56 protein-coding genes (2 of these 56 only partly in view) are annotated in these 57,671 nt (G+C 36.6%); 27 read left to right on the top strand and 29 right to left on the bottom strand.

The annotated features are described in order from the left end of the window. From M4I44_RS04435 to M4I44_RS04420, 4 genes are all read left to right on the top strand, one after another. Positions 1-279, top strand: partial view of a LysM peptidoglycan-binding domain-containing protein gene (locus tag M4I44_RS04435; RefSeq protein ID WP_249966626.1) — the final stretch only. It extends 1,569 nt beyond the left edge of the window; the window shows 279 of its 1,848 coding nt (coding positions 1,570-1,848); its start codon lies beyond the left edge, outside the window; the stop codon is at positions 277-279. 46 nt (positions 280-325) lie between these two features. Next, positions 326-1,294: a DUF4837 family protein gene (locus M4I44_RS04430; RefSeq protein WP_017495784.1), complete on the top strand. Its 969-nt coding sequence runs from the start codon at positions 326-328 to the stop codon at positions 1,292-1,294. A gap of 209 nt (positions 1,295-1,503) precedes the next feature. Further along, positions 1,504-2,142: a DUF1579 domain-containing protein gene (locus tag M4I44_RS04425; protein WP_249966625.1), complete on the top strand. Its 639-nt coding sequence runs from the start codon at positions 1,504-1,506 to the stop codon at positions 2,140-2,142. A gap of 139 nt (positions 2,143-2,281) precedes the next feature. Beyond that, on the top strand, positions 2,282-2,728 hold the full coding sequence (locus M4I44_RS04420; RefSeq protein WP_249966624.1) for a GNAT family N-acetyltransferase: 447 nt from the start codon (positions 2,282-2,284) through the stop codon (positions 2,726-2,728). A gap of 150 nt (positions 2,729-2,878) precedes the next feature. Here the strand turns inward: M4I44_RS04420 and M4I44_RS04415 are convergent, their stop codons facing one another. The 4 genes from M4I44_RS04415 to rnpA form a co-directional block, all read right to left on the bottom strand. Then, a complete protein-coding gene (locus M4I44_RS04415) occupies positions 2,879-3,682 on the bottom strand; it encodes an OmpA family protein (RefSeq protein ID WP_249966623.1) in 804 nt (267 codons plus the stop codon). A 4-nt stretch (positions 3,683-3,686) separates the two neighbouring features. Further along, complete coding sequence (locus M4I44_RS04410; protein WP_249966622.1) at positions 3,687-5,324, bottom strand: S41 family peptidase; 1,638 nt, start codon at positions 5,322-5,324, stop codon at positions 3,687-3,689. Positions 5,325-5,326: 2 nt separating this feature from the next. Continuing rightward, entirely contained in the window at positions 5,327-6,154 is an 828-nt protein-coding gene (locus M4I44_RS04405) for a DUF4349 domain-containing protein (RefSeq protein WP_249966621.1), read from the bottom strand. An 80-nt stretch (positions 6,155-6,234) separates the two neighbouring features. Further along, complete coding sequence (rnpA, locus tag M4I44_RS04400) at positions 6,235-6,639, bottom strand: ribonuclease P protein component (RefSeq protein WP_017495797.1); 405 nt, start codon at positions 6,637-6,639, stop codon at positions 6,235-6,237. 125 nt (positions 6,640-6,764) lie between these two features. On the opposite strand from rnpA, the gene M4I44_RS04395 reads away from it, so the two are divergent. From M4I44_RS04395 to M4I44_RS04385, 3 genes are all read left to right on the top strand, one after another. Beyond that, positions 6,765-7,505, top strand: coding sequence for a 1-acyl-sn-glycerol-3-phosphate acyltransferase (locus tag M4I44_RS04395; RefSeq protein WP_249966620.1), 741 nt, complete (start codon positions 6,765-6,767; stop codon positions 7,503-7,505). 50 nt (positions 7,506-7,555) lie between these two features. Beyond that, a complete protein-coding gene (locus M4I44_RS04390; RefSeq protein WP_017495799.1) occupies positions 7,556-8,548 on the top strand; it encodes an acyl-ACP desaturase in 993 nt (330 codons plus the stop codon). Positions 8,549-8,736: 188 nt separating this feature from the next. Beyond that, positions 8,737-9,390: an HD domain-containing protein gene (locus M4I44_RS04385; protein WP_249966619.1), complete on the top strand. Its 654-nt coding sequence runs from the start codon at positions 8,737-8,739 to the stop codon at positions 9,388-9,390. A gap of 163 nt (positions 9,391-9,553) precedes the next feature. Here M4I44_RS04385 and M4I44_RS04380 read toward each other — a convergent pair whose 3' ends face one another. The 6 genes from M4I44_RS04380 to M4I44_RS04355 form a co-directional block, all read right to left on the bottom strand. Beyond that, positions 9,554-10,486, bottom strand: coding sequence for an alpha/beta fold hydrolase (locus tag M4I44_RS04380; RefSeq protein WP_249966618.1), 933 nt, complete (start codon positions 10,484-10,486; stop codon positions 9,554-9,556). 241 nt (positions 10,487-10,727) lie between these two features. Further along, positions 10,728-10,850, bottom strand: a complete 123-nt coding sequence (locus tag M4I44_RS04375; protein ID WP_081603518.1) for a FeoB-associated Cys-rich membrane protein — start codon at positions 10,848-10,850, stop codon at positions 10,728-10,730. A 6-nt stretch (positions 10,851-10,856) separates the two neighbouring features. Beyond that, entirely contained in the window at positions 10,857-12,956 is a 2,100-nt protein-coding gene (feoB, locus tag M4I44_RS04370) for a ferrous iron transport protein B (protein WP_249966617.1), read from the bottom strand. Next, positions 12,956-13,195 (bottom strand): FeoA family protein, encoded by a 240-nt coding sequence (locus M4I44_RS04365; protein WP_017495803.1) that lies wholly within the window; start codon positions 13,193-13,195, stop codon positions 12,956-12,958. The genes feoB and M4I44_RS04365 overlap by 1 nt, the downstream gene beginning before the upstream one ends. A gap of 146 nt (positions 13,196-13,341) precedes the next feature. Then, a complete protein-coding gene (locus tag M4I44_RS04360; protein WP_017495804.1) occupies positions 13,342-14,007 on the bottom strand; it encodes an SCO family protein in 666 nt (221 codons plus the stop codon). A gap of 201 nt (positions 14,008-14,208) precedes the next feature. Next, a complete protein-coding gene (locus tag M4I44_RS04355) occupies positions 14,209-15,132 on the bottom strand; it encodes a DMT family transporter (protein ID WP_249966616.1) in 924 nt (307 codons plus the stop codon). Positions 15,133-15,333: 201 nt separating this feature from the next. Between M4I44_RS04355 and M4I44_RS04350 the strand changes: the two genes are divergently transcribed. Then, positions 15,334-17,394, top strand: coding sequence for a M13 family metallopeptidase (locus tag M4I44_RS04350; RefSeq protein ID WP_017495806.1), 2,061 nt, complete (start codon positions 15,334-15,336; stop codon positions 17,392-17,394). 273 nt (positions 17,395-17,667) lie between these two features. After that, on the top strand, positions 17,668-19,728 hold the full coding sequence (locus tag M4I44_RS04345; RefSeq protein ID WP_249966615.1) for a M13 family metallopeptidase: 2,061 nt from the start codon (positions 17,668-17,670) through the stop codon (positions 19,726-19,728). 53 nt (positions 19,729-19,781) lie between these two features. Here the strand turns inward: M4I44_RS04345 and M4I44_RS04340 are convergent, their stop codons facing one another. From M4I44_RS04340 to hemB, 3 genes are all read right to left on the bottom strand, one after another. After that, positions 19,782-20,228 carry a GyrI-like domain-containing protein gene (locus M4I44_RS04340; protein ID WP_017495808.1) on the bottom strand — a complete coding sequence of 149 codons (447 nt, stop codon included), beginning with the start codon at positions 20,226-20,228 and terminating at the stop codon, positions 19,782-19,784. Positions 20,229-20,301: 73 nt separating this feature from the next. After that, positions 20,302-20,703: a c-type cytochrome gene (locus M4I44_RS04335; RefSeq protein WP_202700760.1), complete on the bottom strand. Its 402-nt coding sequence runs from the start codon at positions 20,701-20,703 to the stop codon at positions 20,302-20,304. A gap of 1 nt (position 20,704) precedes the next feature. Then, positions 20,705-21,697, bottom strand: a complete 993-nt coding sequence (gene hemB, locus M4I44_RS04330; RefSeq protein WP_089076108.1) for a porphobilinogen synthase — start codon at positions 21,695-21,697, stop codon at positions 20,705-20,707. 320 nt (positions 21,698-22,017) lie between these two features. Here hemB and M4I44_RS04325 point away from each other — a divergent pair, with 320 nt between their 5' ends. Together M4I44_RS04325 and M4I44_RS04320 are read left to right on the top strand one after the other, a co-directional pair. Continuing rightward, a complete protein-coding gene (locus M4I44_RS04325) occupies positions 22,018-22,650 on the top strand; it encodes a hypothetical protein (RefSeq protein ID WP_249966614.1) in 633 nt (210 codons plus the stop codon). A 3-nt stretch (positions 22,651-22,653) separates the two neighbouring features. Further along, a complete protein-coding gene (locus M4I44_RS04320) occupies positions 22,654-24,468 on the top strand; it encodes a hypothetical protein (protein WP_249966613.1) in 1,815 nt (604 codons plus the stop codon). A 71-nt stretch (positions 24,469-24,539) separates the two neighbouring features. Here the strand turns inward: M4I44_RS04320 and M4I44_RS04315 are convergent, their stop codons facing one another. The 11 genes from M4I44_RS04315 to hemA form a co-directional block, all read right to left on the bottom strand. Continuing rightward, a complete protein-coding gene (locus M4I44_RS04315) occupies positions 24,540-25,427 on the bottom strand; it encodes a fructose bisphosphate aldolase (RefSeq protein ID WP_249967409.1) in 888 nt (295 codons plus the stop codon). Positions 25,428-25,481: 54 nt separating this feature from the next. Next, positions 25,482-26,423, bottom strand: coding sequence for a DUF4421 family protein (locus M4I44_RS04310; protein WP_017495814.1), 942 nt, complete (start codon positions 26,421-26,423; stop codon positions 25,482-25,484). A 403-nt stretch (positions 26,424-26,826) separates the two neighbouring features. Then, positions 26,827-27,291: an IS200/IS605 family transposase gene (tnpA, locus tag M4I44_RS04305; protein WP_089076105.1), complete on the bottom strand. Its 465-nt coding sequence runs from the start codon at positions 27,289-27,291 to the stop codon at positions 26,827-26,829. A 114-nt stretch (positions 27,292-27,405) separates the two neighbouring features. Beyond that, a complete protein-coding gene (hemF, locus tag M4I44_RS04300; RefSeq protein ID WP_017495816.1) occupies positions 27,406-28,338 on the bottom strand; it encodes an oxygen-dependent coproporphyrinogen oxidase in 933 nt (310 codons plus the stop codon). Next, a complete protein-coding gene (locus tag M4I44_RS04295) occupies positions 28,328-28,879 on the bottom strand; it encodes a GNAT family N-acetyltransferase (protein WP_249966612.1) in 552 nt (183 codons plus the stop codon). Before M4I44_RS04295 ends, hemF begins: the two co-directional genes overlap by 11 nt. Next, a complete protein-coding gene (locus tag M4I44_RS04290; RefSeq protein WP_017495818.1) occupies positions 28,879-29,259 on the bottom strand; it encodes a hypothetical protein in 381 nt (126 codons plus the stop codon). The genes M4I44_RS04295 and M4I44_RS04290 overlap by 1 nt, the downstream gene beginning before the upstream one ends. A 91-nt stretch (positions 29,260-29,350) precedes the next feature. Next, positions 29,351-30,376: a uroporphyrinogen decarboxylase gene (hemE, locus tag M4I44_RS04285; protein WP_017495819.1), complete on the bottom strand. Its 1,026-nt coding sequence runs from the start codon at positions 30,374-30,376 to the stop codon at positions 29,351-29,353. A gap of 97 nt (positions 30,377-30,473) precedes the next feature. Further along, positions 30,474-31,139 (bottom strand): uroporphyrinogen-III synthase, encoded by a 666-nt coding sequence (locus M4I44_RS04280; protein ID WP_249966611.1) that lies wholly within the window; start codon positions 31,137-31,139, stop codon positions 30,474-30,476. Further along, entirely contained in the window at positions 31,139-32,062 is a 924-nt protein-coding gene (hemC, locus tag M4I44_RS04275) for a hydroxymethylbilane synthase (protein WP_089076099.1), read from the bottom strand. The genes M4I44_RS04280 and hemC overlap by 1 nt, the downstream gene beginning before the upstream one ends. Positions 32,063-32,133: 71 nt before the next feature. Then, a complete protein-coding gene (locus M4I44_RS04270; RefSeq protein ID WP_017495822.1) occupies positions 32,134-32,538 on the bottom strand; it encodes a GxxExxY protein in 405 nt (134 codons plus the stop codon). Between the two features lie 146 nt (positions 32,539-32,684). Next, positions 32,685-33,935 (bottom strand): glutamyl-tRNA reductase, encoded by a 1,251-nt coding sequence (hemA, locus tag M4I44_RS04265; protein WP_249966610.1) that lies wholly within the window; start codon positions 33,933-33,935, stop codon positions 32,685-32,687. Positions 33,936-34,162: 227 nt separating this feature from the next. Here hemA and M4I44_RS04260 point away from each other — a divergent pair, with 227 nt between their 5' ends. From M4I44_RS04260 to M4I44_RS04230, 7 genes are all read left to right on the top strand, one after another. Further along, positions 34,163-35,035: an AraC family transcriptional regulator gene (locus M4I44_RS04260; protein WP_017495824.1), complete on the top strand. Its 873-nt coding sequence runs from the start codon at positions 34,163-34,165 to the stop codon at positions 35,033-35,035. Continuing rightward, a complete protein-coding gene (locus M4I44_RS04255; protein ID WP_249966609.1) occupies positions 35,035-35,577 on the top strand; it encodes a hypothetical protein in 543 nt (180 codons plus the stop codon). The genes M4I44_RS04260 and M4I44_RS04255 overlap by 1 nt, the downstream gene beginning before the upstream one ends. A 162-nt stretch (positions 35,578-35,739) precedes the next feature. Next, positions 35,740-36,753: a ferrochelatase gene (hemH, locus tag M4I44_RS04250; RefSeq protein WP_249966608.1), complete on the top strand. Its 1,014-nt coding sequence runs from the start codon at positions 35,740-35,742 to the stop codon at positions 36,751-36,753. A gap of 36 nt (positions 36,754-36,789) precedes the next feature. Beyond that, positions 36,790-37,338 carry a CopD family protein gene (locus M4I44_RS04245; protein ID WP_017495828.1) on the top strand — a complete coding sequence of 183 codons (549 nt, stop codon included), beginning with the start codon at positions 36,790-36,792 and terminating at the stop codon, positions 37,336-37,338. A 142-nt stretch (positions 37,339-37,480) separates the two neighbouring features. Then, positions 37,481-38,896 carry an ATP-binding protein gene (locus M4I44_RS04240; protein WP_017495829.1) on the top strand — a complete coding sequence of 472 codons (1,416 nt, stop codon included), beginning with the start codon at positions 37,481-37,483 and terminating at the stop codon, positions 38,894-38,896. Between the two features lie 10 nt (positions 38,897-38,906). Then, positions 38,907-39,689, top strand: coding sequence for an enoyl-CoA hydratase/isomerase family protein (locus tag M4I44_RS04235; RefSeq protein ID WP_249966607.1), 783 nt, complete (start codon positions 38,907-38,909; stop codon positions 39,687-39,689). A 149-nt stretch (positions 39,690-39,838) separates the two neighbouring features. Next, positions 39,839-40,237: a hypothetical protein gene (locus M4I44_RS04230; RefSeq protein WP_089076095.1), complete on the top strand. Its 399-nt coding sequence runs from the start codon at positions 39,839-39,841 to the stop codon at positions 40,235-40,237. A gap of 384 nt (positions 40,238-40,621) precedes the next feature. On the opposite strand, the gene M4I44_RS04225 is transcribed toward M4I44_RS04230, so the two are convergent. The 3 genes from M4I44_RS04225 to M4I44_RS04215 form a co-directional block, all read right to left on the bottom strand. Next, entirely contained in the window at positions 40,622-41,275 is a 654-nt protein-coding gene (locus M4I44_RS04225) for a metal-dependent transcriptional regulator (protein WP_017495832.1), read from the bottom strand. A 102-nt stretch (positions 41,276-41,377) separates the two neighbouring features. Next, on the bottom strand, positions 41,378-43,249 hold the full coding sequence (locus tag M4I44_RS04220) for an Nramp family divalent metal transporter (protein WP_249966606.1): 1,872 nt from the start codon (positions 43,247-43,249) through the stop codon (positions 41,378-41,380). Between the two features lie 74 nt (positions 43,250-43,323). Then, positions 43,324-43,716 carry a Fur family transcriptional regulator gene (locus tag M4I44_RS04215; RefSeq protein ID WP_017495834.1) on the bottom strand — a complete coding sequence of 131 codons (393 nt, stop codon included), beginning with the start codon at positions 43,714-43,716 and terminating at the stop codon, positions 43,324-43,326. 93 nt (positions 43,717-43,809) lie between these two features. On the opposite strand from M4I44_RS04215, the gene M4I44_RS04210 reads away from it, so the two are divergent. The 9 genes from M4I44_RS04210 (at position 43,810) to M4I44_RS04170 (ending at position 53,124) form a co-directional block, all read left to right on the top strand. After that, positions 43,810-44,157 (top strand): MerC family mercury resistance protein, encoded by a 348-nt coding sequence (locus tag M4I44_RS04210; RefSeq protein WP_070906290.1) that lies wholly within the window; start codon positions 43,810-43,812, stop codon positions 44,155-44,157. Positions 44,158-44,159: 2 nt separating this feature from the next. Beyond that, on the top strand, positions 44,160-45,365 hold the full coding sequence (locus tag M4I44_RS04205) for a GTP-binding protein (RefSeq protein WP_017495836.1): 1,206 nt from the start codon (positions 44,160-44,162) through the stop codon (positions 45,363-45,365). A gap of 12 nt (positions 45,366-45,377) precedes the next feature. Continuing rightward, positions 45,378-46,292 (top strand): NAD(P)/FAD-dependent oxidoreductase, encoded by a 915-nt coding sequence (locus M4I44_RS04200; protein WP_249966605.1) that lies wholly within the window; start codon positions 45,378-45,380, stop codon positions 46,290-46,292. A 131-nt stretch (positions 46,293-46,423) separates the two neighbouring features. Continuing rightward, on the top strand, positions 46,424-48,685 hold the full coding sequence (locus tag M4I44_RS04195) for a TonB-dependent receptor (protein WP_249966604.1): 2,262 nt from the start codon (positions 46,424-46,426) through the stop codon (positions 48,683-48,685). A gap of 146 nt (positions 48,686-48,831) precedes the next feature. Continuing rightward, positions 48,832-49,296, top strand: a complete 465-nt coding sequence (locus M4I44_RS04190) for a thioredoxin family protein (RefSeq protein WP_249966603.1) — start codon at positions 48,832-48,834, stop codon at positions 49,294-49,296. An 83-nt stretch (positions 49,297-49,379) separates the two neighbouring features. Beyond that, the gene (locus M4I44_RS04185; protein WP_249966602.1) at positions 49,380-50,480 is read left to right on the top strand and encodes a hypothetical protein; all 1,101 of its coding nucleotides are present in this window, start codon (positions 49,380-49,382) and stop codon (positions 50,478-50,480) included. A gap of 96 nt (positions 50,481-50,576) precedes the next feature. Next, positions 50,577-51,764, top strand: a complete 1,188-nt coding sequence (locus tag M4I44_RS04180; protein ID WP_249967408.1) for a lycopene cyclase family protein — start codon at positions 50,577-50,579, stop codon at positions 51,762-51,764. Positions 51,765-51,767: 3 nt separating this feature from the next. After that, the gene (locus M4I44_RS04175; protein WP_249966601.1) at positions 51,768-52,568 is read left to right on the top strand and encodes a tetratricopeptide repeat protein; all 801 of its coding nucleotides are present in this window, start codon (positions 51,768-51,770) and stop codon (positions 52,566-52,568) included. A 145-nt stretch (positions 52,569-52,713) separates the two neighbouring features. Beyond that, positions 52,714-53,124 carry a BrxA/BrxB family bacilliredoxin gene (locus M4I44_RS04170; protein WP_017495842.1) on the top strand — a complete coding sequence of 137 codons (411 nt, stop codon included), beginning with the start codon at positions 52,714-52,716 and terminating at the stop codon, positions 53,122-53,124. A 198-nt stretch (positions 53,125-53,322) separates the two neighbouring features. Here the strand turns inward: M4I44_RS04170 and M4I44_RS04165 are convergent, their stop codons facing one another. Further along, positions 53,323-54,693 (bottom strand): TolC family protein, encoded by a 1,371-nt coding sequence (locus M4I44_RS04165; protein WP_249966600.1) that lies wholly within the window; start codon positions 54,691-54,693, stop codon positions 53,323-53,325. Beyond that, positions 54,683-57,671, bottom strand: the 3' portion of a protein-coding gene (locus M4I44_RS04160; RefSeq protein WP_249966599.1) for an efflux RND transporter permease subunit. 188 nt of this gene lie beyond the right edge of the window; 2,989 of the gene's 3,177 nt are visible here — the last part of the coding sequence; its start codon lies off the right edge, out of view; the stop codon is at positions 54,683-54,685. Before M4I44_RS04160 ends, M4I44_RS04165 begins: the two co-directional genes overlap by 11 nt.

The raw sequence follows: 57,671 nt of genomic DNA, 5'->3' as shown, positions 1-57,671 counted from the left end.
ATTGGTTTAGGAAAAACATTAGTGATTTCTAAAGCAGTTCCTGAAATTGTAGATGAGAATGCTGTAACAACCGCTATTGCGTCAAACAATTCAATTGATTCGTTTAAGAAAAAAGCAACATCGAAAGCTTTGGGTGAAGACTATTACGTTAAAAAAGGAGATTCGTTGTATAGTATTTCTAAAAAATATCCGGGAGTAACCATTTCCGATATTAAAAAATGGAATAATATTAAAGACGGAGACATTAAACCCGGAATGAAACTTAAAATAAACGGATAATTCAAAATCTTATATAAATTTGGGTTTTATTTCATAACTTAAGAGAATGAATAAAACCCATTTTTTATTAGTACTACTTCCGCTGCTGTTCATTTCATGCTTTAAAAATGACAAGCAGATTGAATCTGTGTCTGGAAAAACCAATACTATTTCCGTCATTATAGACGATCAATTGTGGTATGGCGAAGTGGGCGACAGCATTCGAAATAAATTTGCCTCACCGGTTTTAGGACTTACACAGGAAGAACCAATATTTACCATCAATCAGTATCCGGCTCGTTTGCTGGAAGGTTTTGTTACCGACAGCCGCAGCATTATTGTGGTAAAAAAAGCTGCTGCTGATAAGTTCGAAGTCACACACAGCGCCTCGCTGCCTCATAATACTTTTAGAATTTACGGAAAATCGGTAGATGATATCATTTGCAGTATCGAACTCAATTCAGCACAAATTATCAAAGTAATCCGCGATACCGAAATCAAAAAAATTCAGGAGGACAACAGCAAATCCCTGTTGAATCCGGCCATTATAAAAAACAAATTTCATGTCGATCTTCAGATACCCGTTGGATATGAATACATGTTGCACAAAAAGAACTTTATCTGGCTTAAAAAAGACATCATTAGCGGAAATACCAGTCTGCTCATCTATCAAATTCCGATCCGCAGTTTTGAGAAAAGCTCAAATGTAGTAGACAACATTATCCGCATGCGGGATTCTGTTGGTTACTATATCAAAGGCAAGGAACCCAAAACACGTATGATTACAGGAGAGGCTTATGCTCCCTATTTCTCGACGATTTTATTAGATGGAAAAAAAGCTTTTGAAACTAAAGGCACCTGGGAGCTTAAGAATGATTTTATGGCCGGACCTTTTATCAATTATGCCATTGTTGACGAAATGTATAACCGAATTCTGGTAATCGAAGGTTTTTGTTATTCACCCTCCAACGAAGAACGTGATTTAATGTTAGACCTGGAAGCAATTATAAAATCGGTTAAAATTGATAAGAGGTAATATAAAAGGCTGAAATCCCAAAAGCAGAAGCATGGTGCAACGCACTATGAAGTTTCAAGACGTTTGTTTGCGCCCTGAAAGGGCAAAAGCCCAATACCAAAATTATCAATTTGCAGCTTTTTATGGAAATCCTGTTAAGTTTTTAGTAATGAGGTGACAAACTAATTTTTCTTAATTTTGTTTTACAACTAACATTAAAACAGATCATTATGAAAAATTTAATTGCAGCATTATTACTAGTCATGTGTTTTGCTTCCTGTAAAAAAGAGGCAAAGACAGCAACTGAAACAGTAGGCTCTTCTGACAGTATTAAAAAAGAAGAACCAATAGCAGAACAACCGGTTGATTCGGCAGCACAAATGAAAGCCTGGCAGGAGTATGCAACCCCGGGGGCTCCTCATAAATTAATGGCGGATGAGGTTGGAACCTGGAATTGTGACATGACTTTCTGGTCAGGACCAAACGGGAAACCTGAAAAAGCCACTTCAACAGCAAACGTTAAAATGATTCTTGGAGGGCGTTATCAGGAATCGAATTATCAGGGAACCATGATGGGACAAGCTTTTGAAGGTAAAAGTACATTAGCTTACAACAATGCCAGTAAAGAATACACCACCACATTTATCGATAATATGGGAACCGGTATGCTGGTGGCAATGGGTAAGTACGATGAAAGTACCAAAAGTATGGAGCTAAAAGGGGACATGGTTAATCCCATAAACGGCAAAAAGACACCCTACAGAGAAATTTATACCATTGTAGATGCTGAAACACGTAAAATGGAAATGTTTGATGTAAAAAATGGGGAAGAGTTCAAGAGCATGGAAATCATTATGAAGAAAAAATAAGATTCTCATTTCATCATAAGTATAAATCCCGATTGCAGTTTGTAATCGGGATTTATAGTTAAGAATATTTGGTATAATTTTGTTTTTAGCGTAAGTTAGAACCATAAACAATAAGACAAAAACAATAAACAAAGAGCAAATGGAGCTAAAATGGAAAATAAAGCCTTTTGAGGCGTTAAATGTAAACGAGCTATACGATTTACTCAAATTACGAAGTGAGATCTTTGTAGTTGAGCAAAACTGCGTTTATTTAGATCTTGACGGTAAAGACAAGAAAGCATTACATCTGATTGGGGAATACGATGGAAAAACAGTCGCGTATGTACGTTTATTCGATGCGGGGATTAGTTTTGATAATGCTTCGATCGGACGTGTGGTGGTAGATGCCAATTACCGCGACCGAAAATGGGGACATGATCTGATGCGTGAAGCAATTGCAGCCATAAAATCAAATTTTGATAAAGATGCGATTACGATTGGAGCTCAATTGTATTTAAAAAAATTCTATGAAAGCCACGGATTCGTGCAAACCGGCGAAATGTATCTGGAAGATGATATTGAGCACATAGAGATGACTCGTAACTAGTATTGTTGGAAAGGCGCAGAGTTGCAAAGAAACAAAGGTTCAAAGACAAAAAAAATGTTGTGAAAGTCCCAATAACGGTAATTTAAGGAACAAGATTCTGTGTAAATCTGCTTAATCTGTGTGAAAAAAAATGTAATCGTTACTATTCGTTTAAATCTTAGTAATCAAAAATTCAACTCGACGATCCAGATTATCACCTTTTCCCAATGGGTATTTATTCCCGCAACCCTGATAAGTCATTCGGTTTTTGGAGATCTTTTTGGAGCTGAGGTAGTAAAAAACAGTTTTGGCGCGGTTCCAGGAAAGCCTTCTTTCATTGGTTGCTCTGTCAATTCCGTCGGAGTAGATATCAGGGGTGCAGCAAACATGACCTCTGATTTCGAATTTTAAACTATTTTGTTTTTCTAAGATTGCGGCAACCTTATCTAATTCTTTTTTAGAGTTTGAAGTAAGTTTTGAACTTCCAATATCAAATAAAATATTGTCTAAAAAGATCTTGTCACCAATTTTAAGTTTATTAGGGAATGAGTTGTAGATTCCTTTACCAAAGCTGTTTTTCTTTACAGCAATTAAGTCAACCCGCCGGTTTCGGGTACGGGTTTCGTGTAAGTTTTCAATAGTGTCAGGCCGTACAACCACACGGCCTTTTCCTTCCAGAATAACAATTTTACCCTGGTTGAAGCCTGCGCGAACCAATAAGTTTTGGATGGTGGCAGCGCGATTGTTAGACAAACGAAAGTTGTATTCGTCGTTTCCGCGATCATCACAATAGCCATATATTTGTACCGACTCAACTTTAGAGGTGTCGATATTTTTAATAAAACGGTTTACAACTTCGGTTTGTTTCGGTGTAAGGTCGAACTTGTCAAATTCGAAATAAATGGTTTCAATAGGTTTTTGCTGTGCCGATAAATTGTAAATAAGAAACAGAAATAGAACTCTGTAAAGCTTCATTTTTTTACATTTTTAAAATCGTTTTATACTCGGTCTGGTTATTTAATACGTTTACTGCTTTTTTAATTTCTGAATTGTTTTTAAGGTAATATTGATACAAACCTTCCTGATATTGATATCTTTTAATGAGTTCTTCCTGTATCAGGTTTCTGATCTCTTTTTGATTTTTATCCAGCAGAGTGCTTTCGCTTTTTTCAAGAGCAGCTTGTAATTGTTGGTATTCCGTAGCAATAGTTTCGTCTATTTTTTCATTTTTGGCTGCAGCCATCATATTTTTCAACGCCACTTCCGATTCCGTGTCAAAACTAATTTTGTTGGTTTTCAGGAACTGCTTAAAACTGCTGTAATCAGCATCTGTTATCGTTGGTGTTTTGTCTCCTAAGTTTGGATTCTTGTAATAGTACGTGGTAGCATAATCAAAGATCCCATCATTTTTTAGCAAGGCCGTTGTAATCGGACTCATTTTGGTTTCGTCCAGTTCGATATCCGGTAAAACACCACCACCATCATAAACCGTTCTTCCTTTTCGGGTTTTAAAAGCATTGAAATTTTTAGCATCCGTTTTTTGAGCCACACCATTTTTGTCTTTATGGGCATAATCCAAAGCCTGAATACAACGTCCGGAAGGCGTGTAATATCGTGAGATTGTCACTTTCAACTGAGTTCCGTAAGTTAAGTCAACAGAGCGCTGCACCAAACCTTTTCCGAAACTGCGGCTTCCCAGAATTACGGCACGGTCTAAATCCTGTAAAGCTCCGGAAACAATTTCTGAGGCTGAAGCACTTCTGCCATTGACTAAAATGGCCAAAGGAATCGCAGTATCGACAGGTTCTTTAGTTGTTTTATAAATGTTGTTGTGTTTTTCGATTCTTGATTTTGTTGTTACAATAACCTCATTCTTCGGAACAAATAAATTACAGATATCAATAGCTTCATTGAGCAAACCACCCGGATTCCCTCTTAAATCCAGAACGATTTGTGTAGCACCGTCCGCTTTAAGTTTTTCAAGTGCGTCTTTCACCTCGTTGGATGCCTTTCTGCTAAAGTGCGCCAGAACAATGTATCCGGTTTTAGCATCGATCTTTCCAAAAAACGGTACCGATTTAATATCGACTTCATCCAAAACAAGTTGGGTGGTGAAGGTTTGCCCTTGTCGGAGGTATTTAATGTTGATTTTCGTGTTTTTAGTTCCCTTCATTAATTGCGAAGCATCATCTTTAAAATCGGCGATCAAAACATCACCAATCTGAATGATTTCGTCTCCCGCTTTCAGTCCGGCCTTGTCGGCAGGATAGTTTTTATAAGGTTCACGAACAATTAAACGGTCTTTTTTTCTTGAGATCAAAGCGCCAATCCCGGTATATTCTCCGGTATTGTTGATTTTAAAATTCACCACATCCTGTTCGTTAAAATAAACCGTATAAGGATCCAGACTGCCCAGCATGCTTTTAATGGCTTTGTCCATCAAGTCACCTGGGTTGGTCTCGTCAACATAATTCGTGTTTACGGCTTTAAACAGCGTAGTGAAAATTTCGATTTGTTTGGCAATTTCAAAAAAGTCGTCTTTGAAACTGGTTCCGATAAATAAAAACCCTGCAGCAACAGCAGGTATGATGAATTTCTTCTTGAAATAGGGATACATGATTATATTTTTTTTCTTTTAAATCTTTTTTTAATAAAGTAGACAAGTACGCAAAATACGATTATAAACGGCCATATACTAATGATCGAAATTAAAAAATCGGACAGGCTGAAAAATCCGGATTGAATAGCAGTCCATATTTTAGAACCATAAGAAATCTTAACGCCTTGTTTTTGAGCTATGGTTTTGTAAAATGATATTGTTACAGTACTTTCTGAAACGCGGCTTTCGAGGTATTTTAGCTGACCTTCTTTGGCTTCAATTTCTTCACGAATAGCCGAAATTTGTTTTTCAATTTCCAATATTTCACTAATCTTAGTAGCTTTTTGTAAAATCTCTAAATAGCGGGCTTCAAGTTTGCGTTTTGTGTTTAATCTTGAAGTTAAGTCAATGTATTGTTCGGTAACATTTTCTGCAGAAATCTCTTTTTGTTCAAAGTACGAAACACCCTTAGAAACCGCATTTATAAAAGAATCAAAGTTTGCACTGGGAACGCGAATCGTTATGGTTCTGTAAATGTTGTCATATTCTTTGCCTTCAGAATCATTCTGAATGGTGGCTTTATTGGCAACAATTGCAGTTTGGATTTGTTTGAAAGTATCCTCTAAATCATTGGTTTCGAATCGAAGTGAGGCCTGCTTAATAATTTTTTGTGAAATCTGTGGCGCATCCGGGGCAGCGGGGTCATACTGTGCATCTGACGCTGCAGCGGATTCATTTTTTGGAGTAAGCTTGACGGCGCTAATCATCATATTAGCAGAAGGTTCTTCATTTTTACCGCAACTCGAAAAGCCTAAAAAAAGCAAGAATAAAAAGAAAATATAGCGCATAATATTTCAAATTAAATTTAAAACTACAATTTTTTTATAATTTTTCGTATAATTTGATAAATAAAGTTGCCTTAAAACGATTACAATTCTGTTTTATTTTCAGAATCAGGGGTTTTATTTACCTGTTGAAGAAATTTCTCAAAAAGCTGAATGGTCTTGGTGTTGATTTCGTCATAAGACAGTCTGTCTTTCGTTTGATAAAAAAACATCAATGAGTAGGGCTGTGAAATGTTATCCAAAAGTAAGTGTTTGTTCAGTCGGTACGTTTCTCTTAGAACCCGTTTGAAGTAATTTCGGTCTACGGCCTTTTTGAAGTATTTTTTAGAAACCGAAACGCCAATTTTGATTTTTTCTGGTGAATTTTCTTCTGCCGGAGCATAAACCAAACGCAAAGGATATTTTGAAACCGATTTCCCTTCAGAAAACAGTAAAGTTATTGTGGTTTTGCTCTTTAAGCGTTCATTTTTAGGGTAAGTGAAGTTCATTTAATTCAGAAAAAATTTGCAAATTTTAGGGCAAAGGTACAATTAAACCAGAAAAACGGTTATTGTTTTCAATTTTTATACCGCTAAAAATTTATTTATTACTTTTGGGCATTAATTTTTTAAGCATGCAAAAGATAATTTCGTACCCCATTTCCGTAATTTATTACTTGTGTTTTGGTTTTTGTCTGGCGGTATTTCACCCGATACAATGGTTCTGCCTGAATGTTTTTGGGTATCAGGCACATAAAAAAAGCGTAGATTATCTGAATTTCTTCCTGTTAAGATGTACCAATCTGGTGGGAACAAGATACACCGTTAGCGGAGTAGAGGGTATACCAAAGGGAGTTCCAATCATTTTTGTTGCGAATCACCAAAGTATGTACGATATCGTAACAATGATTTGGTACTTTAGACGATTTCATTGTAAATTTGTAAGTAAGAAAGAGTTAGGAAGCGGAATCCCGAGTGTGTCTTTTAATTTACGCCATGGAGGATCTGTCTTAATCGACCGAAAAGACCCTAAACAAGCGATTCCGGTAATCAAAGGCTTGTCTGAATATATCGAAAAAAATACCAGAGCAGCTGTAATTTTTCCTGAAGGAACAAGAAGTAAAACAGGAAAACCTAAAGAGTTTGCACAAAGCGGTTTAAAAATCTTATGTAAATATGCGCCGTCTGCTTATGTAGTGCCGGTAAGTATCAATAATTCATGGAAAATGGTTCGTTTTGGAATGTTTCCGGTTGGATTAGGAAATCATTTAACCTTTACAGCACATAAAGCAATGGCCGTAAAAGATTATGATTTTGCCGATTTAATGGCTTTGACAGAAAAAGCAGTGGTAGAAGGAGTAAATGAGTATAAATAGATTTTTGTTTTAGTACAAACGAAAACTTAAATCCCAATCTTAAATAAGTAATGTCTATAAAAAACATTAGATTAGAAGTAATGCAGTTTTTGGAAAAGAACGTGGATAGCTTCGTTGAACAGTATTTAATTCCAGTGGAAAAAATTTGGCAGCCGTCAGACTTTTTGCCTAATTCTGAAGGAGAAAATTTCTTTGAGGAGGTAAAAGAGTTACGTGAAATTGCTAAAGAACTGCCTTATGATTTCTGGGTAACTTTAGTGGGGGATACCATCACTGAAGAAGCTTTGCCAACATATGAGTCATGGTTAATGGATGTAGAAGGAGTCAATCAGGTAGAAAACGGTGGAAATGGCTGGTCGAAATGGATCAGACAATGGACCGGAGAAGAAAACCGCCACGGAGACCTTTTAAATAAATACTTGTATTTGTCTGGTCGTGTAAACATGCGTGAAATCGAAATGACTACTCAGCATTTAATCAACGACGGTTTTGATATTGGAACCGGATCTGATCCGTACAAAAACTTTGTGTACACCAGCTTCCAGGAATTGGCTACTTATGTTTCGCACAACAGAGTGGCACAAATGGCAAAGAAATTTGGGGATAACAAATTGTCTAAAATGTGTAAAATGATTGCAGGTGACGAAATGCGTCACCATCATGCTTACAGCGAGTTTGTTACCCGTATTTTTGCCGTTGATCCAAGTGAAATGATGTTAGCGTTTCAATACATGATGAAACAAAAAATCGTTATGCCGGCGCACTTTTTAAGAGAATCAGGTCAGAAAATAAGCAGTGCTTTTGAGCAGTTTTCAGATTCAGCGCAACGTATAGGGGTTTACACTGCTAACGATTATGTTGATATTATGCAAAAGCTAATCAACAAATGGGAAATTGATAAAATTTCAAATTTGACAGACGAAGCAGAGAAAGCGCGTGATTACCTGATGAAATTACCGGCCCGTATGGCAAGAATTTCTGAAAGACTTGTAATCCCTGCAGAATCTCATATCTTTAAATGGGTTGAGCCTGCCAAATTGTAAAGTACAGATTTCTGATTTTAGAGTTTAGATTTGTGAAACTTTAAGCAGAATAGCTGAAAAACATATTGTTGATTGTTGAGGTTTCAAAACTTTGACAATCAACAATTTTTATTTAAAGTACAAAATACCAGAGTAAATCTGTTTCACCTGCTTGAGGTGTGTGACATTTACCGCAAATTATAAATACTATGAATAACTCCGAACTTATAAATAAAACGATTGCTTTCGTAAAAGAGAAATTAAACGATGCCGAAGGTGGACACGATTGGTTTCATATTGAGCGTGTTTATAAAAATGCACTTTTAATTGCCAAAGGAACTGACTGTGATCTTACTGTAGTGCAATTGGGAGCTTTGCTGCATGATATTGCCGACAGTAAATTCCACAATGGAGATGAGACCATTGGCCCTAAAACAGCTCGTTTCTTTTTGGAATCCGAGGAAGTTGCAGAGGAAATAATTCAGCATGTAGTAAACATCATCGAAAACATCTCCTATAAGGGTGGAAATTTTGAAAAGAGGTTTTCTTCTGTAGAATTAGATATCGTTCAGGATGCGGACCGTTTAGACGCAATTGGGGCCATTGGAGTAGCAAGAGCATTTAATTATGGCGGCTTTAAGAATAGAACGCTCCATGATCCTGCTATTGCACCCATAACCAATATGACAAAAGAGGAATACAAAAAGAATACGGCACCAACGATCAATCATTTTTATGAAAAGCTTTTGCTCCTGAAGGATAAGATGAATACCGAAACCGGTAAACAAATTGCCGCAGAGAGACATCGTTTTATGGAAACATTCCTGGCGCAGTTTTATGCAGAATGGGAGGGGGCTAAGTAAGGGGTTTTTTAGTCTCAGTTTTCAGTTTTTAATAGAGAAGAGGCTTCGACTCCGCTCAGCCTGACACCAGTAGAATGCTAGTGGAATGTCCCCCTGAGCGAAGTCGAAGGCTTATGGAATCGTAAGTTATTTTTAGCCTAAGTTTCAATTTTTAGGCTCTCGATTATTTTAATACGGCTTTCTGAACAAATGCCTGTACAGCGTTTTTAAATTCTTTGTTCTTCTCATAATATAAAATGTGACCTCCTTTTATAATCTTTACTTCCCGGTTTGGAAATTGAAACAAACGGTAGTGATCCGGGCCAATACTATGATCTTGAGAGCCCGTGATGATAAGAGTAGGTACTTTTATCAGTGAAGTTTGTTTTGTAAAATTGCTTAAGTAAACGGGCATGCTTAGTGCCTGCTGTCCAAAAGAATAATTTCTTTTAAAACTACTGTCGATACTATCGAGTTTTTCTACGTTCTGTTTGCTGTCAGATAATATCATGTAATCCTTGCCTGCTTTTTTAATGCGTTTCTTTGAAGCTATAAAAGTATCGAGTGCCGTTTCATTATTTTTTACCGTTATGTTTTCACCAAGTGTTTTGCCCATAAAATCAATCTGATGCAGCAACGAATTGTTGATATCCAATGTTGCATTTAAAAGAATTAAGCCCTTAACATGTTCCGGGTATTTTTGAGCATATCCGGAAGCTAAGATTCCTCCAAAGGAATGCCCCATGATAAATACTTTTTCGGTATTCAGGGTTTTACGAATGTCTTCAATATCTTCTAACATTCTGTTGAGACTGTAATTGTTATCTGGGGAGGATGCGGAACGGCCACAGCCTCTTTGGTCAAAATAGCAAATAGTTAGTTTATCTTCAAGAACATTTCCTCCCATTTCTTCAAACGATTTACTCCATGCACCGGGACCACCATGCAAAAAAATACAGAGATCACCTTTACCGGAAACTTTTAGAAACAAAGGAACTCCATCAGAAGTAACAACGGTACTATCGTTTAGTCTTGCAGGAGTATTGCTTTTCTGGCTGTGTCCATGATATCCGGAACAGATGAGAAAAAGAAAAAGGAAAGAAACTTTCGAACTCATTTTAGAATTTGTTGTTTGAGGTTGAACTTGTTTGGTTTTTTAAAAACTGATAAAAGTATAATTAAAACCACAAATTAAAAAATTAAAACAGATCCTTTTGATTAGTATTTAATTGATATATAGAGGAGTATGTATTTTTTTTTCCGGCGAGACACACTAAGAAAGCACAAAGCTTCACAAAAGATTTACAATCTCTGTGAAGCTTTGTGTTTATTTTGTGAAGCTTTGTGAAATGATTCACTTATGAACAGCCGCAATTATGATCACCACAGTCTTTTTTCTTTTTAGATTTCCAAAAGAACTTTTTGATGAGGTACCCAACGGCAATGAATAATATGATAAAAGCTATAATTTCCTGTATCATGATCGTTTATTTTAAAAGTTGATACGCTATAAGTGCGACAAAATAAGCAAGACCACTCATCAGGACAAGCTGCATGGCAGGCCATTTCCAGGAATTGGTTTCTTTCTTGGTGATGGCAAGCGTACTGGCACATTGCATGGCAAAAGCATAAAAAAGCAATAAGGATATGCCAGAAGCAAAATTAAAAATCTTATGACCTGTTTCCGGATTGATCTCTTCCTGCATTTTACTTCTTATGGTAGATTCGTTATCTGTATCCCCAACACTATATATGGTGGCTAATGTTCCCACGAACACTTCACGTGCGGCAAAGGAACTAATTAGTGCAATTCCGATTTTCCAGTCGTAACCTAAAGGCGAAATAACGGGTTCTATGGCTCTTCCCATCAAACCGATATAAGAGTTTTCCAGTTTTTGAGAAGCGACTTCATTTTCAAACTGAGTTTCATCTAAAGTGGTATCTGCAAATCTCTCTTTTACAATAGTCTCGGCCTCATTAAAATCTTTTCCCGGACCGTACGAAGCTAAAAACCACAAGATAACCGATATGGCTAAGATAATTTTACCGGCACCCACTACGAAAGCTTTTGTTTTCTCTACAACATTAATCGCAACGTTTTTGAATAACGGCAATTTATAGCTTGGCATTTCTACCACAAAATAAGTCTTTGAACTAATTTTTAATATTTTGTCCAGGATATAAGAAGCGAGAATTGCGGTTGCAAAACCTAGTAAATACAATAACATCAACGCTAATCCCTGCATGTTTAAGATTCCAAAAAGGCGTTCGTCCGGAATTACCAATGAAATAATGATCGTATAAACAGGCAGTCTGGCAGAGCAGGTAGTAAAAGGAGTGACCAGAATTGTAATCAGTCGTTCTTTCCAGTTTTCGATATTTCGGGTAGCCATAATGGCCGGAATAGCACAGGCCGTTCCTGAAATTAAAGGCACAACACTCTTTCCGGACAAACCAAATTTTCGCATGATTTTATCCATCAAAAAGACCACACGGCTCATATAACCACTCTCTTCTAAAATCGAAATGAACAGAAACAGAAAGGCAATTTGTGGAATAAAAATAATCACACCGCCAATTCCCGGTACAATTCCCTGAGAAAGTAAGTCGGTGAGAATTCCGCTTGGTAGTTCTGCGGCAACCCAGCTGCTTAAGGAAGCAAAAGAGCTGTCTATGAAATCCATAGGAATAGTTGACCAACTGAAAATAGACTGGAAGATCAAAAATAAAATAGCCAGGAAAATGACATACCCCCAAACTTTATGGGTTAAAACACGATCCAGTTTCGCTCTGATATCCTTCGCCATTGAGGCATCTATTTTTAAACCTTCTTTTAAAACATCGTTTATAAACTGATATCGTTTTATCGTTTCTTTTTGCTGTAAGCGTTTTAGCTCCGAATGTGATTTGGTAAAAGTGCTTCTGATCTCATTTCGATCCAGGTTCGAAAAATTCACATCCTGCGTAATTACCAGCCAAAGTTTGTACAATAACTGATTCGGAAAAGCTTCCTGTAGTTTTTCAAAATACGCCTGATCAATAACCGATGCGTTCAGGCAAGGCTCATGCGGAATATTTTTATACGAAACAATTAGTTCTTTCAGTTCTTCAATTCCCAAACCTTTTCGGGAACTTACCAAAGCAATTTTCGTTTTTAGTTTTTCCTCCAGATAAGGAATATCCAAAGTAATACCTTTGCTTTCCATACGGTCTGACATATTAATGACCAGAATGGTTGGAATTTCAAGATCTTTAATTTGAGTGTAAATCAGTAAATTACGTTTCAGATTTTCGACATCTGTAACCACTACCGCTACATCCGGATATAATTTGTCGTTTTTATTCAATAACAATTCAATAACCACACTTTCGTCCATAGAACTGGCATTCAGACTATAGGTTCCCGGCAAATCCAGAATGTTAGCTTTGATATTGTGTGGTAATTTACAGAAACCAATTTTTTTCTCAACCGTAATTCCGGGATAATTCCCAACTTGTTGATTTAATCCGGTTAGCTGATTGAAAACAGAAGTTTTTCCGGTATTCGGATTTCCGATAAGGGCGACGTTGATATTTTGAATGCTCATTACAAATTGGTTTTGATAAGTTCTACTTCAATTTCACGAGCAGTTTCAACGCGAATGGCTACATGTGAGCCATTAATGTCTAAGTACAAAGGGTCGCCAAAAGGCGCAATTTGCAGTAATTCAACTAAGTTGCCCGGCAAACAACCCATTTCTAGTAGTTTTAGAGGAATAAGATCGATATCAAAATCTTTGATAATGGCTTTTTCGCCTTTTTTCAGAGTGTGGATAGTATTTTGCAAGCTTATTTAGATTGAATTTAGATTGCAAAAATAGGCAATTATTCTTTATTTCAAGGTATTTAACACCTGAGGAAATGCTAAATCTTTCTAAAAATAAGGGATTTTAGACCGATTTTAATGAATTTCGCGATTGTTCTTTTTAGGGATTACTCCTGGCACAGAAAATTAATGTCTTCTAAAAGACGTTTAATTTCTTCCTTATTTGTTCCGTCATAAAAACCACGAACACGTCTTTTTTGATCCACCAAAACAAAATTCTCAGTGTGCACCATATCGTAAAGCTGATCAGGACGTCCGAGTTTTACTGCCAGGTATGATTTTCGTGCCATCGTATAAATTTCTTTTTTATCGCCCGTAACCAGATTCCATTTACTGTCGACCACACCATGTTTTATGGCGTAGGCTTTTAGTACAGGAATGCTGTCAACCTCAGGAAATACGGTATGAGAAAGCAACATCACTTTCGGATTGTTTAAAACGGCTTTTTGAACATCCTCGAGATTGGTCGTCATTTTTGGGCAAATTGAACCGCAGGTGGTGAAGAAAAAGTCGGCCACATATATTTTTCCTTCGTAATTTTTCTGGGTAATAGTATCTCCGTTTTGATTCACAAACGAAAAATCGGCAATTGTATGGTATTTGCTTTTATATTGAACCGTGCTGTCTACCAGTTCCGGATTTACATCAGCAGGATTGTAAATAGGTAAAGTTTTTTGCGGTTTTAAAGCCGAGTAAAATAAAGATATTGTAACGGTTGAAAATACAATAAGAACAATAAAGAATTTACGGTATTTGTATAGAAAAGATTTCATAAAAGCAATTTGGAGGCAAAAATACGAAAAGCACTTCTCAAAATCCTAAGAGCGCTTAGTTTTTAACAGGTTATAGGGAGTGAAATAGCGCTTAAAGCCAAAAACATGAGCATGAGGCAACGCGCTATGAATGATAATGATGATAATAATACCCAAAGGCCTGTAAGGGCTAAAGCAGATTGACACCAATAAACAAATTTTTTATTTTTTGGTTTTCCGAATAGTCTTGTTTACCAAATACAGTCCCGTTAAGGTTACGATGGTGCCAATAGCGATCGCCTGCGTAAGGGTTTCTCCAAAGATGAACGAGCCTAAAATCATCGCAACAATTGGATTGATGTACACATAAATACTACTGATTTCTGTTGGAAGATGCTGAAGCGAATAGATAAATGCGATGAAAGTTAAAACCGACCCAATAAGAACCAAATATACAATAGACCACAAGGAAGGCAATGGAATTTCGCTTAGGGGAATATTAACTCCCACAGCTTCCGTAATTCCAAAAAGAAAAACACTGGAAATCAGCATTTGCAATCCTAAACTGAAATAGGGGTTAAAACTCGATGCTTTCTTCTTTGTTTCAAGTATTCCGAATGCCCAGGTTATGGTAGAAGCCGTCATTAGTATAATTCCGAATTGAAAATCAGGTCGGAGAAAATCAGAGATATAGTCCATAAAAATAACACAAACCCCTCCAAAACTGATTAGGATGCCTATCAAAGCCATTTTTGCAATTTTCTGACCGTTAAAGAAGTTGATGATAATAATCCAGATCGGAAATAAAGCACTAATGATCGCTCCAAGTCCGCTGCTCATGTATTTTACACCCCAGGTACTTAAGCCGTTGCTGCATACAAAATTCAAAAAGGACAAAATTAGGATCGTCCGCCACTGTTTGCCTTTTGGCCAGGGCTGTTTTTTCAGAAGAAAATATCCTACATATAAAATTCCGCCTAAAAACTGACGAATGGTGGCCAGCTGTAAAGCAGGCATGTGTTTTACGCCTTCTTTAGAGGCTAGCCAGGTGGTTCCCCAAAAAAAACTTACCCAGCATAAAGCCAAAATCGGTAATCCGATAGCTTCAATTTTTCCTGAAACGGCATTCTGAATTTTTGCTTTCACATTTATTTAAATTCGGTGTAACAAATATTCGAAAAAGTATTCTAATATAGAGTTAAAAACCGATGATAAAAACATGAAAATATTTCAAAAGATCTATTTTGATGTTATAATAATGGAGTTTTTGCAATTATTTTAAAAAATTTAACATTACGTTCCGGATATTAGGAATACGTTTGTACAACCACCAAAATTTAAATATAAATGAAAAGACAATTTAGCAGACCTTTGTTCTGCGCCCTTTTTTCAGCAGTTTCATTTACAGCAGTCAATGCTCAGAATGCAACTTCCAAAGAACCAGGTATTAATGTTTCGTACATGAATCCTAAAATCAGTGCCGGTCAGGACTTTTTCCAATATGTAAACGGAACCTGGCTTAGTAAAACTGAAATTCCAAGTGATCGTACTACATGGGGAAGTTTTAATGAATTGATCAAAAAAACAGATAAAGACGCAATGTCTATTCTGAAAGAGGCTTCTAAAAATCCAAAGTACAAATCAGATACCGATCAGGGTAAAGCAGTAAACTTGTTTTCAACGATTTTAGATACAGTTGGAAGAAACAAAGCGGGTATAAAACCATTGCAGCCTTACTTTAAAAAAATTGATGCGATTAAAAACATCGCTGATCTTCAAAAATACCTGACTGAAATCGGACAGGAAGGTAATAGTGTGTTTTTCGGAATTTATATTGGAGCCGATGAGAAAAACAGCTCTAAAAACTCCGTAATGCTTTATCCAAACAGATTAGGATTGCCGGATCAGGATTATTATATCTCTGAAGACAAAGATTCTAAAGAAAAGCGTTCAAAATATGTACTTCATTTGGCGAGAATGATGCAGTTTACTGGCGAATCGCCGGAAAAAGCAAAGCAAAGTGCTGCCGGAATTTTAGCCTTAGAAACACAATTGTCAAAACCGAGACTGAATCGTGTAGAAAGCAGAGACAGTCGTTTGCAATACAATCCAATGACCGTTGCTGAACTTCAAAAATTAACACCTGCCATTAATTGGGATGCTTATCTCTCAAGTCTTGGTTTGGCAAAATTGCAGAGTATAGTAGTGACAGAGCCTAAATACATGAAAGCTTTACAAACTGTTTTTACAGAGAATAAAGTAGCACTGTGGAAAGAATACCTGAAATGGGATTTGCTGAACTCTTATGCAAGTGAGTTGTCAACAGATTTGGAGACCGCTAATTTTGATTTTTACAGCAAGACCTTAAGAGGTGCAATCAAACAATTGCCACGTGAAGAAAAAGCATTGCAGGTGGTAAACTCAAGTGTTGGTGAAGCATTAGGTAAGTTATATGTAGAGAAAGTGTTCCCTGCTGAAGCAAAAGCAAAAGCGGTAGACATGATTCATAACGTAATTCAGGCATACAAAACCCGTATCAATAATTTGAGCTGGATGTCTGCGGCTACAAAGATAAAAGCGATTGAAAAACTGGACAAGCTTACTGTAAAAGTGGGGTATCCGGATAAATGGAAAGACTATTCGGCCCTTGAAATTAAAGGTGTAGCAGAGGGAGGAAGTTATTTTGAAAATACGATAAATCTGTCTAAGTGGAATTTCAAAAAAGGAATCGATAAATTATACAAACCGGTTGATAAAACCGAGTGGGGAATGTCGCCACAGACTGTAAATGCTTATTTCAATCCGTCGTACAACGAGATTGTATTCCCGGCAGCAATTTTACAGCCTCCTTTCTACAATTATCAGGCAGACGAAGCAGTTAACTACGGTGGTATTGGAGCGGTTATTGGTCACGAAATCTCTCATGGTTTTGATGATTCAGGGGCACGTTACAATGCCGAAGGAAACCTGGTAGACTGGTGGACACCGGAAGATTTAAAACAATTTACGGCACTTGGTACTGCTTTGGCAGATCAATACAGCGCTTTAGAACCTTTACCGGGTATTCACGTTGATGGTAAATTTACGTTAGGCGAAAATATTGGTGATTTAGGAGGTATTAATGCTGCTTACGATGGTTTGCAGTTGTATTTAAAAGCACACGGTAATCCGGGATTGATTGACGGATTTACTCCGGAGCAACGTTTCTTTATCTCATGGGCAACTGTGTGGAGAACCAAAACGAGAGACGAAGCCCTTAAAAATCAGGTAAAAACAGATCCGCATTCACCTGGAATGTACAGAGCTGTTGTTCCGGTTCAGAACGTAGATGCTTTTTACGATGCTTTCGGAATTAAAAAGGGAGACAAAATGTATGTTGATCCTGATAAAAGAGTAAAAATCTGGTAATAAATAAAACCATAGAAAACGACGCTAAACCAGCGTCGTTTTTGATTTCTGTAAAGTTCTTCTTCTATTTTTTTCTTACACAGATTTAGGAGATCTTTAATTTTAAGAGTGTACTACAAAAATAAAGGAGTGTAAACCATTTAACTAATCATCGGTATAGAAGCAGGCCGTGGTCTGAAGGCGTTCCCAGAGTCAATTTTATGTGAAAAATTTAACATGACGTTTGGAATAATTAGAATATGTTTGTGTATATACTAAAAACTACAAAGAAAAATGATCAAACAATTACGAAAACCAATGTTTTGCGTTGTTTCTGCAATGGTTACTATTACCGCAGTAAACGCACAAAGTGCAAAACCAAAAGAGCCCGGTATCAATCTGTCTAATATGGATACCAAGGTAAGTCCAAAAGAAGACTTCTTTAAATATGTAAACGGGAGCTGGTTGGACAAAACTGAAATTCCTGGTGATAGAAATTCCTGGGGAAGTTTCAATGAACTACGTCAGAAAACGGATAATGATGCACTTGCTATCTTAAAAGAAGCATCAAAAGACCCTAAGTACAAATCCAATACAGATCAGGGTAAAGCGATTGCTTTATTCAATACGATTTTAGATACTGTTGGACGTAATAAAAGAGGAGTTACACCGCTTCAGCCTTTCTTAAAAAAGATCGATGCCATTAAAAATGTAACAGATCTTCAAAACTTCTTTATCGAAATGCAGCCACAAGGCGGTATTGGTTTCTTTGGTGTTTTTGTGGGGCCAGATGCAAAAAACAGTAACAAAAACACCGTTAACTTAGGCCCGGGTGGTTTAGGATTATCAGACAAAGATTATTACAACGCTGATGATAAAGATTCAAAAGAAAAACGTGAGAAGTATGAAGTACACGTTGCCAGAATGTTACAGTTCATTGGCGAATCTCCTGCAAAAGCAAAAGAAAGTGCCAAACAAATTCTGGCATTAGAAATCGAATTGTCTGCTCCAAGATTAGACCGTGTAGAGCGCAGAGACCGTAGAAAACAATACAATCCAACAGCAATTGCTGATTTAAAAAAGAACACACCTTCTATTCAATGGGAAAAGTATTTTGCCGGAATTGGAATGACAAAATTGGATAGTGTAAATGTAGCGCAGCCGCGTTATATGATTGCTTTGGAAAAGACATTTTCTGAAAAGAAAGTAGAGGCTTGGAAAGAATACTTAAAATGGTCTTTATTAAACAGAACTGCTTCGACTTTGACTACAGATATTGAAAATGCTAATTTTGATTTCTACGGAAAAACGTTGACAGGTGCTTTAAAACAACGTCCTCGTGAAGAAATGGCGTTACAGGTAATTAATACTGCTACCGGTGAAGCTTTAGGAAAATTGTATGTAGAGAAATTATTCCCTGCTGAAGCAAAAGACAAAGCAAAGAAAATGATTGCTAATGTAATGTTAGCTTACGAAAACAGAATTAATGCATTGCCTTGGATGTCCCAACAAACCAAAGTAAAAGCAATTGAGAAATTGAAAAAACTAACCATTAAAATCGGATATCCTGATAAATGGAAAGACTATTCAGCTTTAGAGCTTAAAAATGTAGGGGAAGGCGGAACGTATTTTGACAATATGAGAAGTATCTCAAAATGGGCTTATGCTGAGAACCTGGCTAAATTAGGAAAACCGGTTGATAAAACAGAGTGGGGAATGTCTCCGCAAACGGTAAATGCTTACTTCAACCCATCTTACAACGAGATTGTTTTCCCGGCAGCGATTCTTCAACCGCCTTTTTACAATTATCAGGCAGACGAAGCCGTGAATTACGGTGGAATAGGAGCAGTAATCGGACATGAGATTTCTCACGGATTTGATGATTCAGGAGCACGTTACAATGCTGATGGTAATCTTGTAGACTGGTGGACACCGGAAGATTTAAAACAATTTACAGCTCTTGGAGGAGCTCTTGCAGCACAGTACAGCGCTTTAGAGCCTCTGCCTGGAATTCACGTTGACGGTAAATTTACTTTAGGTGAAAATATTGGTGATTTAGGTGGAATAAATGCAGCTTACGATGGATTGCAATTGTATTTGAAAGCCAATGGAAATCCGGGATTAATTGACGGATTTACGCCAGAGCAGCGTTTCTTTATTTCATGGGCTACGGTATGGAGAACGAAATCAAGAGACGAGGCTATCAAAAGCCAGGTTAAAACAGATCCGCATTCACCTGGAATGTACAGAGCTGTAGTGCCAATTCAAAATGTTGATGCTTTTTACAAGGCTTTCGATATTAAAAAAGGAGACAAAATGTACATTGATCCTGATAAAAGAGTTAAAATCTGGTAACAGAAAAACCATAAAAAACGGCGCTAATTTTAGCGCCGTTTTTGTTTTTGTATTTATGAGATCGCAATATAAATATCAACCTCTGCATCTTCAGGATTTTGAGCCTGTTCCCCGTAAATTTCAAAATCTTCGGTGTAAAGCCTGTCTAAATCCGAGTTCCAAATTTTTATCCATTCGTTAATCACAATACCATCGGCCAGATTGCCTTTGGCAGTAAACTTTTGGTAATGAACTCCGGAGATCGTTTTGGCAACCATTCCTTCCGGAATAACAGTTAGATTTTCTACTACACAGCCCAATATTGTGGTATAAGGACGTGTATAATCCTTTTCATAGTCCGTATAGATACAATAGATTGCATTACTAGTTTTATTGGGAATTTTTTGAAGAATTCCTTCTGACATAAATCGATTCCAAAGTGCCGGAATATCTGTTCCCGATTGTCCATTTTCGTTAGTCGTTCTTATTGAAATACCAATAACATTGAATTTTTGTTCCATCTTACTTGTTTTTGTTAAGCTGTAAAGGTAAAATGACGCAATGACAACAGTATGTCAGCAGGAAACGATAATCTTACTTTAAATGGCTGTAAATATAGGTTTCAATAGCTTTTAGTTCTTCATCCGACATCGCCTGTGTTACCGGAAAATTAGTCTTCATAACGGCAAACTGACTCGGATCAACAATAGGATCAGCATTTCCTTTCAGGAAAGTAACAATATCTCCGTTTTTGTCTTTGTATATTTTGGCTATTTCCTGAATACTTGGGCCAATTACTTTTTTGTCCGGCTGATGACAGGAGAAACAATTTCCCTGTCCTTCAAAAATTTGTTTTCCAAATTCTTCCGGAGTTTTGGCTTTTGCTGTTTCTCCTTCTGAATAGGCTTCTGTTGTAGTTTCAACTGGCGTTTCTGCAGTTTCTTTTTTACAGGATGCAAACGCTAAAACGGCTGATAAGAATAGTATTTTTTTCATGCTATTTGTTTAGTAAGACTGCTGCTTCTTTGGCAAAGTAAGTCGAGATAATACTGGCGCCTGCGCGCTTAATGCAATATAGTTGCTCTAACATAATTTTGTCGTGATCAAGCCACCCTCTCTCTGCTGCGGCCTTTACCATAGCGTACTCACCAGATACCTGGTAAACGGCAACCGGTACATGAACGGCATTTTTCACCTCACGAACAATGTCTAAATAAGCGATTCCCGGTTTTACCATAACGATATCTGCACCCTCTTCAACATCTAATAAAGCTTCACGAATTCCTTCAATTCTGTTGGCATAATCCATTTGGTACGTTTTCTTATCTTTTGGGATATTTTGAGAATCTACAGGAGCAGAATCTAAAGCGTCACGAAATGGCCCGTAAAATGCCGAAGCATATTTGGCACTGTAACTCATGATTCCCACATTGTGATGTCCGTTTTCTTCCAATGCTTTTCTAATGGCTAAAACCCTTCCGTCCATCATATCACTTGGCGCAACAAAATCGGCTCCCGCTTCTGCGTGACTTAAACTCATTCGGGTTAAAGCATCAACTGTAGGATCATTCAGAAGCTGTCCGTTTTCGATAATTCCATCATGACCATAAATTGAATAAGGATCGAGAGCCACATCCGGCATTACAATCATTTCAGGAACAGCATCTTTTATCGCGCGGATCGTTTGCTGCATCAAACCGTCTTTGTTCCAGGCTTCGACACCTTTATTGTCTTTTAAATGATCGCTGATTTTTACGTAGATGTTCACCGCTTTAATTCCTAAATCCCAGGCTTCTTTTACTTCTTTAATCGTATTGTCCAGAGAATGACGGTAAATTCCCGGCATAGACGGTATGGCCACTTTTACATCTTTTCCTTCAGTAACAAACATCGGAAGCATAAAATCCTGTGGACTTAAACTGGTTTCACGAACTAAAGAACGAATGGATTCATTGGTTCTTAAACGGCGGTTTCTTTGTAATGGGAACATAAAAATTTAGATTTTAGATTTAGATTTTAGATTGCAACCGATTTCTTCGAAATATGATGGAGAATCCTACTTTCTAAAGTGTATTGTTTTTTGTTTTTTTGAAGATTGTGCTACTTTTTAATAAGTGCCACAAAGTTAAAGAAAAAGGAACAGAATAAGGCGTTTAGCCCCCGGTAGAATCCGTTAATATTATCTAAAAATTTGCAGAATATGGCAGTTATGTCTTCGTTCGTGAAGTTTCAAAAAGCAATTGGAGATGTAAATTTAGAATTAACTTTCAGGCTCTGGTTTTTTTGAATATTTACCTATAAATTTGTCTAATGAAGAAATTTCTCGCATTATGCTGTTGTTTACTGCTAACCAGCTGTTTCGAAATAACAGAAAGAATCAAACACCACGACGACCAAAGTGGAGAGTATACGCTGATGGTTGACTTTTCGAAATCATGGTTTAAGACAAAATCGGCCATGTGGATGGAAGAGGTTGATGGTGTGAAAATCCCAAACGAACAGGAAATCACCAAAAAACTGGAAGATTTTAAAGTCAAAGCCTTAAAAATTGACGGTATTACCAATGTAACCACTAAAACTGATTTTGATCAGTATGTTTTTATTATCAAACTCAATTATGCCAATCTGAAAGCGCTCAATGCTGTTGTTAATACGATAAACAATCAGAGCAATCAAGTTCATTTTAGCAGCAATGCCAAAAGTTTTGAAAGGATCGCCTCCTATCCGGTTCCTGAAAAAGTAGTAAAAGATCCAAAGAAAAAGGAAGATCTGGAAGCGGCAAGTATTACAGCGATTTATACTTTTGATAAAGATGTTAAGGCCGTAGAGAATCCGAACAGCAGAATTTCACCAAACAAAAAGACCGTTTTCTTAAAACAAAGTATGTACAGCGTACTTAAAAAATCGGCCTTAATGAACAATACAATCCAATTAATCCCTTGATTTATGAAGCAATTTTATATTTTATTTTTAGTATTAGCCACACATTTGACTTTTGGACAGCTCAATTCAAAATCCTACGATTATTTTGTACAGTTTAACGGAGATCAGCTTTCGAAAAAAGTAAGCGTTGATCAAATAGTAAATCATCCGCTAATTAGTAAATACAAAGAAGGCAAAGCCAGTCTCGATCTTAAGAAGTATACAGCTCTTTTTAAATTGGATCAAAAGATAACCGTTCATGGTAACTTCACAGACAGTATTCCGTACTATCAGGTGACGCTTCCGATCAAAAACAAAGAAGCAGTGAAGCAGTTCTTAATTGAAGAGCATACAAAGAATAAAAACACAGATTCAGTTGAGGTTCCCGTAATTCAGGATTATGGCAAATACGCTGTTTTTACACCCAAAAATCAAAAGACTTCATTTGTCTGGAACGATAATTATCTGGTTTTGGTTGAATTGACTAAAAAATACAAGCCAAAATCATACGACTGGGAAGACAGAACGCAGGATTCTATTGCGATAGATGAACCTTATCAGGAAACTTCAACAGAAACAACAGCAGAACCTGCGCAATCGGCTGAAGAGGCTGCGGCTAGTGCTGCAAAAGAAACAGAAGAAGCTGTAGCGGTGTCTAATACAGCATACGAGAAAGCAGAGGCTGATTTTAATCTTTTGCAAGCCGAACAACAAAGCCTTTTTATCAAGTCACTATTCGAAAATGGATTCACCGCACCTGTTTCTGAAAAAATAAATAAGGCAGCCGATATTTCGTCCTGGCTGAATTACAGTTCGGCTATGACCAGTTTAAATTCGGCTTATGGTCTTTTATCGAAATTCACCAGTTACAATAAGTTTTTACCCATGCAGAGTAATGCGGCAAATATGGTAAAAGGAATTAATCTGGATTTTTATTTTGAGAATGACAACGCCCGTATTGAAGAAGTGATTGAATATGCTGAACCAATGGCGCAGATTGTTGGGAAAATGACGGACAGAAAGATCAACAAAAATATTTTCAACTATTTTCCGGATGAAAATCCATTAGGATATATGTCTTATCATATCAATACTAAGGCGGCACTGGAAAAATTTCCAACGTTAGTGGCAGATTTATTTCAAAGTCAGTATTTAGTAAAAGAAGATTTGACGGTTATTACGGATTTAATTTCGACAATCGTGGATGAAGAAGCTACTGCAACGCTTTTTGATGGTGATTTAAGTATGTTTTTGTATCATGTTAATGAAGTTGAGGTGACTAAGAAAGTATATGGATATGATGAAAATTATGAAGAGAAGATAACAGAGGAAAAAGTGAAGAAGAACATTCCGTTATTCTCTATGGTATTTACCTCGACGCATCCTACTTTTGGTGATAAGTTAATCCAATTGGGACTTCGCAAAAAAATCCTGGAGCAAAAAGGAGATTTTTATGAAATTTTTGGAACGGAAGACTATGGGACTATTTTTATCAAAAAAGACAAAGATGTGGTTTTGATAGCCAATACTTTAGATTATTTTAATGATGGAAAAGGACTTTTTGTTAAGGAAGCAAAAAAGGAGTTAAAGAAAAATTACATCTCCGGAAAATTAAATTTTGCAAGAGCATCATTTGCTTATGAGAATTCAGGCAAAGCAAAAGGGAAAGATTCAGAAAAATTGAAACGATTGTCAGAGCAGTTTAGTGATATTGCTATACAGTCTCCTAAAAAGCTGATCGATAACAAATTGAAATTTGAGTTGAAATTAAATGCTTCAAAATCAGATAAAAATATCATCCTGCAAACGTTGGATTTAGCAGAAGAATTGAGTAAATAATCTAAAGCTCGATATAAAACTAAAATCCCCGAAAGAGATCTGATCTTTTTCGGGGATTTTTTATTCTGATTTTAGAGGATCGATGCTTCATAAATTCCGTTAATGGATTTTTCAAGTTTTGAATTAAATTCATCATCAGACTGACCAAACGTTAGCCCTTCCGAAAGCGCTCGCGAGAAGCTGGCAATCAATCCGTGATTTAAAGCCAGTTTTTGGTTGGCCTCTTCCTGCGCATAACCTCCGGACAATGCCACTACACGTACCACATGAGGATCGGACATTAATTCTTCGTAAAAATCATTTACGGTTGGAATCGAAAGTTTCAGCATCACTTTTACTTCTTTGTCCAGTAAATTAAGCTGCCTGATGATTTCTGCTTTTAGAATTTCTTCTGATTTTTCTTTGTCAGCGCTATAAATATCAATCTCAGGTTCAATAATTGGGACAAGGCCTTTGTTAAATATTTGAAGTCCTACTGCAAATTGCTGTTCAACGACTTCGCGAATTCCCGTAACATTGGCTTCTTTGATTACGGAACGCATCTTGGTTCCGAAAATATTGCGTTCTACAGCGCGAGTTAACAATTCGTTCAGATTAGAAATGGGTTTCATGAGTTGTACCCCGTTTTCGAGCTCAGCAAGACCTTTGTCTACTTTTAGAAAGGGAACGATATTTTTATGCTCCCACAAATAATCAGCAGTCCATTGCCCATCGATTTTGCGGTCCATCGTATTTTCGAACAAAATAGCTCCCAGAATATATTTGCTGCTAAAGGCGGGACTTTTAATAATTCGGGTTCTCATTTCATGTACGAGGGTGTACATTTCTTCTTCGGTTGTATAACTGCTTTCCTCTACACCGTATTGTGCTAATGCTTTTGGTGTACTTCCGCCACTTTGATCTAATGCAGCAATAAATCCTTTTCCGGTCTGCATGCGGTTCAATTGTTCTTTGCTCACATTTGCCATACTATTTTATTTTAGATTTTAGAATGAAGATTTTGGATTAAAAAATTACAAACCTATTTTCTGATTTACTTTATCGTAAACTTCTTTTATTTTTTTGGGTGGATCAAATCGGTAACCGGCAGAAAGTTTTAAAGTGGCAACATTATCATTCAATCGCGGATTGACTTTATCGTCCTGGGCAAAACTTACTGTATTGATGCTTGCAAAAGCAAAGAAGCGGTCATTATTGTAGGCAAGTTTTAAATTAAAATCGGCTTGATACAGAGCTGATGAATCGCCGTCAATATCATTAATTCCAACCCCTAAAGCAATTCCGGCACCAATTAAAACGCGTTGACTAATTACAAAATTATAAAAATAGGAGGGTGCTATCGAAAAAACATAGATATCGGCGTTTGAAGAATCCGGTGTATTATTTAGATTGAGATTGGTATAATAAAAAGAAAAAGTCGGAATAAAACTTCCGGAGCTTTTGGTCTGCCATTCGTTTTGGCTTACCAATGTTTTAAAAGAAAACTTAGGATTGAAAACATAAGCCGTAGATCCGCCAATTTTCGTGGTGCGCATATCGGGCAATTGTGCCATTATATTATCATCACTGATATAAAATCCTTTCTGATTGATAAAAGTAAAGGACTGCATCCATTTTTTATAGTAAAAACGGGTATTGAAATTAAAATGCTTGGAATGGGAATCGCCTTTATTTTGGCTCAGAAATTTTGGAGCGAAACCAACAGAAACATCAATGATTTTATAATTCAGATTAAAACCAATCTGTTCTCTTCTATTCGGAGTAAGATTAAGAAATGTTTGTGAATCCTGTGGACCTGAAGCAATCTGAAAACTATTTGAAGTGTCTAAATAATAAACGCTGCCGGTAATTTTATCGTTATAGGATTTAAAATAAGGATTCAGCAGTGAATCGTTTTGAGCAAAACACCCAAAAAAGCTTCCGAGGAATACGATATAAATCAGTTTTAAATTCATTGGTTAAAAATTGCAATTATCTGATATTGGTTCAGAATTTAATAAAGGGGAATTATTATTTTTTAATAGGTCACCCCTTCGGGGTTTAAAAACTAAATCTACAAAAAAATCTACAAATATGTCATCCCGTTGAGACTTGGTTATGTATTGTCTTGAAATAGCTATAAATATATCGTCCCGTTGGGACTCTGATATGGATCATTTAAAAAAATCTATAAAGATGTCGTCCCTTTGGGACTTGGATATGTATTGGTTTAGAATTTTTTTGAGGTATTGTGTTCGTTTTAGAATTCTATTATTTTTTACAGAGCTCCGAAGGAGCAGCATATCTATAGCATATGAGCATTAGATTTTTTAAGCTCCGGAGGAGCGATATATTTTATAGCATGTTTGTAATGATATATTATTCGTTAACATCATCAAATAAATATTCGTTTTTAAAATCAACATTAAACAATTTTAAAAAACCGATATATTCCTTTTTGAATGTTTTTGTTTTGTGATGCTCTTCTTGATTTTCAATATATCGTATAACATTTGTCAAATGGGAATGGCTATATGAAAAGGCCCCAAATCCGGTTTGCCATTCAAATTTTCCATTAACCCACTTCCTGTCATTTATGAATTTTGAAGAATTTGCTTTAATATCTCTTACTAAATCCGATATTGACTTATCCGGTTTTAACCCGATGAGGATATGAATATGATCCGGCATTCCGTTAATAGCAATTAGTTTTTGACCTTTATTACTAATAATGCCGGTCATGTATTTATAGAGTTCGTCTTTCCAATTTTTGGAAATCAGATTTTGCCGGCCTTTAACGGTGAAAACAATATGAATGTATAATTGAGAATAGGTGCTTGCCATACTAACAGATTTTTATAGAGATCATCCTTATGGGTTTAAAGACTAAATCTACAAAAATCTATTGATGGGATGTTATTTTTTGAAAGAAATTTTCTACAATAAAATAAATAGACTTTATTGCAATTCAATCCAGTCAACTGGATTCTCTAACACCTGAATCAATTTTTCCTCAACGCTTCCGGCTTCCGCATGATGATCGTAAACCCATTGTACGTGCGGAGGCAAACTCATTAAAATACTTTCAATTCTTCCGTTAGTTTTCAAACCGAACAACGTGCCTTTATCATGAACTAAATTGAATTCGACATAACGGCCACGACGGATTTCCTGCCAGTTTCTATTTTCGGCTGTGTATTCCAGATTTTTTCTTCTTTCTACAATTGGAACATAAGCTTCCAGGAAACTGTTGCCCACTTCGGTTACAAAATTGTACCAGTCTTCCATTGACATGGTTTCGGTTGCTTTGCAATAATCAAAGAACAAACCACCAATACCTCGGGCTTCGTTTCGGTGTGCATTCCAGAAATAGGCATCACATTGCTTTTTATACTTAGGATAAAACTCGGGATTATGTTTGTCGCAAGCCGTTTTACAGGTCTGATGAAAGTGAATAGCATCTTCTTCAAACAAATAGTAAGGAGTTAAATCTTGTCCGCCGCCAAACCACTGTTGAATTACTTTTCTTGGACCTGTACTGAGCGAAGACGAAGTGTCATACATTTCAAAGTAACGCCAGTTCGCATGAACTGTTGGTACCATTGGGTTTTTAGGATGAAGAACCAGACTTAATCCGCAGGCAAAGAAATCGGCTTCGTCTACATTAAACATTTTCTGCATGGCTTCCGGCAGTTTTCCGTGAACGGCCGAAATATTGACACCGCCCTTTTCGAAAACGGCTCCGTTCTCGATTACACGTGTTCTTCCACCGCCGCCTTCAGGGCGTTTCCAAAGATCTTCGCGGAATTTTGCAGTTCCGTCAACCGCTTCTAATCCGGCACAAATCTGATCTTGTAATTGTTGTATGTAAGCGTAAAATTTATCTTTCATGGATATTGTATTCTGATTTGAGTAATCCAAAGTAAACAACATCTTCTAATGTTCCGTCACTGTTTTTAAATTCCTCTCTTAATATTCCTTCTTGTTTAAAATGATGTTTTAAAGCAATCTGCTGACTTGCCTTGTTGATTTTTGAGGTACAGATGAATACTTTATTCATGTTTAAAGTATTGAAGCAAAAAGCTAAGGTTTCGGAAACCATTTTTGAAGTAATTCCTTTTCCCTGATAATCTTCATCAACAAAATAACCCAGTTCACATTTTGAAATGCGATTGTCAATGCTTTTGATGCACAAATAGCCAATTAATGCATTGGTTTTGGTGTCTCTTGGATAGAAAAAGTATCCTTCTTTGTGATTTTCTTTGTCTTGGTTGAAAGCAAGAAACTGCTTCGTTTTTTCGAGATCCGTACAGTAAGAAAGTGTGACGGGAAATGTTTTTTGAATGTGGTTTCTATTCTTTTCGATGAGGTTGTAAAATTCCTCAGGAAGAATATTGGCAATCGTATTTGTTTTCCAATCTGTAAAAACCATTAGGATCTGTTTTTGGCCGAAGCAATTTTAGTATTTATCCCGAAAGAGAAAACTTTACTTTCTTGTTGGATATATTCATAAACAGCTAAAGCTTTATGGGTAAAATTATGATTTTCATCTTTAGAGAATTCGATTAAAATGTCTCCAAATTGCTCTAAATGTTCCCAATCAAAATGAAGCTGTATTAAGAATGTGATCAAATCTTCATTTTTTTGAGAGGATAAAGTTTCAAAATCTAGCCCGATTTCTTTCAGCTGATTTTCAATATTTTCTTTTTCCGTATTATTCAAAGGATAAGGAACAAAAACAAGTGATCGTAACGTCTTGAGGACGTTATCAATTCTTATTTTTTCTTCGTCTCTTAAGCCTTTGTTGAGCATTTTTTTTTAGTTTTTGGTCTCAGTTCCAGTTTTCGGTCTCAGTTTTCAGTTTGCTGGTAGGCAGCTGAAAACTGAGACTGCGTACTGAAAACTAGTTTCCGTATTCTTTAACCGCGTCAATAAACGCTTTAGCGTGGTCTACAGGGATATTTGGTAAAATCCCATGACCTAAATTTACAATATATTTGTCTTTTCCGAATTCGTCGATCATTTCGTGAACCATTTTTTTGATGGTTGGAATTGGAGAAAGCAATCTTGAAGGATCAAAATTACCTTGTAAAGTAATATTTCCACCTGATAAATAACGAGCATTTCTAGGAGTACAAGTCCAATCTACACCAAGTGCCGAAGCTTTACTTTTACCCATTTCTCCTAAGGCAAACCAGCATCCTTTTCCGAACACAATGACAGGAGTAACTTCTGCCAATGCATCAATAATTTGGTTGATGTATTTCCAGGAGAATTCCTGATAGTCAACCGGAGAAAGCATTCCTCCCCAGGAATCAAAAATCTGAACGGCATTAACACCCGCTTTTACTTTTTCTTTTAAGTATAAAATCGTCGTATCTGTAATTTTTTGTAATAAAGTGTGTGCTGCAACCGGGTTTGAAAAGCAAAATCCTTTAGCAGTATCAAAACTTTTAGAACCTTTTCCTTCAACAGCATAACAAAAGATGGTCCAAGGTGAACCAGCGAAACCAATTAATGGCACTTCGTCGTTTAGCATTTCTTTTGTTAATTTAATGGCATCAAAGACATATCCTAAAGTTTCATTTACATCCGGAACAAAAACCTGATTCACCTGCTCCATTGTACGAATAGGATCCGGAATAATTGGACCTAAATTGTCCTTCAATTCTACATGAATACCCATTGCACGTGGAACCACTAAAATATCAGAGAATAAAATAGCAGCATCCGGAGCAATTCTACGGATTGGCTGAACGGTAATTTCGGCAGCCAGTTCCGGAGTTTCACATCTGGTGAAAAAATCATATTTATCACGTAAAGCTCTAAATTCCGGTAAATATCTTCCGGCTTGACGCATCATCCAAACTGGTGGGCGTTGAACGGTTTCTCCTTTTAGTGCTTTTAAAAATAGGTCGTTTTTTAACATTGTTTTTTTGCTTTAGGCTTTAAGCTTTAGGCTTTAAGCGATGTTTGTTTTTTATTTTTTTGTTTGCTTATAGCCTAAAGCTTAAAGCATACAGCGATTATTTATATTCTTGTAAAACATCCTCAATGACATCTTCAACCGTTGGCTGATCTGCAATAACGATATTTTTGGTAATTTTTTCTAAAGCCTCTGCAGTAGTTTCACCAATGCAAAAGCAGGTTTCTTTTTTAATCGAATTTTCTTTCAGATAACTTTGTACACCTGATGGACTGAAAAACAGAATAGCATCAACAGGAGTCTTTATTTTCTGAGGGGTCAAAGAAGTATTATAAACCTGAATTTCATTGAATTTTAGTTCTGCTTCTTTTAAGGCTTTGGGTAACGTTTCTCTGCGCAGGTTTCCGCTGAAAAAAGTATAGCTTTCACTGCGGTATATTAAAGTGATAATTTCGGCTAAATCGGCAGCATAACCAGTGTAAGCTACAACATTGAATCCGTTTTCTGATAAGAGGATCTTGGTTTTTAAACCAACGCAAAATACATTTTTGCTTTTCAGTTCTTCCGATTTGGGATGGGAGAGAACACTATGAACGGCATTCTGACTTGTGAAAATCAAATTATCGTTGAGGTCTTTTATTTCGAAAGGTTTATTTTCGGTTTGAATAAAATCGGCTTCAATAACTTCAAGATGAGCGGCTGTTAAGGCTTGTCTTTGCTCTGTTGAAAGCTTTTTTGTAGATACTATTTGAATTGATTTACTCATTATTTCTTCAAAGATTCTTTAATGGCTTGCATTAATTCTGTTCCGCCGTTGTTTAGAATTTCCTGAGCAGCAAAGAATCCCAGTTTTTTCCACTCTCCAATTTCAACAGTCTTGTTGATTTCGAGTTTTTGTTTTCCATCAACCGAAAGTAAAACACCCTGAAAGTGAAGCGTGTCCTCCTCTTCATTATAGCGAACCAAAGCTCCAATAGGAGCCGTACAGCCTCCTTCAAGAGTTCTTAAAAACTGACGTTCGATATAGGTACAAATCTCAGTTTCAATATCGTTTAATTGTGAAAGAGCTTCAAGGGCATAATTGTCGTTTTCCATGGCCACAACCACCATAGCCCCTTGTGCCGGTGCGGGAATCATCCAGTCCAGATCGATATAATTTTCCGGTTTTAAGTTGATACGCTCCAAACCTGCTGCTGCAAAAACTGCCCCGTCCCAGTTATTGTCCTGTAATTTTTGCATACGGGTATTTACATTTCCGCGTAAATCGACAACAGTATGATTAGGGTATTTGTTGAACCATTGCGCCTGACGACGTAAACTTCCGGTTGCGATTGTACTTGGATTGGCAAAATCAGGATTTCCTTTATGAACCAGAATATCAAGAACATTGGCTCTTTCTAAAACTGCTGCCTGAACAATACCTTTTGGTAAAGCTGTAGGTACATCCTTCATCGAGTGAACGGCAATATCTACATCACCATTAATCATAGCAATATCTAACGTTTTGGTAAAAATTCCGGTGATGCCAAGTTCGTAAAGCGGTTTGTCAAGGATAATATCACCTGTAGATTTTACTGCAATAATTTCGGTTTTATAACCCAGATCGTTTAGTTTTTTCTCGACAGTGTGTGCTTGCCAAAGTGCCAATTCGCTATCGCGGGTTCCAATTCTGATTGTTTTTTCTGCCATTTTTATATTTTAACCATTAAGATATTAAGGTTCATTTAGCTTTGTGTTGATTTTTTAAGCTAATGAAGCTGTTAATCTATTAGTCTTGCAAAATAATCATTTACAAGTGGTTTCATTGATTTTGTTATATTTAGAGTATTGAAATTAATTAATAGTCCTTGAGGTCTTTGCAATAATTTCATATAAGTTAAAAGTTGTGCTTCATGAATTGGTAATAGATTTTCTATTGCTTTCAGTTCAACAACGACACAATCATTAACAAGAAGATCAATTCTTAAATCAGATTCCAACTCAAGATTATAATATTCTATTTTAACACTCAGCTGCTGTTTAACATCGTATCCATTTTGTTCTAATTCATATTTGAGGCACTTTTCATAAATGCTTTCTAAAAGTCCCGGGCCTAAGGCTTTATGCACTTTTATAGCAAAACCGGTAATTTCGTAAGCCAATTGAGTTACCTCCTTTTTTGTCATAGAACTTTTTGTATTTCAACGATTAAGATATTAAGGTTCATTAAGCGTTGTGATTAATTTAAGAAAGTTAAGTTTCAAATCAGTTTTGCTTAATTCCCTTGACAAAGCTTGGCTTAATGAGTCTTAATGTCTTAATGGTGAAAACCTTAAGATGCTTTTATTTTGAAGACTTTTTCGATCCATTCGATGCTTTCATCAACCATGGTATTGTCGTCTTTTAAGTGATTGGCAAAATGAGTAGTGATTTTCTGAATGATTCGGTTACTGATAATCTCAGCTTGTTCCTCATTAAAATCAGCAATTTTTCTGCTTTGAAAATCTAATTCCGAGTTTTTAATCGCGTTTAGTTTTTCTTTCAAAGCATTAATGGTAGGAGCAAATTTACGACCTTTAGTCCAGGTTATAAACTCTTCTTTAACTTCCTCAATAATGGCTTCGGCAGCAGGAATATGCAGTTTTCTGTTTTCCAGCGTTTCATCTGTCAACTGTGATAAATAATCCATGTGAATCAAGGTCACGCCTTCTAACTCCTCAACATTTTCATTAACGTTTTTCGGAATAGATAAATCCAGAATCAATAAAGGTTTTTTAAGATTCAGGATAGCTTTGTCAACCGTTGGGTTTTGAGCCCCGGTTGCTACCACGACCACATCGGCTTTTTGAAGTTCAAGATGTAGTTCGGAGTAATCTTTAACAATAAGATTCAGTTTTCCGGCTAATTTCTCTGCTTTGTCTTTCGTACGGTTGATTAAGGTGATGTGTTCGTTTTTAGTATGTTTTACTAAATTCTCGCAGGTATTTCTCCCTATTTTTCCAGTTCCGAAAAGCAGAATGTTTTTGTTTCCGATATCTTCTACATTTTTAAGAATGTATTGTACCGAGGCAAAAGAAACCGAAGTGGCTCCTGAACTGATTTCTGTCTCGTTTTTGATTTTTTTACTCGCCTGAATCACGGCGTTTACCAGTCTTTCCAAAAAAGCATTGGCTAAACCCATTGATTTCGAATGGGTAAAACTGGTTTTGATTTGAGAGATAATTTCAAAATCACCTAAGATCTGACTGTCTAAGCCGGTTCCTACGCGAAACATGTGATTGATCGCTTCCTGATTTTTATAAACGAATCCTACTTTTTGAAAAGCATCAACAGATCCGTTACTATTATCACAAATTAACTTTATTAATTGAAAAGGATGTTCTGCAAAACCGTAGATCTCGGTTCTGTTGCAAGTCGAAGTGACAATTAAACTTTCTATTCCCTCTTTTTTAGCCTGTTCCAGCAAATGTGTTTTGGCAACTGCATCCAGACTAAATTGACCTCTGACCTCAGCATCAGCTTTTTTATAACTCAGACCAACTGAATAAAAATAAAGGTGTTTCGGTACGTTATTGTTTTCCATAAATTCACTTTCATAAAAGTGCAACAAAATTATCACTATAGTGTTTAGAAAAATAACGCTAAAAGTACTTTTTGTATCGCTACATGTTTTTTTGTTTCTAAACAGCTGTTTTTATGCAAAAAGAAGTATTTTTGTAGCAAAATCAAGTTGTTAGAAAAGGTTTGTTTAGAGTGATTCTAAATAACATTCTCCGTTTACGCTAATTTTTGTTTCAAAAAAATATCGCTATGAGTTCTCAGGAAATTATTAAAATCGAAGATGACTTTACGCTGATCCGTTTTCAAAACGACAGTTCAGAGCTCTTTTTGGGGCAGCACGAAGTAGGTAGTGGTCTGATACAGTTTCATTTCGGGATAAAAGGCAACGCTAAATTTTTGTTCAATCAGGGAACGTATGCTCTGGAATTGAAAGAAGAAAAATCGCTCCTTTTGTACAATCCACAAAAAGAATTACCATTGAATTTAGAACTTTCTCCAAATTCCTGGGTGATTTCGGTAATCGTATCGATCAAAAAATTTCACGCGTTGTTTTCTGCCGAAGCAGATTATATTACTTTTTTAAGTCCTGATAATAAGGACAAAAAATATTATAACGAAGGAAATATTAGTCCCTCTATGGCTATTGTGTTGAGTCAGCTGTTTCATTACAACCTGCATCCGTCCATAAAAAACCTTTATTATAAGGGAAAAGGATATGAATTACTTAGTTTGTATTTCAACCGAACCGAAGATCCAAATGCAGAACAATGTCCATTTTTGATTGATGAAGATAATGTTTTGAAAATAAGAAGAGCCAAAGAAATTATCATTGCCAATATGGCTGAGCCACCAGGTTTGCAGGAACTGGCAGATGAGATTGGCCTGAACCTGAAGAAACTAAAAATGGGTTTCAAACAAATTTATGGCGATACCGTTTACGGATTTCTGTTTGATTACAAAATGGATTTCGCCCGTAAACTGCTCGATAGCGGTTCTTATAATGTAAATGAGGTAGGATTAAAAATTGGTTACAGTACAGGGAGTCATTTTATTGCGGCATTTAAAAAGAAGTTTGCTACAACTCCGAAAAAGTATTTGATGTCGATTAATGCAAATGTTTAATGGTTAAAAGATATTCAATAGTTTTATTGCTTTTTTTAATTCTGTCTTGTAAATCAAAAGAAGAAAAAATGTTTTTTGATTTTGACAGTGTTGAATATTATTCATTGAATAAAAGTAAAGAAGTAGAAATGGATGATAATCATAGTAAAGGAATTGACGATACTATTGAAGATAAGATTTTTTTTGATGACTATCCTGAGAAAGTAAATAATGATGTTTTTGTTAAAACAATTAATTCTAATGGGTTTTCTAAATTTGAATTATCTCAAAAAGACGTTGAATATTTAAGAAATGATATTTTTTTGGAAAAATCTTCTTTAAAGATGTTTGAAAATGTATATGCTTGTGCACCTGAATATAGGGATATTTTAATTTTTAAAAAGAATGAAAAAATTTCAGGAGTAGCTAAAATCTGTCTTTCCTGTAGTCAGTTTTATTTGATTAGTTCTAAAAAGGAAATTAGTACAGATAACTTTGGAACAGAAGAAGAATATAAATCATTGAAAAAGCTATTCAGCAAATATAAAAAGGATAAAAACTGATAATGTTTTAAAGAATCAGTTTTGTAAATAAGAACATAAACAAAAAGTAACATTTATCATATTTCTAAAAAGCTGCAAGCGCTACTTTTGACGAAATTTTTTAAAACAAACATATTAAAAGCTTAAAGCTTAGAGCTTAAAGCCTAAAGCAAAAAAAACATAATGAAAGGCGTATTATTAGTAAACTTAGGATCTCCGGAAAGCCCGGAACCAAAAGATGTAAAACCATACTTAGACGAATTTTTAATGGATAAATACGTGATCGATGTTCCGTATTTATTAAGAGCTTTGTTGGTTCGTGGTATTATTTTAAGAAAAAGACCGGAAGAATCAGCACATGCTTATGCGAAAATATGGTGGGATGAAGGTTCTCCTTTGGTTGTGCTTTCTGAAAGAATGCAAAAAAAGGTCCAGCCTTTGGTAAATGTACCGGTTGCTTTAGCAATGCGTTACGGAAGTATGACCATCGAAAAAGGACTTCAGGAATTACATGAAAAAGGTGTTACAGAGGTATTGCTTTTCCCTTTATACCCGCAATATGCGATGGCTTCGACTTTGACTATTTTAGTTAAGGCAGAAGAAATTCGTAAGAAGAAATTTCCGCAAATGACTTTTACAGATGTTCCTGCGTTTTACAATAAACCGGATTATATCAAGAATCTGGCTGATTCTATTCAGAAACATTTGGTTGGTTTTGATTACGATCATTTATTGTTCTCGTACCATGGAATCCCGGAACGTCATATTCGTAAAACCGATGTGACGAAATCACACTGTAAAATTGACGGATCTTGTTGCAATACACCTTCACCTGCGCATGATTTTTGCTACCGTCATCAATGTTATGAAACGACCAGGCAAGTCGTAAAGTTATTAGGCCTTTCTGAAGATAAGTATAGCTTAACATTTCAGTCACGTTTAGCGGGAGACAAATGGCTGGAACCTTATACTGATGTTGAAATTGATAAGATGCCAGCAAAAGGAATCAAAAATTTGGCGGTTGTAACACCAGCTTTCGTTTCGGATTGTTTAGAAACTTTAGAGGAAATCGCAATGCGTGCCAAAGAAGATTTTGAAGCAAACGGAGGCGAAGAGTTTTTGGCAATACCTTGTTTGAATGACGACGACGAGTGGTGCCAGACCGTTGGAAATTGGATTAACGATTGGGCGAAATAGAAAATAGAATAAAGAGTAAAGAAAAAAGACTTTATGATGGAGTACTACAATTACTTAAAATCACTACATCTTATATTTGTAATCACTTGGTTTGCAGGACTATTTTATATTGTGCGTTTATTTGTATATCAAATTGAAGCCAGTGAAAAACCATCTCCCGAGAAAGAAATTTTGCAGGCACAGTACAAAATAATGGCCTATCGTTTGTGGTACATTATTACATGGCCGTCAGCAGTTTTGGCGAGTATTTTTGCTTTTTGGATGCTGCTTTTTACCGATTTAGGAAATGCCTGGCTTAAAATGCCATGGATGCATGTGAAATTGTGTTTTGTATTTCTATTGTATCTCTATCATCTAAAATGCCATCAGATTTTTAAACAATTACAAAATGACGAGGTGAAATATTCCAATAACTTTATGCGTTTGTGGAATGAAGGTGCTACCATCATACTATTTGCGGTCGTTTTTTTAGTAGTTTTAAAAAGTGCCATCAACTGGATTTTTGGTGTGATCGGAATTATTTTATTCTCAGTTCTGATCATGCTAGGATTTAGATTTTATAAAAGAATAAGAGAGAGGAAATAGTTTTTTAGTTTCAGGTTTCAAGTTTCAAGTTGCCAAACGCAAAGAAACCTGAAACTTGAAACCTGAAACAAACAAAACAAAAACTATGTTTAACAACTTCAAAATGTCTATGCTTTCGCTGCGTGTCAGGATTTTCCTGTCGATGATTGTATTGATTGTTGTGGCATCGTTTTTATTGGCTTCTATTTCTATTATTCAGTTTAAAAACGAAGCAAAAGAATACCATCAGGAACGTCTCGAGCGCAAAGAGAATGCAGTGAAGGAACACATTAATTATGTGCTTTCCACGACAACATATCCTTTAAAAACTGCCAATCTGGATTTAATTTTTAAAGATAAAATACACGAACTGGCTCAGATTCATAAAATCGAAATCAATATTTACAGTCTTGACGGAAAATTATTAAAGTCCTCAAAGGAGTCTTTCGCCGTTGATAAAGTTGCTCCTCCAATTCCCGAATACATTCTGAAATTAGTCCGTTCTTCTATCGAAAAACGTTTTGTAGATATTAAAACCATTGATGGTGTTAAAAACAGATCGTCTTACAGTTTGATTAAAGACGAAAAGTTCAAACCGCTGGGGATTCTAAACCTTCCCTATTTAGAAGACGATGGGTACTACGACAATGAGCTGAATACCTTTTTGATTCGTTTAAGTCAGGTATATTCCTTCATGCTTATTGTGGCTTTTGGCTTGGCTTATTTTTTATCGACTTATATTACAAAATCACTTAAAACAATTTCGGATAAACTGGAAGAAACTAATTTAGACCAGAAGAACGAGAAGATCGTTTTAGAAGCTAACAGTAAGGAAGTCAATTTCTTAATCAAGGCTTATAACGGAATGGTCGATAAACTGGAAACCAGTGCTATAAAATTAGCTCAAAGTGAACGTGAAGAGGCATGGCGCGAAATGGCGAAACAAGTAGCCCATGAAATCAAAAATCCGCTTACACCGATGCGTTTGACTGTGCAGAGTTTTCAACGCAAGTTTGATCCAACTGCACCGGATGTTAAGCAAAAACTAAATGATTATTCAGAGACTTTAATTCAGCAAATCGATACCATGACAGCGGTGGCATCGGCATTCTCGAACTTTGCTTCGATGCCGGCACAACAAAACGAAACCTTAAACGTGGTTGAGGTTGTGGAGCTTGCTTTAGATATTTTCAATGAAGATTATATCGTTTTTGAAAGTGAAGAGGAGGAAATTATCTCCAAGATGGATCGTACGCAATTGATAAGGGTTATCACCAATCTTGTTAAAAATGCGACACAGGCAATCCCGGAAAGTCAATTTCATAAATCGATTGTAGTTACTGTAAAACGCATAGACGACGATGTTGAAATTGCGGTAAAAGACAACGGTATCGGAATTCAGAAACAGGATATCAGCAGAATTTTCGAGCCAAAATTTACCACAAAAACAAGTGGAATGGGACTTGGACTCGGAATTATCAAAAACATCATCGAAAATTACAAAGGAACAATTACCTTTGAATCAACTTACGGAAAAGGAACCACATTCAGAGTTTCTTTACCGATAACAAACTCATAAAATTAGCATCATGAACTACGAAAATATTTTAATCTCAATAGAAGAAAGAATTGCGACCGTAACCATCAATAGACCTACCAAATTAAATGCGTTAAACAAAGCTACGATCAGTGACTTAAGTAAAGCAGTGAAGTTGTTGGGTAAAAATGATGATGTTCGTGTTATCATTATCACCGGAAGTGGGGAGAAGGCATTTGTAGCCGGAGCTGATATTTCGGAATTTGCCTATTATACCATCATCGAAGGAGCGCAATTGGCAGCAGAAGGACAGGAAACTTTATTTGATCTTATTGAAAATTTGAAAAAACCTGTAATTGCGGCTGTAAATGGTTTTGCCCTTGGTGGAGGATTGGAATTGGCAATGTCTTGTCATTTCAGAGTAGCCTCAGACAATGCTAAAATGGGCTTGCCAGAAGTAACTTTAGGATTGATTCCAGGTTATGGAGGAACGCAGCGTTTACCACAATTAGTAGGGAAAGGCCGCGCGATGGAAATGATTATGACCGCTGCTATGATTGGTGCAGAAGAGGCCAAACAGTACGGTTTAGTAAATCATGTAGTACCACAAGCAGAGCTTTTGGATTTTACTACCGGAATCGCTCAAAAAATTATTAAAAATGCACCATTTGCAATTGCTAAAGCCATAAAAGCGATCAATGCAAACTATACTGATGGTAAAAATGGTTTTGATACTGAGATCAAATCATTCGGAAAATGTTTCGGAACTCAGGATTTCAAAGAAGGAACAACGGCATTTTTAGAAAAACGTAAAGCTGAATTTACCGGAAAATAATTTTTTTTTCATAACCGCTAAGACCGCAAGGATTTACGCAAGGTTCGCCAAGTTTTTAATTTTTCTTGTGTCCTTTGCGTAAATCTTAGCGAACTTTGCGGTAAAAGACTTAGAACCTCAGCATCTCAGAACCTTAGAATCTTAAAAAAATGTACGAACCAATATTTGCCCTTTTTTGTGAACGAGTTAAAGAAAGCATCCAGGCGGGAACTTTCGCAAAATTGACTTTGGCCAAAACAATGGGCGATACCGAGATTAAGAATATTTATTTTCGTTTAGTTTTGAATGAGGATAATACCTTCTCTATTTCTTTAACAACCAGATATAAAACCGAGGAAATTGAAAGTATTCATACGCTGGATGAAGCTTTATTGGTGTTAGGAACTTATATTAAAAATCCATTTTTAACAGCTTTATTGTTTACCACAGATAATGATTTGACGTTTAAGGTGAACAAGAAGAATGCTGGAAGTATTATCGAACAGCCACCAACGTTTAAAAACGCTTCTCCGGTTATGCTGGAAATGATCGAGAAAGGGATCGTTTAAATTTTTTGAAGCTAATTTTGTTTTGAAAATAGGATAAACAATATTTAATATAACGCTCCTTCGGAGCTTTTCTCTGATGCTTGATTATTTTGCTATATCTATTGGGCTCCTTTGGAGCCATATGTAGAATTCTATTTAATGAATCACTTAAAGTTTTACAAAACCAGATTTTTGGTCGTAACCAATTGGTATGTTTTCTAATTCATTGAAAAAAGCAAAATAAATAACAGTTCCGCAGGAACGATACATTTATAGCAACGGATGAAATCCGTGGTAGGGTTAGTACAAGAAATAAAGATCCGTAGGATCGGCATATATTATTTTAGATAAAGAAATAAGATATATGCGTATGCGAAACCTTTATAAATTTTTCGGAAAGCACTTTTAAACCAGCTTCACAAACAAGTTTGAGGCAATTTTATTCGAAATAGACAATTCCCGTCCATCAACCTTAATTTTAACGGATAAATCAAATGATTCTTTCGATAAAAGATCAATTTTAGAACCCAAAGCAATTCCTTGTTTGTCCAGATACTTTAAAAACTCTGAGGAAGTATCTTTTACACCCACACAAACCCCGGTTTGATATTCTGTTAATTCTGAAAGCAATTGTTTTTCGATTTTAACAATCCGTCCGTTGGCATCGGGAATCGGGTCTCCGTGAGGATCTTCGGTCGGATTTCCCAAAAAGTCATCCAGACGATTAATCAGTTGTTCCGATTTGATGTGTTCCAGCTGTTCGGCAATATCGTGAACTTCATCCCAGGAAAAGCTGAGTTTTTCTACTAAAAAGACTTCCCATAAGCGATGTTTTCTAACAATCATTTTGGCGGCCAGTTTTCCATTCTCCGTCAGCGATACACCCTGATACTTTTTATAGTTGACTAAATCTTTCTCAGACAATTTTTTAAGCATATCAGTAACTGATGAAGCTTTCGTTTCCATCATTTCGGCAATGGCATTAGTGCTCACTTCGGCATCGTTTGAAGCCGTAAGGTGGTATATGGATTTAAGATAGTTTTCTTCTGAAAAAGTCATTTTTTTATTTTTTGAGGTTCAAAGTTACAAAGGGATAAAGGTTCATAGTTTTTAAAGCTTTGTCCCTTTGCGGCTCTGAACCTTTGTTCCTTTTAAAAAGAACTATTTTTTAACAATTAGCAAAGGTATAGAAATTTTGTGTCTCAATTTGTCTACCGTTGTGCCAAACAAAATATCTTTTAGTCCGGTGTGGCCATGGGTTCCCATTACTAAAATGTCAAAATTACCAAGATTGATGATTTCCGGAATAACACTGTTGGGTTTTCCAAAGCCTAGTTCCGTTTCGATTTTGAAACCTTTTGAGGACAGCATCTCTTTGTATTCTAATAATAGTTTTTCGTCGACAGTCGTTTCATGATCGTCGACATTGCCTCCATACATCAAGGCTCCAACAGTTTCAACGATGTGAATTAAGGTGTATTGCGCGTCGATTCCGCCCAGTTCAAAGGCATTGTTGAGTGCAACTTCATCGGCCTTAGAAAAATCGACTGTAATGGCTATATTTTTCTTGCCATAACTTTCTTTTGGCGTATAGACCAATTTTAAATGATGTGGAGAATGATTCTCGATATTTGACTTTATTCTAGTGACAAAAGGTTTGAAAATAATGTAAAGTAATAGAGCCAGAAATCCAAAAGCAAGCGGAACCACTGTCAACCAGAGTACGGTTGGGTTATCAGAGTTTTGCAGCCAGGAAGTGATTTCGTCATACACCAGCTTTGCATTCAGAGTTACGATAATCGAAGCAATAATCCATGCGGCTACCTGTGTCGTTCTTGAAATATGAAAACCTTTCATTTTGGTTTTATCGCTTACGAAATGAATCAGCGGAATAATCGCGAAACCAAGCTGTAAACTCAGGATAACCTGACTTAGAATCAATAATTTCCCTGTTACGCTTTCACCATAAATTAAAATCACCACAACGGCAGGTACAATAGCGATTAGTCGTGTTATAATTCTTCGTACCCAAGGCTGGATACGTAAATTCAGGTAACCTTCCATTACAATCTGACCGGCTAAAGTTCCTGTTACAGTTGAGCTTTGTCCTGCAGCAATTAAAGCCACCGCAAATAAAATAGGCGCCCATTTAGTTCCCAGTAAAGGTTCGAGAAATTGATGCGCATCCTGAATTTCAGCCACTTCAAACATTCCGTTTTTGTAAAAGGTAGCAGCTGCAAGGATTAGAATGGCAGCATTTACAAAAAAGGCCAGGTTTAAGGCGATAGTCGAATCTATAAAGTTGTATTTCAATGCCTGCTTGATTCCGGCCGGAGTCCTGTCGAATTTTCGGGTTTGTACAAGTGATGAATGTAAATACAAATTGTGAGGCATCACCGTGGCACCAATAATTCCGATGGCAATGTACAAAGCGGCAGAACTTGGAATTGAAGGAACCAGACCGTAAATAACTTTATCCAGTTCAGGTTCTGCAAAAATCATTTCGAATATAAAGGAGAATCCAATGATAGCCACCAATACAATAATAAAAGCCTCCATTTTTCGAATTCCTTTGTTGATCAGGAATAACAATAAGAAAGTATCCAATACGGTAATTAAAACCCCCTCGATTAACGGTATGTCAAACAAAAGATTAATTCCGATCGCCATTCCCAGAACTTCGGCAAGATCACAGGCGGCAATAGCAATTTCGGCTAAAAAGTATAAAATGTAATTGATAGATTTGGAGTAAGTCTCTCGCGATGCCTGTGCCAAATCACGTTGGGTCACAATTCCAAGCCTTGCACTTAAACTCTGAAGCAGCAACGCCATCAAATTACTCATCAGTAAAACCCAAAGTAAAGAATACCCAAACTGACTTCCGCCGGCAATATCTGTTGCCCAGTTTCCTGGGTCCATATAACCGACACTTACCAGGTAGGCCGGTCCTAAAAAGGCTAATATTTTTCTAAATCCTGTTTTTTTATGTTGTGTCGCAACCGATTGGTGTACTTCTTCTAAAGATTTGGTCATTGTAAAAATGTTGTTTGAACAAATATAGGGATAAATTATATCTGCACAACAATATTTTTAGACAAGTCTAAAACTTAATTGTTTGAATTCAAACAATTCGGACACAATCCTGACAAGGTGAAGTTTATCTCATTTACTTTATAATTGTGCGGAATAATATAGCTCGGTTTTACATTTTCCAGACAAGTGACTTCGAGACATTTTTCACAGCTAAAATGAGCGTGATTGTGAATGTGTACTCTTTGAGCATGATGATGGCATTTGGCATACTTTACGGTACCGTCAAGATTCACAATTTTATGAACGATATCTTCATTTACTAAGCGGTCTAATATTCTATAAACGGTCACACGATCGCACAAATCATCAATCTGTTTGTGAATTTCGGTATGGGACAAGGCGGTTTTAGATTTGTCAAAAATCTCTAGAACCGCTGTCTTTGCTGCTGTATTTCTTGTTGTTTTCATTTTTAGAGCATTAAAAAAATTAACGCAACATTGTTGCGTTAAAAATAAAATTTTATATTTGCAACATAATTGCATTAAGCAAATGTACTGAAAATGAAGAAAACAACGACGCCTTTTTACGATATATTAGGAATCTCAAGTGCTGCCATTTGTCTGGTTCATTGTCTGATATTTCCGCTACTTACTATTTTGCCTTTGGGCATTAGCCATAATCCATTTATCGATTTGACCTTTGCTTCAATAGGTTTAATTGCAATTGTCAAAATTATTAAAAAATCAAGTCTTTTAGTCGCTATAACTTTGATTTTATCGATATCTCTGATTTGGATCAGTATTCTGAGTGAAATGATACTGGATGTTCATTTGGATCTGATTTTTATTGGGGGTATCGGAATGATTATCGGACATCTTCTAAATTATAAAAACCACAAACACATTTAGTAATGAAAAAACTACCCGTAACCGTTTTAAGCGGATTTCTTGGTGCAGGAAAAACAACACTTCTTAATCATATTCTTCACAACAAAGAAAACCTTAAAGTTGCTGTTATCGTAAATGACATGAGTGAAGTTAATATAGACGCGCAGCTCGTGAAGAAGGAGTATACCTTGTCCAGAACGGAAGAAAAACTGGTCGAAATGACTAATGGCTGTATTTGCTGCACCTTGCGGGAAGATTTAATGCTTGAAGTCGAAAAACTGGCCAAAGAAAGCAGGTTTGATTATTTGCTTATCGAAAGTACAGGTATCAGCGAACCGATTCCGGTAGCACAGACTTTCTCTTTTGTGAACGAAGAGGAAAATATTGACTTGTCCAGATTTAGTTACATCGATACTATGGTGACCGTTGTGGATAGTTTTAACTTTTTTAAAGATTTTGGTTCGGCCAAAACGCTGCGGGAGCAAAACTTATCCGATCTTGAAAATGACAATCGAACGATCGTCAACCTTCTGGTAGATCAGGTAGAATTTGCCAATGTTATCATTTTGAATAAAACAGATCTCGTTAGTATCAGATCATTGGAGTTTTTGAGAGCTTCTATTCAAAAGTTGAATCCTGTGGCGAAAATAATCACTTCGGTTTCAGGCAAAGTAGACCCAAACGAAATTATGAACACGGGATTGTTCAATTACGAAGAAGCCGAGAATTCAGCGGGCTGGATTCGGGAATTAGAAGGTATTCATACACCTGAAACAGAAGAATACGGAATTAGTTCTTTTGTATTTCGGGATCCCAGGCCTTTTCATCCCAATCGATTATGGAATTTTTTTACATCCGATTTTCCCGCCAACATCATTCGAAGTAAAGGACTGCTGTGGATGGCATCCCGACCGGAACAAGCCATAAACTGGAGTCAGGCCGGTGGATCAATGAAAGCCGAAGGGGCCGGAGTCTGGTGGGCAAGCATGCCATTAAGTGAACGAATGACCTTTAATAATTTTGTTGAATTTCAGGATATTATAGAAGAACGGTGGACTTCTAATTTCGGAGACAGACTTAATGAACTTGTTTTTATTGGTCAGAAAATAAAAGAAACAGAAATTCTGGAAGAGCTTGAAAAGTGCCTTTGTACACCAGATGAGATTGTAGATTATCAGGACGGATTTTTCCCGAAGAAAGATTTATTTCCCATACCAAGAACTTCTTAAAAATAATATATAGTGATACAGAACAATAAATACGATGTTATAATTATTGGCGGCAGTTATAGTGGGCTTTCGGCTGCAATGAGTCTGGGGCGTTCTTTGCGACAGGTTTTGGTGATAGACAGTGGTTTGCCTTGTAACCGACAAACGCCTTATTCACATAATTTTATCACACAGGATGGTGAAAGACCCGAAGTTATTTCGGCGAAAGCCTTAATTCAGGTCGATTTTTACGATACCGTTCATTTTTATAACGGATTAGCAATTCAGGCAATGAAAACAAAAGAAGGATTTGAAATCAAAACAGAATCCGGAAAAGTGTTCATTTCTAAAAAGTTATTGTTCTCTACCGGAATAAAAGATTTACTACCCAAAATTGACGGTTTTAGGGAATGTTGGGGAATCTCAATATTGCATTGTCCGTATTGTCACGGCTATGAAGTCAAAAACGAAAAAACAGCGATTATCGCTAATGGTGATATGGGGTTCGAATATGCGAAACTAATTTCGAACTGGACGGAGGATTTAAGAATATTAACGAACGGAAAATCAACTTTTACCGTAGCGCAATCTCAAATTTTACAGCAACATAAAATTAAGGTTATAGAAGATGAGATTGCTGACGTAAAACAGGAAAACGGAAATATTCAGCAGCTTATTTTCAAAAGTCAAGCGACAATTGAAGTAAAAGCTATTTATTTCAGAGCACCTTTTGTGCAGCATTGCCCACTTCCGGAAGCTTTAGGCTGCGAATTGACAGAACAAGGTTTGTTGAAAGTAGATGCGTTTCAAAAAACAACAATTCCCGGAGTTTTTGCCAGTGGTGATTGTCATATTCAGGCGCGATCTGTTGCTATGGCTGTTTCTTCCGGATCTTTTGCCGGGGCTTCGATGAATAAAGAACTGATTGATGAATCATTTTTAGGTTAAATCGGATAACCTTTTCATGTGATTAAAATAACTGCAAAACCTTGAATTGAAGTTAGATTAAAGTTTTTTGCGTCAGGAACACTATTTGTCAAATTTAATTTTTAGTTTTGTCTAAATTTAATTTTATAATAATGAAAAAACTATTTTTGATGCTGCTTTTCTTTTGTTTGCAGTTTTCATTTGCTCAGGAAACCAATTCTGTTTCCGGAATTATTTCAGGTGATGGCCATCAATTGCAGTTGGCAAACGTACATTTAGTGGGCACAAAATACAGATCGGTTACGGATAGTTTAGGATATTATAACTTCGAAAATGTACCGGTTGGAAATTATACGCTTCAGGTTTCTCTGGTAGGTTTTCAGACTTCAAAAAAGAAAATCGACGTAAGGAAGGGCACTGTTCAAGCGTATGATTTTGAATTGGACGATACAGACAATCAATTGAATGAAGTAGTAGTTTCGGGAACTTTAAAAGCAGTTAAACGTTTGGAAAGTGCTGTTCCGGTTGAGGTTTATTCCCCTGTTTTTTTTAAGAAGAATCCAACGCCGAGTATTTACGATGCGCTTCAAAACATAAACGGCGTTCGGCCACAGTTAAATTGTGGCGTTTGTAATACGGGAGACATTCATATAAACGGTCTCGAAGGCCCGTATACTTTGGTTTTGATCGATGGAATGCCAATTGTCAGCAGCCTTTCAACGGTTTATGGCTTGTCCGGAATTCCGAATTCTCTGGTAGAAAGAATAGAAATTGTAAAAGGTCCGGCTTCTTCTCTTTACGGAAGTGAGGCTGTTGGGGGATTAATCAATATTATTACCAAGAACCCAACAAACGCTCCGGTTTTTTCGGCAGATTATTTTACCACAACGTATCTAGAAAACAATCTTGATCTTGGAATGAAATTTAATGCCGGAAAAAAGGCCACTTCACTTTTAGGCGTTAACTATTTCAATTACGATCAGGTTATCGATAAAGACAACGATAATTTTACCGATGTGACGCTTTCTAAAAGGATTTCGGTTTTTAATAAATGGAGTTTTCATCGAAACGACAACCGTCTTTTTACCATAGCAGCACGTGGTATGTATGAAGACCGTTGGGGAGGAGATGTTCGTTGGGAAAGAAAATATCGTGGAGGAGATGAAATTTACGGTGAAAGTATTTATACGAAAAGGGCAGAGTTAATTGGAAGTTACCAATTGCCTTTTGAAGAAAAACTGATGTTATCGTTCTCGGGGAATGTACATTATCAGGACAGCCGTTACGGAACGACGTCGTATATTGCGAATCAAAAAATAGGCTTCCTGCAGTTAACCTGGGATAAAAAGATAGGCAGTAATGATTTTCTTGCCGGAATAGCAAGCCGATACTCGTACTACGATGATAATACGCCGGCAACAAAAAATGCCGAAAAAACCTGGTTGCCGGGAATTTTTGTTCAGGACGAGATCACATTTTCGCCAAAGAGTCAGGTTCTGTTAGGGGCGCGATACGATTATAATTCTATTCATGGTTCTATTTTTACACCCCGATTTGCCTATCGTTTTAAGGCAAATGAAAATACGATTTTTAGGTTAAATGCCGGAACAGGATTCAGAGTGGTGAATTTGTTTACCGAAGATCATGCAGCGCTTACGGGATCACGAGATGTGGTGCTTAAAAGTGATTTAAAACCGGAAAAATCAGTAAACGTTAATTTGAATTATATTCAGAAAATAAATTTTGACAGCGGAGTTTTTGTCGGAATCGAAACAACGGCTTTTTATACACGTTTCAGTAATAAAATCATTTCAGACTACGAAACCGATCCCAATAAGATCATTTACGACAATATCGATGGTTATGCTCTCAGTCAGGGAATCAGTACCAATATTGATGTCAATTTCACCAATGGTTTAAAGTTCATTTTAGGAGCGACTGTTTTAGATAATAAAAATGTTCAGGACAAAATTTCACAGCGACCGTTCTTAACCGAAAGATTTACCGGAACCTGGAGTGTCTCGTATAAAATAAACCCCTGGAATTTAGTGTTGGATTACACCGGAAATGTTTACAGTCCGATGAAATTGCCATTGTTGAATGAGTACGATCCGAGAAATCCAAATTCACCTTGGTACAGCATTCAGAATATTCAGTTTACGTTTACAGGCTGGAAGAATTTTGAACTTTACGGGGGAATCAAGAATTTACTAAATTTTACTCCAAAACAAAATAATCCCTTTTTGATTTCGAGAACGAATGACCCTTTTGATAAAAATGTACAGTATGATTCGGCGGGAAAAGTATTGGTTACGCCGGATAATCCATATGGTTTAACTTTTGACACCACTTATGTTTACGGACAAAACCAGACCATTCGAGGATTCTTAGGATTGCGATACAATTTTAGATAAATTTATAAGCCACAGATTAATAAAAGTTTTTTTATTCGCCACGAATTCATGAATTGCCACTTTTTTCAGATATAGGTTTACAATTTAATTCGTGAATTCGTGGCAAAAGAGCAATCCTTTAAAATCTGTTGAAAAAAAACAAAACAATGAAAAAGCTATTTCTACTTATTTTTTTCTTCGGAATAACTTCAACAGGATTTTGCCAGCTGAAAGGCAGAACTTTTGAGGAAGTAGATACTTTACAACAAACTCAAAAACGGAAAATCATTGTTTTCATTCATACCGATTGGTGTCAGTATTGCCAGAGAATGAAAAATACGACGTTTAAAAATCAGGAAGTGAGTGAAAAACTCAATTCAGACTTCTACTTCATCGATTTGAATGCTGAAGAAAAAAGAGTGATTACGTTTAACAAAAACACTTTCAAATACAAACCTTCAGGAAACAATGTTGGGGTTCATGAACTGGCTTTGCAGCTTGGTACCATAAACGGACAGCTTGTGTATCCGGTTTTATGTGTTTTGAACGAGCATTATGAAATTATTGCTCAGTATAACAGTTACTTGAATCCAAAGGATTTTAAACTTCTTTTAGGAAAACTACAAGAATAGATTGTTTTAATAATGAAACGTAAGAGTAATTGTGAGAAAAGTTTTTTGTTTCTTTGCCCGTCAAAATAAATTAAAATATGAAGATGAAAAAAACAATAATTGCATTACTAATGTTTGTTGGTATTAGTTCTTTTGCACAAACACAAACAAATGTTTTTACAGACGGGACAAATGAAGGAGGATCGGTAATTTTAGAGAACTCATTGAAAAATGTTGGTAGCGCGGCACATCGTTGGGTTTTATACAATATGACAGGTCCATACAGTAATTCTCTCCAATTTTGGAACTATAGTAAAGATGTTTCGAATTATGGTGCCAGGTTAATTTTAGCAGATAACGGAAATATTGGTATTGGTAGAAATCCAAATGCAAAATTAACAATTAACATATCTGATCCTCATAGTAATGGAGGGATTAAAATGTATGGTTACACCTATCCATCTGATATAAACTATTGGTCAGAGACTCAATTTGCAATGCAATACAATGGAGTGTTTAAAAATGTAATAACCAGTAACGGAGATAGTTATTTTAATGGAGGAAACGTCGGAATTGGTACAGAAACTCCTAAATACAAATTAGATGTAAATGGAATAATAAAATGGGGTGGACCAACCGATTTTTTATATTCAGGGCAAGACAATACTGGGGTTTATTTTGAACAATACAGCCGCATGGCAAACAAGGACAAAATACGATTTCAAAGCTCTAAAAACGGTGATGAAACAAACTATGTTCAATTACAGATAGATCCAAAAAATGGTTTTTCTTTCAATACGATTGGAAATGCTAATGGTAATGTTGGAATTGGTACAGAAACTCCTAAAGAAAAATTATCCGTAAACGGTAATATTCGTTCAAAAGAAGTCAAAGTAGAGACGGTGAACTGGCCAGATTATGTTTTTGAGGAGGATTATAAAATTAAATCATTAGAAGATTTAGAAAAATACATAGAAACAAACAGACATCTTCCTGAAGTTCCAAGCGCAAAAGAAATTAGCGATAACGGATTAGAATTGGGAGAGATGAATAAGACTTTGATGAAAAAAGTAGAAGAACTTACTTTGTATTTGATTGAACAGAACAAAGCTTTACTTGAACAGAAAAATCAAATTCTTAGCCAGCAAAGAATACTTGAAAAACAACAGCAAGATATTGATATACTGAAAAAAAGCAAATATTAATTAAACCAATATTTAAATCCTTTGATACAAGATTTTTATCTGTTTCGAAGGGTTTTAAATTTTAAGCTACAAAAATAAAATTCCTTATTTTTGAGGATGAATTCTTCGCAAATCAAACACTTCGATTACATTTTTACCGGAACGGGTTTAGCAGCTTTGATGACCGTTTACAAAATGGTATTGTCAGGGAATTTTGCCCATAAATCGATCCTATTACTGGATCAGGACGTGAAAAAGACCAATGACCGAACCTGGTGTTTTTGGGAAAAAGAAGATTCCGTCTGGAGTTCGATTGTTCTTAAAAAATGGGATTCTGCTTTGTTTGCCAACGAAAATTTCAAATGTAATTTAAACCTGAAACCTTATCAGTACCATCAAATTCGGGGATTGGACTTTTATGATTTTGTTTTTAAAGAGCTGTCAAAACATTCCAATGTCACTTTTTCAAACGAGAAAGTAACCAATATCAACGAACTCGAAACCCATGTTTTTGTAGGTTCAGAAGAGAATAGGTATACTTGTCATTATTTGCTGAATAGTATTTATACCTCATCAACTGCATTAAGTCAAACCAAATATCTCGTTCTGCAACAGCATTTTGTAGGTTGGTATGTGAAATCTGAAAAGGAAGTCTTCAACCCGGAACAGGCTACTTTCATGGATTTTTCGGTAGAACAAAAAGGGAACACAAGATTTATGTATGTACTGCCGGTTTCTAAAACAGAAGCTTTGGTTGAATATACTTTATTTTCGGAGAAATTGCTTTCAACGGCGGAGTATGAAAACGAGATTCAGATCTATTTAGAAAAACGAGGTATTGAGCAGTATGAAATTGTAGAGAAGGAGCAGGGAAGCATCCCGATGACTTGTTATCCGTTCTGGAAGAAGAATACCAAAAGAGTTTTGAATATTGGAACCGCCGGAGGGTGGACCAAAGCCAGTACAGGTTATACTTTTAAAAGTGCCGATAAAAAATCAGCTGATTTGGTGAAGTTTCTCTATTCTTCGACTTCAATTAAGATGACTGCCTTTCATAAAAGAAGCCGATTCTGGTTTTACGATTTACTGCTTTTGGACATTCTGTATCGTCATAACGAATTGGGAAGCGGTATTTTTTCGTCATTATTCAAAAAAGGAAATCCGTCTTTGATTTTTAAATTCTTAGACGAAGAAACTACTTTGATCGAGGATGTTAAAGTTATTTTAAAGTGTCCTAAGGTGCCATTTATAAAAGCGTTATTTAGAGTGATTTTTCTGCCCAATAAATTTAACTTAAACCAATAACCTTTGAAAAACATTATTTTAGGATTCAGTTTGTTTTTTTCGATTATCTCTTTTGCACAGGTATCCAAAAATAAAGCTCAGGATGCTATTCAGGTCAAATACTTAGACAGTTGTGCCTATAAGTACAATTATACTTTTCAAATGTCAGAATGGCAAAATTGCATCGACGAAGGTCTAAAAAAAGATAGCACAATAGCTTATCTGTGGCAACAAAAAGCAATGCCGTATTTTAAATGCAAGAAATACGCAGTGGGAATGTCTTTTCTGGATAAAGCCGTTCGTTATAATAAACAAGAATGGCTTCCATACCGGGCTTTTATAAAATGTATTTTTGCGAAAACGTATAAAAGTGCGATTGTTGATTTTGAAGAATGCATTAAACTTTACGGAAACAGTTATGTCATGGATCATACCTATAGTTTTTATATAGGGCTTTGTTATTTGCAATTGAATGAATACGATAAAGCCGAAAAGCTGTTTGACGATTATGTAAATGACATTTATAAAAACAGACAACAATTAGAACATCCTACTGCGTATTTTTATCAGGGAATTGCCAAATACGAGCTCAAAAAATGGGACGAAGCACTTGTTATTTTTGATAAAGCGCTCAAAGTATATCCTGAATTTTCAGATGCAAAGTATTACAAAGCGGTTTGCTGGTTGAAGCAAGGGAAACCAAGAGAAGAAGTCGTCGCTTTGGTTGGTGTGGCAAGAGATGATGCTGCTAAAGGATTTTCTCTTAATGAAGACAATACGGTTTACGAGACTTATCCATATCAGAAGAAATTCACCAAACAATAGATTGTTTTAAGTGTTTGTTTTTTATGACTTTACAGCTTTCGACTAAATCAATTGAACTATAACAAAACTTTATACCACAAATTAAGTAGTTGCGGGTAAACTTCGTAACTTTGCAAATCAAAAGTAAAATTTAAAAATAAGAAATATGTATCCACAAGAAATGGTAAAACCGATGGAGGCTGAATTAACAGCAGCTGGTTTTCAAGATTTACATAGTGCAGAAGCAGTAGATAATGCTATCAAAGCTGAAGGTACCACTTTAGTTGTTGTAAACTCTGTTTGTGGTTGTGCTGCAAGAAATGCACGTCCGGGAGCAAAAATGAGTTTAGAAGGAGCTAAAAAACCAGATCACTTAATTACAGTTTTCGCTGGTGTTGACAAAGAAGCTGTTGATGCTGCAAGACAACATATGTTCCCTTTCCCTCCATCATCGCCATCTATGGCTTTGTTCAAAAACGGAGAATTAGTTCACATGTTAGAGCGTCACCACATCGAAGGCCGTCCAGCTGAATTAATCGCTGAAAATTTGAAAGACGCTTTTAACGAGTTTTGTTAATTCTTTAAGCTACTAAGGATCTGAGTTGCTGAGGTTCTAAGGTTTTAGGCTCAAAGTGACAGAGGTACAAAGACACAAAGGTTATAAAAAAAAAGCACTATGAAAATAGTGCTTTTTTTGTTTTTATAAAATCTTAGTACCTCAGAACCTTAGCAGCTCAGTACCTTTGAACCTTTGCGACTTTGTACCTCTGCACCTTTACGGACTCCATCCCCCGCCAAGGGCTTTGTACAATTGAACCATTGAACTTAATTGTCTTTCAGATAATTGTGATAGACTTAATTGCGCCTGAAATAAGTTGCTTTCGACATCTAAAACTTCCAGATACGAAACATAACCGCTGTCATATCTTTCGTAGGACAGTTTATAGTTTATTAAAGCCGCATTAACCTGTCGGTTTCGGGCGCTCCATTCTTCTTTGTAGGTTTTGATGTTCTGAATAGATTGTTCTACTTCATTAACAGCAGAAATATACGTTTTTTGATAGGTAAACTTGAGTTCTTCAGCCTGTTGTCTGTATATTTCTACTCTGCGTTTGTTTCTTCCAAAGGCAAATATGGGGCCGGTAACTCCTGCAGAGGCATTTTGTGAATAAGAACTTCCTAAAAACAAATTGCTTAAGTCGGCGCTGGCGAATCCGGCAATTGCTGCGAGGTTAAAAGAAGGAAAGCGCATCGCCTGGGCGGTTCCGATTCTTTCATTGGAAGCTTTGTATTTTAATTCTGCCGCTTTTACATCAGGTCTGTTTTCCAGTAAAGCGGACGGAATTGATAATGGTATTTCGCTTACAATTCGCAATTCGGTGTTGGATTTTCCTCTGGGAATTTGCGATGGAAGCTGACCGGTAAGAAGAGAAATAATATTTTCCTGAACGGTTATTTGTCTTTTAATGTTTGGAATAGTTGCTTCGGCGATCGCAACCTGTTGTTCGATTTGTGCTTTGTCTACCTCAGAGATATAACCGCTTTTGAATCTTTGGTTTATAATTTCATAATATTTTTCGCGGGTAGAAAGGGTATGTTGTGCAATCTCTAACTGATCGTCGAAATTTCGCAGCTGAAAATAAGCTGTCGCAATATCACTTACAATATTTGAAAGTACAACTTTACGGGCTTCCTCAGTAGCCAGAAGTTCATTTTGTACCGCTTTATTTTCATGACGGTATCTTCCCCAAAAATCAATTTCCCAGGACATGTTTGCACCGACATTTGAAGGCGTCAGATTTTTTTCGTTGCTGTTTATAGTTGCTCCGTATTGAAAGGAAGGTAATAGATTTGTTTTAGAGTATCCTAGTTGTGCCCTAAGCTGATCAATTCTGGTAATCGCAATTTTTAAATCATAATTATTCTGAAGCCCCTTTGTAATCAAGTTTTTTAAAACATCATCATTAAATAAATCAAACCATTTTAAGTTGACGACCGAGGCGAGACTGTCTAAATTTCGCTCGTTTTGATAAGAATCAGACTTTAGCTGTTCGGGCTTTTTATACTTAGGCCCCACCATACAGCCTACAGGCAATAAGGAGAGTAAAAGGATAATGGCTATTATTTTATATTTCTTAATCATCATGGCCAGTGGTATTAGAGTCCTTATTATTTTCCGTCGTTTCGTTGGTATCCTCTTTCTTTTTTCCAATGTTTTCAATCATCACAAACAAGCCGGGTACAATTAATACACCCAAAACAGTGGCGATTAGCATACCGCTAAATACTGCCATTCCCATTACGATACGTGCCTGAGAGCCCGCACCCGTAGCCGTTAAAAGTGGAACAACACCAAGAATAAAAGCAAAGGCCGTCATGAGAATCGGTCGGAAACGAAGTTTTGCTGCTACCATAGCCGATTCGTACAACGGTTTTCCTTTTTCGTATTCTTCTTTGGCAAACTCCACAATAAGGATCGCATTTTTTGCTACTAATCCGATTAAGAGCACTAACCCAATTTGAGCAAAAACATTGTTGACGTAAGCATCGCTACCAATTCTGGCTAATAGAAGTCCCAAAAAGGCTCCAAAAACGGCAAACGGTGCACCAAGTAATACACTGAAAGGCAATTTCCAGCTTTCGTATTGTGCGGCAAGAATGAGGAATACAAATACCAGCGCCATGATAAACACGGAACTTCCGCCAGGTGAATGTTTTTCCTGATACGAAAGGTTGATGTAATCGTAACCCATATCTGCCGGAAGGGTTTGTTTGGCTACTTCTTCTAAAGCTTCTAAAGCTTGCGCACTACTATAACCGTCATTCGGACTTCCACCAATTTCGGCCGATCGGAACAGATTAAGACGATTGGTAAAATCGGGACCCATAACTTTTGTAGCGGTTACCAACGTGGAAATGGGAAGCATATCACCATCATTATTTCTGATATAAATCAGGTTTAAATCTTCAGGTTTTACCCTATTAACGGCTTCACCTTGTATGAAAACCTTGTATTGACGTCCAAAACGATTAAAGTCATTTACATAACTTCCCCCTAAAAAGGTGCCTAAAGCTTCGGTAACTTTCGAGACCGGAACACCGAGTTTCATGGCTTTGTCGTTATCAATATCCAATTTGATTTGTGGAGAACCGGCATTAAAAGTGGTATAGATTCGTTTTATTTCCGGACGTTGTTGAGCAGCTGCTATAAAAGCCTGAGTCTGTTCGGCTAAATATTGTGGAGTATTACCACCTTTGTCCTGCAGCATTAAACTAAAACCTGCGGAAGCACCCAGACCCTGAATGGCCGGAGGGCCAAATCCGAATACGGAAGCAGTAGTGATTTGAGTCGCAAATTTTTTGTTTAAGCGGTCCACAAATTGCTTAGAAGTTTCGTCTCTTTCTTCCCAGGGTTTTAATGAGATGAAAATAAAGGCACTGTTCGGCTGATAAGAATTGGTAAGCATACTAAATCCGTTGATCGTGGTATACGATAATATGGATTTTTCTTCTTTTAAAAAACGATCCACTTTTCGCGATATTTCATCTGTACGCTGTAAGGAAGAGGCTGGCGGTAGTGACATATTGACCAATACATAACCCTGATCTTCTTCGGGAATAAAACCTAACGGAATTTTTTTGCCTAATACTACGACGGCAGCCATAATGACGGCCAGTAAGACTATAATTCGCATTGATTTTTTGGCAAAGAAAGTAGCTCCTGTTAGGTATCTTCCGGTAACTTTTTCGAAAATTCGGTTAAATCCGGCGAAAAATTTGGCCAGCCATCCGGTTTGTTCTTCAATTGGTTTGGTCGGTTTTAATAACATGGCACATAAAGCAGGACTTAAAGACAGGGCACTAATGGCTGAGAATGCTACCGATACCGCAATGGTGATGGCAAACTGCTGATAAAAGCGACCCGTGATTCCCGGAGTCATGGCAACCGGTACAAAAACAGCAATCAAAATTAAGGCAATTGCAATTACCGGACCTGATACTTCTTTCATTGCCTGAATGGTAGCTTCCCGTGGACTTTTGCCTTTTTCGATATGGTGAATAACAGCTTCTACCACAACAATAGCGTCATCAACTACGATACCAATGGTTAATACCAATCCTAAGAGTGAAAGTGTGTTTATCGAAAATCCTAATAACGGAAAAACGGCAATGGTTCCCACTAAGGAAACAGGAACCGTTATTAAAGGTATTAAGGTAGCACGCCAGTTTTGCAGAAAGATAAACACCACCAGAATTACCAGTATAACCGCTTCAAAGAGGGTGTGAACAATATCTTCGACTCCGGCAGTAATAGCAAGTGTTGTATCAAGTGACTCCTGATATTCGATATCTTTTGGGAATTTTCCAGAAAGGTCTTTCATGGCTTTTTTTGCCAGTTCGGCCACTTCAAGCGCATTACTTCCGGGCATTTGATAAACCGCCATTACCGCACTTGGTGAACTGTTTCGGCGTGCAGATGAACTGTAGTTTTCAGTTCCCAGCTCAATTCGGGAAATATCGCTGAGTAACACCTGTGCACCGTCTTTTTTACTTCGAACAACGATTTCTCCAAATTGTTTCTCCGTTACCAGACGATCCTGAAGCGTAACACCATAAGTAAACTCAGTACCCGGAGGCGCAGGTTCAGCCCCAAATTTTCCTCCGGGACTAATCATGTTTTGGGCGTTCAGGGCATTTTTTACATCATCAACCGTAACACCCAGTTTGCTCATGACATCGGCCTTTAACCAGATACGCATCGAATAGTCACTGCCCCCAAAAAGAGCAACCTCTCCAACACCTTTTATACGAGCCAGCTGATCTACAATATTGATGCTGGCATAATTGTTTAGAAATTTAGCATCGTATTTCGGATTGTTTGAGGTAACAGTAAACAGCATCATCGGGAAGGATAAGGACTTTTTTACCACAACCCCTTGCTGTTTTACACTGGAAGGCATAAAAGGCGAAGATTGATTTTGCCTGTTTTGAGTAAGCATATTGGCATTATCCAAATTAGTACCCACATCAAAAGTTACTTCAATGGTACAGGCACCATCAGAAGTATTGGTAGATTTCATGTACAGCATATTTTCCACACCATTTACTTTTTGTTCAATAGGT

Origin of the sequence: Flavobacterium sp. B183 (genome assembly GCF_023539155.1) — a bacterium.
Classification (GTDB): domain Bacteria; phylum Bacteroidota; class Bacteroidia; order Flavobacteriales; family Flavobacteriaceae; genus Flavobacterium; species Flavobacterium tructae.
This window is presented reverse-complemented; position numbering and strand designations above follow the sequence as displayed.

What these genes read in the sequence shown, in the direction of transcription:
- M4I44_RS04395 (WP_249966620.1), top strand. Translation starts at nt 6,765, where the DNA reads ATGCAAAAGATAATTTCGTACCCCATTTCCGTAATTTATTACTTGTGT.
- M4I44_RS04190 (WP_249966603.1), top strand. Translation starts at nt 48,832, where the DNA reads ATGAAAAAGCTATTTCTACTTATTTTTTTCTTCGGAATAACTTCAACA.
- M4I44_RS04195 (WP_249966604.1), top strand. Translation starts at nt 46,424, where the DNA reads ATGAAAAAACTATTTTTGATGCTGCTTTTCTTTTGTTTGCAGTTTTCA.
- M4I44_RS04295 (WP_249966612.1), bottom strand. Translation starts at nt 28,879, where the DNA reads ATGGTTTTTACAGATTGGAAAACAAATACGATTGCCAATATTCTTCCT.
- hemC (WP_089076099.1), bottom strand. Translation starts at nt 32,062, where the DNA reads ATGGCAGAAAAAACAATCAGAATTGGAACCCGCGATAGCGAATTGGCA.
- hemH (WP_249966608.1), top strand. Translation starts at nt 35,740, where the DNA reads ATGAAAGGCGTATTATTAGTAAACTTAGGATCTCCGGAAAGCCCGGAA.
- M4I44_RS04240 (WP_017495829.1), top strand. Translation starts at nt 37,481, where the DNA reads ATGATTGTATTGATTGTTGTGGCATCGTTTTTATTGGCTTCTATTTCT.
- tnpA (WP_089076105.1), bottom strand. Translation starts at nt 27,291, where the DNA reads ATGGCAAGCACCTATTCTCAATTATACATTCATATTGTTTTCACCGTT.
- M4I44_RS04340 (WP_017495808.1), bottom strand. Translation starts at nt 20,228, where the DNA reads ATGGAACAAAAATTCAATGTTATTGGTATTTCAATAAGAACGACTAAC.
- M4I44_RS04180 (WP_249967408.1), top strand. Translation starts at nt 50,577, where the DNA reads ATGAATTCTTCGCAAATCAAACACTTCGATTACATTTTTACCGGAACG.
- hemE (WP_017495819.1), bottom strand. Translation starts at nt 30,376, where the DNA reads ATGTTAAAAAACGACCTATTTTTAAAAGCACTAAAAGGAGAAACCGTT.
- M4I44_RS04220 (WP_249966606.1), bottom strand. Translation starts at nt 43,249, where the DNA reads ATGACCAAATCTTTAGAAGAAGTACACCAATCGGTTGCGACACAACAT.
- M4I44_RS04235 (WP_249966607.1), top strand. Translation starts at nt 38,907, where the DNA reads ATGAACTACGAAAATATTTTAATCTCAATAGAAGAAAGAATTGCGACC.
- M4I44_RS04385 (WP_249966619.1), top strand. Translation starts at nt 8,737, where the DNA reads ATGAATAACTCCGAACTTATAAATAAAACGATTGCTTTCGTAAAAGAG.
- M4I44_RS04310 (WP_017495814.1), bottom strand. Translation starts at nt 26,423, where the DNA reads ATGAATTTAAAACTGATTTATATCGTATTCCTCGGAAGCTTTTTTGGG.
- feoB (WP_249966617.1), bottom strand. Translation starts at nt 12,956, where the DNA reads ATGAGCATTCAAAATATCAACGTCGCCCTTATCGGAAATCCGAATACC.
- M4I44_RS04345 (WP_249966615.1), top strand. Translation starts at nt 17,668, where the DNA reads ATGATCAAACAATTACGAAAACCAATGTTTTGCGTTGTTTCTGCAATG.
- M4I44_RS04360 (WP_017495804.1), bottom strand. Translation starts at nt 14,007, where the DNA reads ATGAAATCTTTTCTATACAAATACCGTAAATTCTTTATTGTTCTTATT.
- M4I44_RS04280 (WP_249966611.1), bottom strand. Translation starts at nt 31,139, where the DNA reads ATGAGTAAATCAATTCAAATAGTATCTACAAAAAAGCTTTCAACAGAG.
- M4I44_RS04425 (WP_249966625.1), top strand. Translation starts at nt 1,504, where the DNA reads ATGAAAAATTTAATTGCAGCATTATTACTAGTCATGTGTTTTGCTTCC.
- rnpA (WP_017495797.1), bottom strand. Translation starts at nt 6,639, where the DNA reads ATGAACTTCACTTACCCTAAAAATGAACGCTTAAAGAGCAAAACCACA.
- M4I44_RS04430 (WP_017495784.1), top strand. Translation starts at nt 326, where the DNA reads ATGAATAAAACCCATTTTTTATTAGTACTACTTCCGCTGCTGTTCATT.
- M4I44_RS04350 (WP_017495806.1), top strand. Translation starts at nt 15,334, where the DNA reads ATGAAAAGACAATTTAGCAGACCTTTGTTCTGCGCCCTTTTTTCAGCA.
- M4I44_RS04230 (WP_089076095.1), top strand. Translation starts at nt 39,839, where the DNA reads ATGTACGAACCAATATTTGCCCTTTTTTGTGAACGAGTTAAAGAAAGC.
- M4I44_RS04245 (WP_017495828.1), top strand. Translation starts at nt 36,790, where the DNA reads ATGGAGTACTACAATTACTTAAAATCACTACATCTTATATTTGTAATC.
- M4I44_RS04410 (WP_249966622.1), bottom strand. Translation starts at nt 5,324, where the DNA reads ATGTATCCCTATTTCAAGAAGAAATTCATCATACCTGCTGTTGCTGCA.
- M4I44_RS04165 (WP_249966600.1), bottom strand. Translation starts at nt 54,693, where the DNA reads ATGATGATTAAGAAATATAAAATAATAGCCATTATCCTTTTACTCTCC.
- M4I44_RS04210 (WP_070906290.1), top strand. Translation starts at nt 43,810, where the DNA reads ATGAAGAAAACAACGACGCCTTTTTACGATATATTAGGAATCTCAAGT.
- hemF (WP_017495816.1), bottom strand. Translation starts at nt 28,338, where the DNA reads ATGAAAGATAAATTTTACGCTTACATACAACAATTACAAGATCAGATT.
- M4I44_RS04325 (WP_249966614.1), top strand. Translation starts at nt 22,018, where the DNA reads ATGAAGAAATTTCTCGCATTATGCTGTTGTTTACTGCTAACCAGCTGT.
- M4I44_RS04320 (WP_249966613.1), top strand. Translation starts at nt 22,654, where the DNA reads ATGAAGCAATTTTATATTTTATTTTTAGTATTAGCCACACATTTGACT.
- M4I44_RS04420 (WP_249966624.1), top strand. Translation starts at nt 2,282, where the DNA reads ATGGAGCTAAAATGGAAAATAAAGCCTTTTGAGGCGTTAAATGTAAAC.
- M4I44_RS04270 (WP_017495822.1), bottom strand. Translation starts at nt 32,538, where the DNA reads ATGACAAAAAAGGAGGTAACTCAATTGGCTTACGAAATTACCGGTTTT.
- M4I44_RS04260 (WP_017495824.1), top strand. Translation starts at nt 34,163, where the DNA reads ATGAGTTCTCAGGAAATTATTAAAATCGAAGATGACTTTACGCTGATC.
- M4I44_RS04405 (WP_249966621.1), bottom strand. Translation starts at nt 6,154, where the DNA reads ATGCGCTATATTTTCTTTTTATTCTTGCTTTTTTTAGGCTTTTCGAGT.
- M4I44_RS04170 (WP_017495842.1), top strand. Translation starts at nt 52,714, where the DNA reads ATGTATCCACAAGAAATGGTAAAACCGATGGAGGCTGAATTAACAGCA.
- hemB (WP_089076108.1), bottom strand. Translation starts at nt 21,697, where the DNA reads ATGTTCCCATTACAAAGAAACCGCCGTTTAAGAACCAATGAATCCATT.
- M4I44_RS04185 (WP_249966602.1), top strand. Translation starts at nt 49,380, where the DNA reads ATGAAAAAAACAATAATTGCATTACTAATGTTTGTTGGTATTAGTTCT.
- M4I44_RS04415 (WP_249966623.1), bottom strand. Translation starts at nt 3,682, where the DNA reads ATGAAGCTTTACAGAGTTCTATTTCTGTTTCTTATTTACAATTTATCG.
- M4I44_RS04215 (WP_017495834.1), bottom strand. Translation starts at nt 43,716, where the DNA reads ATGAAAACAACAAGAAATACAGCAGCAAAGACAGCGGTTCTAGAGATT.
- M4I44_RS04290 (WP_017495818.1), bottom strand. Translation starts at nt 29,259, where the DNA reads ATGCTCAACAAAGGCTTAAGAGACGAAGAAAAAATAAGAATTGATAAC.
- hemA (WP_249966610.1), bottom strand. Translation starts at nt 33,935, where the DNA reads ATGGAAAACAATAACGTACCGAAACACCTTTATTTTTATTCAGTTGGT.
- M4I44_RS04375 (WP_081603518.1), bottom strand. Translation starts at nt 10,850, where the DNA reads ATGATACAGGAAATTATAGCTTTTATCATATTATTCATTGCCGTTGGG.
- M4I44_RS04380 (WP_249966618.1), bottom strand. Translation starts at nt 10,486, where the DNA reads ATGAGTTCGAAAGTTTCTTTCCTTTTTCTTTTTCTCATCTGTTCCGGA.
- M4I44_RS04205 (WP_017495836.1), top strand. Translation starts at nt 44,160, where the DNA reads ATGAAAAAACTACCCGTAACCGTTTTAAGCGGATTTCTTGGTGCAGGA.
- M4I44_RS04335 (WP_202700760.1), bottom strand. Translation starts at nt 20,703, where the DNA reads ATGAAAAAAATACTATTCTTATCAGCCGTTTTAGCGTTTGCATCCTGT.
- M4I44_RS04390 (WP_017495799.1), top strand. Translation starts at nt 7,556, where the DNA reads ATGTCTATAAAAAACATTAGATTAGAAGTAATGCAGTTTTTGGAAAAG.
- M4I44_RS04255 (WP_249966609.1), top strand. Translation starts at nt 35,035, where the DNA reads ATGGTTAAAAGATATTCAATAGTTTTATTGCTTTTTTTAATTCTGTCT.
- M4I44_RS04225 (WP_017495832.1), bottom strand. Translation starts at nt 41,275, where the DNA reads ATGACTTTTTCAGAAGAAAACTATCTTAAATCCATATACCACCTTACG.